This is a genomic window from Micromonospora sp. CA-248089 (assembly GCF_050948515.1).
Classification (GTDB): Bacteria; Actinomycetota; Actinomycetes; order Mycobacteriales; family Micromonosporaceae; genus Micromonospora.
Genome location: NZ_CP192016.1, coordinates 1 through 55,754, shown reverse-complemented (window position 1 = coordinate 55,754; position 55,754 = coordinate 1). Strand labels below are relative to the sequence as shown.

Sequence of the window (55,754 nt, the reverse complement as noted above, 5' to 3'; positions counted from 1 at the left end):
CACCGTGGTAGCCGCGCGCCGCGAAGAGGCCGACCGCGATCTCCAGGATCTCGTCCCGCCGGGACCGGCGCCGGGCCGCGCCCGCCGCCCCCCGTGCCTGCTGTTCCACCGCCACCGGGCCAGCCTAGACCTCGTGTTCGCGCTGGGGCAGCCGCGGTTACCCAACGGTTGCCCCAGCCCGCCGCGTCAGTCCTCCTCGATGCCGTGGTCGGCGCGGATCTTCGCCGCCTCGGCCTCCCGGCCCTGCTCGTCGAGCGCACGGGCCAGCAGCCAGGCGGCCTGCGTGGCCGGACGGGAACCGCTGGGCAGCCCGCCGAGGACCGGGCGCAGCAGCCCTTCGGCCTGCTCCGGGCGCCCGTCGCGCAGCAGCAACTCGCCGGTCAGCACCTCGACCTGCGCCGCCTCGCCGAACGCCTCGATCGACCGCAGGCGCTCCGGTACGCCGGCCACCCGGTCCAGCGCGGCGGTGAGCCGGTCCTCGCCGATCAGCACCCGGGCCACCGCGTCGTCGGCCATCGCCCGCTCGTACGTCACCACGGGACGCTCGTCGGCCCCGGCCGGGAGCGCGGCCGCCGCCTCGTCCACCCGCTCGATCGCGGCGACCGCGGCCGGCAGGTCACCGGACCAGTGCAGGGCGAGCAGTTCCCGCCGGCGGGCCCGCAGCTCGTCGACCTGGAAGCCGGCCAGCCGCCAGGCGGTCGCCGCCGCCGCGAACCGCTGCGCGGCCAGGGCGTCCCGGTCGGCGTCGTAGAGCAGGCCGCCGGACTCCTCCAGCACCTGCGCGCGGTGGGGGAGATTGTCCGGCCCGTCCAGATTGTCGGCGAGCGTGTCGAGCACCGCGAGCGCCAGATCCGTCTCGCCGAGACCCGCGTAGATGCCGGACAGCATGTGCCGGCAGCGGTCCGCCTCGGCCTGCGCGCCTGCCCGGTCGAGCCCGAGCACCGCCTCCTCGGCCACCTCGGCGGCCTCCGCCAGCCGCCCGGCGACCCGGTACGCGTCGGCCAGCTCCCAGCGCAGCAGCGCGTCGCCCTCCAGCCCCTGCTCGACGCAGAGGGTGACCGCCTCGGCCAGATCCTCCACCGCCTCACCGGCCCGGTCGGCGGCCATCAGCGCCCGGCCCCGGGTCACCCGCAGCGGCAGGTACGCGCCGGCCGGCGCGACAGACAGCGCCTCGTCGCAGGCGGCCACCGCGTCGGCCGCGTCTTCGGTGGCCCGGGCGTACGCCAGGCAGGCGCCGGTGAGCATCTCGGCGTCGCCCAGCTCGCCCGCCAGCCGACGGGACCGCACCGCCGCCTCCCGGAACTCCTCGGCCCGCTCCAGCTGCTCCAGCACGTGCGTGCGGTGCAGCGCGACCCGCCCCGCAAGCCACGGATCGGCCACGGCCTCCGCCTCGGCCCGGTCCAGCGCGTCGAGCGCCTCCGCCCACCGCTCGCCGTGCACGTGGGCCAGGGCGAGCCGGTCCCAGCCGGCGGCCCGGTCACGCGGTCCGCCGTGCTCGCTCAGGTAGTCGGCCGACTCCCGGGCCAGGGTCAGCCCTTCGTCGGCGCTCTCCTCGACCATGCTGAGCAGCACACCGAGCCGGCCGGCCACGACCTGGGCACGCAGCGGGTCCGGCACCTCCCGCCACGCGGCCAGCGCCTCCCGGTTCACCTCGATCGCCGCCGGGACGCTGTCGTCGTCCTGGGACAGCTCACCGGCCCGCAGCTCCAGCCGCCAGGCCCGGGTGGTCGGGGGCAGGTCGGCGTCGCCGAACCGCTCGTCGTACGCGTGCAACGCGGCGACCAGGCCGTCCCGGCGGTTGGTGCGCCAGCACTCCTCGGCCAACGCGAGCAGCTCGTCGGCACCGGCGTCGGCGGGCACCGTCACCGGCTGCGGAGTGGCCGCCGGGCCGTCCGGCCCGGTACGCGGCGCGGGCACCGTCGGGCGGCGCAGGCTCGCCGACAGCGGCAGGTGCTCACCGACCGGCCCGGCCGCCAGCTTGCGGGCGATCAGGCCGGACTGGTGCGTGGTGCCGTTGCGGGCGTCGAAGCGCTCGGCCAGCGCGATCGCCGTACCGGCCAGCTCGTCGGCGAGCACGCCCACCGACACGTCGGCCGCCGGTCGCTCGCCGGAGGCGCGGCGGTGCACTGTCAACTCGGCCGGCACCTGACGCAGCGCGGCCGAGGCGGCGGCCGCGAAGTGCATCGCGGCGGCCGGGGTGGGCGCCCGGTCCAGCCAGTCCAGGTGCCGCTCGACCAGTTCCAGCGCGCGGGCCTCGTTGCCGGTCACCGTGCAGAACTCGACGTGCTCGCCGATGTCCCACAGGTCGGCGAGGTGCCCGCGCACCCGCCGGTACGCCTCCCGGTGCGCGTCCCGCGCCGCGTCGGTCCGGCCGGTCTCGCGGTAGGGCGTGAGCAGCGCGGTGAGGATCCCCTGCGGCTGCTCGCTACAGGTCAGCCGCCCGGCGAGCACCGGCTCGGCCAGCGCCACCGCCTCCTCGTGCCGGCCGTGCCGCGCCAGGTGCGCGACCTGCGTGGTCGGGTCACACCCGGCGCAGTCGGACAGCGCGTCCCGGGGCGTGGTCATCCACTTGCGGTACCACTGCTCCGCCGCCTCGTCGTCGCCCAGGTGCGCGGCCACCAGGTAGCGGTGCTTGTAGACGGCCTGCAGCGAGTGCCCGGAGTCGCGGTAGCGCCGCTCCATGTCGTCGAGCACCGCGTACGTCCGGTCCAGCGGCAGCTCCGGGAACTTCACCATCGCGTTGACCATGTACTTGAAGAACCAGAGCAGCTGGTGCGTGTAGCGCTGGTGGTAGGGCTGCGGATCCTTGTCGTACTCGGCGAGGCACCAGGAGAACGTGACGAAGGACTTCGCCGGTTCGCCGCCGTAGACGTACGCGGTGGTGCCGGTGACCCGGGCGGCGAAGGCGAGGTGCCGGTCGTCGCCCGCGTCGGCGCGCCGCAGCAGCTGTTCCAGCGCGGCGATCTGCCCCGGCCCGTACGGCATGGATTCGATCTCGTGGTGCATCCGCCAGAGGTCGTCGTCAGTCACGGATCTCTCCCGGTACGGCCCGGCCGAGCAGGCCGAGGAAGGAACTGTTCAGCAGTGCGGCGTCGGCCGCCCGGATCGGGTGGTGCCCGAGCAGCAGGGCCTGCCCGTAGAGCGCCTCGACGGCCAGCCCGACCAGTTCCGGGTCGGCGAGCGTGGTGACCCGGCGGACCAGCGGGTTGCGGTGGTTGAGCACCAGTTGCGGGCGGTCCGGCGGGGCGGAGGCGGCGAGCGCGTCGAGCACCCCGCCCCACAGCTCGTCGGCCCGGTCCCGGCTGGCGGCGAGCTGGTCGTGGAACGCGGCCGAGCGGGACACCAGGTAGAGCGCCGGCAGCGAAACCGGGTCGTACGCGCGGATCACGACCTCGCAGCCGAGCCGTTCCAGGGCCCGCTGCGCGGCGGTGAGGAACGGCCGCAGGGCCAGCTCGGTCGCCGGGTCGAGGATCTCGAACCGGGTGGTCAGGTCGCTCGGCTCCAGCCGCTCGATCAGCACCGAGCGGTCCACTGCGGGCAGTCGCTCGATCAGCTCGGTGTCGTACGTGTAGCCGCCGTTGACGACTGCCAGGTCCTGCGCGGCGGCCACGGCGGCGAGCTGGCGGAACTCGTCCAGGCTGGCGGCGTACCGGAGCACGCCGTGCCGCTGCCGGAACTCGGCGAGCGTCATCGTGCCGACGTTGGTGTCCATCGGCCACCACTGGTCGACCAGCCGCAGCATCTCGTCGTCGTGGATCGCGAGCGCCTTGACCCCGAGGTGGTGCACCTGGAGGAACTCGCCGAGCCGGCGCGGGTCGTGCTTGGCGAGCCGGACCAGCCACCCGCGGATCTGGTCGCCGAGCGCGTCCCGGACGGAGGTGAGCAGCGTGTCCTCGTAGAGCGCCTCGCGGCTGGCGGTGGGCCGCAGCTCGCTGGCGTCGATCACGCAGTGGGCGAAGAAGGCCCACTCCGGCAGCAGCCCGTCGGCGTGCTCGCTGAGCAGCATCCGCTTGAGGTAGACCCGGTGCCCGGCCCGGGCGGCCGGGTTCACCGCGGCGGGCAGGATGAACGCCACCCCGGTGAGGCCGGCCTCGGGCACCGACAGCGGCACCACGTCGAACGGGGCGAAGCCGAGCAGCTCCTGCGCGTACCGCTGGAGCGCGGCCCGGTCGACAGGTGCCCCGGGTGTGGTCGGCCACGGCGGCGGGCCACTGGTGGTCGGCGTGTCACCGACCCGGACGTCGACCGGCAGCAGGCTGCCGTAGAGGCGGGCCAGTTCGGTGACGGTGGGTACGCCGAGCCACTGGTCGGCGTCGCGCCGGGGCACCAGCGTCACTGTGGTGCCCGGCTCGTCGCGGGTCTGTTCCGGGTCGGCGAGCCGCACCGCGTACCGCCCGTCGGACCAGCCCGTCCAGAGCACTGTGGGCTCGTCGGCGTGCCGGGTGACCACCCGGATCTCGTCCGCGACCAGGAAGCAGGAGAGCAGGCCGATGCCGAACTGGCCGAGGAACTCGTGCCGGGAGAAGCCCAGCTCGTCGCGCTTGGAGCTGCGGCCGATGGTGGCGAGCAGCTCGTGCACCTGCGACTCGGTCAGGCCGATACCGGTGTCGTACACGCGCAGCGTCCCGTCGCCGGTCAGCTCGGGCGGCTCGATGCGGACCCGGGCCGGGGCGTTCGGCTCGGTGGACCGGCGCGCGGTGATCGCGTCGACGGCGTTTTGCAGCAGCTCGCGCACGTAGACCCGCGGACTGCCGTAGAGGTGATGACTGAGCAGGTCGACCACGCCACGGAGGTCCACCTGGAAGGTGCGGTCCAATCGCGCTCCCGGTTCGGATTTTCGGCGCTCACCGTACCGGTCAGCGCCGACAGTGTCCGTCCCGTTTCATCCCTCCCCCTCCCGCCCACCTCCCCGCCGATCTTGCACCTTCCGCCCAGGCGAACGCGTACAAAGTGGACCCGCCGAGGGCCGCAACTGCAAGATCAGCGGGGTGGTGGCTCGAAGCCCGCGAGGCGGGTGGCGATGCGGTGCCGGGCCGGGGGGAGGGTGGAGACCAGGCGGAGCAGCACGTTGCGCAGGGGGCGCGCGGAAGGTGGGGCGGCGGCCAGACGGGTCAGGCCGGCGGCGAAGCCGAGCACCTCCTCGGCGCGGGGGCGGTGGTCGGCCGCGTACCCGTCGAGGGCCTGCCCTCCGGCGGCGAGCGCGTCGCCGAGGGCGACCGCGTCCCGCAGGCCGAGGTTCATCCCCTGCCCGCCGGCCGGGCTGTGCACGTGCGCGGCGTCCCCGGCGAGCAGCACCGGCCCGCGACGGTAGGTGCTCGCGATCCGGTGGTGGATCCGGAACCGGGACGACCACGCCATGCCTGTCACCCGGTCCGGCCGGCGCGCCGGACCGCGCTCGTCGAGCAGCGCCTGGAAGTGGTGCGCCTGCGGATCGCGCGGCGCATCATCCACGGTGGCCACCAGCCGGACCGTGCCGTCGGGCAGCGGCGCCCAGACCAGCGGGCCGCGCCGGGAGAGGAAGAGGCTCACCTGGTCGCGCGGGAGCGTGCTGTCCACGCGGACGTCGGCCAGCAGGAAGGACTCCCCGGGGTCGGCCGGGCCGCCGAATCCGATGCCGGCGAGTTCGCGGACCCGGCTGTGCATCCCGTCCGCGCCGACGACCCAGCGCGCCCGGACCGCGCGGCCGCCGTCGAAGCGCGCGACGGCGCCGTCGCCGTCGAGGTCCAGCCCGGTCATCTCGTACGGCCGCAGCACGCGCCCGCCGAGCGCGGCGAGCCGGTCGGTGAGCACCGCCTCGGTGTCGGCCTGCGAGATCAGCAGCGCGTACGGGTAGCGCGACGGCAACCTGTCGAAGGGGACGGTGACCAGCACCCGGTCCCGGTCGCGGACGCTGAACCGGGCCGAGTGCAGCCCGCGGGCGGCCAGCGGTTCGGCGATCCCGATCCGGTCGAGCACCTCGAGGGTGCCGGCGTGCACGACGGCGGCGCGCGACGTGACGGGTGGCTCGGCGAGCCGGTCGACAACCGTCGCGGCGATCCCGTGCCCGGCCAGTGTCACCGCCACCGCCAGGCCGGTCGGCCCGGCTCCCACCACGAGGACGTCGGTGCATTCGGGCAGCATCGCTTCCACCTCCGAGCTCCGGTCAACAACTGTTTGCCAACGCTTGTTGACTTCACTGTAGAGCCGATGTCAACACGTGTTGGCCTACAGTCGTGGACGTGACCGAACCCGCCACCCGCACCCGTCGCTCGGACGCCACCCGGGCGGCCATCCTGCGCGCCGCCCAGGAACGCTTCGCCGCCGACGGCTACGACCGGGCCACCATCCGGGCCATCGCCGCCGACGCCAGCATCGACCCCTCGATGGTCATGCGCTACTACGGCAGCAAGGAGGGTCTGTTCGCCGCGGCGGCCGAGTTCGACCTGCGCCTGCCCGACCTGGCCGAGGTGCCGCCGGACCGGCTCGGCGAGACACTGACCCGGCACTTCGTCCGTCGCTGGGAGGCGGACGGGACACTCGTCGCCCTGCTCCGGGCCGCCGCCACCAACCCCGGCGCGGCCGAACGGATGCGCGGGATCTTCGCCGGCCAGCTCGCCACCGCGGTGGCCCGGTCCGGTGCCGACCCGGCAACCGCCGACCGCCGGGCCGGTCTGGTGGCCAGCCAGATCCTCGGCCTCGCGCTCACCCGGTACGTCGTCCGGCTGCCACCAGTGGTGGACCTCGACCCGGAGGAACTGGCCGCCTGGGTCGGCCCGACGATTCAGCGCTACCTGACCCAACCTTTACCCCCGTCCCGCGCGTCTGGCCGGTGACGGAGGAGGAGCCGGATGGGGCGGGACGCGGACGACGGGCGGGCGGACTACCTCGCCTTCGTCGAGTCGCACCAGCACCGGTTGCTGCGCGCCGCGTACCTGATCTGCGGCAACCGGCACCAGGCCGAGGACCTGCTCCAGGACGCGCTGCTCAAGCTGGCGCTGCGCTGGCCGTCGGTGCGCGACGGCGACCCGGCCGCGTACGTGCGCGCCATCCTCTACCGCGACGCCGTCTCCTGGTGGCGACGCCGGCGGCGGGAGTGGCTCAGCGCGTACCCACCGGACCGGCCGGGTTCGGACGCCGACGCGGCGCTGCGGCTCACCGTGCGCGCGGCGCTGGACCGGCTGCCGCCACGCCAGCGGGCCGTCGTGGTGCTGCGCTACTTCGAGGACCTGACCGAGGTCGCCACCGCCGAGGCGCTCGGCGTCACCGTCGGCACCGTCAAGAGCCAGTGCCACGACGCGCTGCGCCGGCTGCGCGACGTCGTACCCGCCCTCGGCACGTCCGGAGACGACCTGGTGACCGGGATGGAGGCGAACCCGTGAACGAGCCCGAGCTGACCCGGCTGCTGACCCGGGCCGCCGAGGAGATCCGGCCGACCCGGCCCGCCGAGAGCGGATGGGACCGGGCCGGGCGGGTCCGCCGCGCCCGCCGGGCCGCCGGTGCCGCGGCCGTCGCCGTGGTCCTGCTCGGCGGCGGTACGACGGCACTGCTGCACCGCCCCGGCCCGCCCCCGGCGGCACCGCCCCGCCCGACTGTGACGTCGGCGCCGAGCGCCCCGGTGGTGCAGCGGCCCCCGGACCGGCTCGGACAGGCGGGTGACCCGCTGGGCCGGCTCGGCGACCGGGTCGCCTACGGCCTATCCGACCGGCCGGTGAGCCGGGCGCTGGCGCTGTACCAGCCGATCGACCCGGAGACCGGCGACGCCGGTCCGGTCCGGGTGCTGGGTGACGACGGCATGGTCCGGGAACTCGACGTGGTGACGCTCGCGCCCACCCGCGACGCCGGCGGCAACGAGGCCGCTCCGCTCAAGCCGGGCAGCCTGTCGCCGGACGGCCGGACCGCCGCGTTCGCGCAGACCGACGAGGTGATCGTGATCGGCCTGACCGACGGCGCGGTCCGCCGCTACCCGCTCACCGGCTACCTGGAACACGTGGTCTGGGCCGGGGACCGGCTGGTCGTCGGGGACAACGACACCGCGTACGAGCTGGACCGGCGCACCGGGTCGGCACGGAAGCTCCCGGTCGACCCCTGGACGCTCGTCGTACCCGAGCCGGCCCGGCCCGGTGACCTGTTCACAGTGGGCGGCTGGGCCGGGGACGGCGGCCTGGCCGTACGCCGGTTCCCCGCCTCCGGCGGCGCGCCGGAGCGACGGCCGGTGACCACCGGGGAGCTACCCCCCGGTTACCAGCTGAACGAGGTCTACGGGCGGGGCTGGCAGCGCGGCGACCGGATCGGCCAGGCCGGCTGGACCACCACTGCGGGCCCCGCCGGCACGATGAGCGGCGCCGAGGGCGTGGCGGTGCTGGACGCCCGTACCGGGGCGGTGACCCGACTGCTCGACCTCGGGCGCGAGGACCGCGCGAAGGGCTGCTGCGAGGTGCACGGCTGGACCGCCGACGGCGACCTGCTGTTCCGCTACGACGCCGGACTGGCCCGGTGGCGTCCGGAGACCGGCGCCGTCGACTGGGTGGCGAGCAACGTCCCCGGGCGCCTGTCGATAGCCGCCCGCTGACCGGCCGGTCCCGCCGACGGGTGCGGCAGGACCGGCCGGGACGCTCAGCGGGTCAGGCCGCCGGGCTGGTCGCCCTTCACGACGGGGGCCCGGACCAGGTTGCCCCACTCGGTCCACGAACCGTCGTAGTTGCGCACCTGCGGGAACCCGAGCAGGTGGTGCAGCACGAACCAGGTGTGGCTGGACCGCTCCCCGATCCGGCAGTACGCCACCACGTCGTCGGACGGGCTCAGCCCGAGCTGGTCGGCGTAGATGGCACGCAGTTCGTCGGCGGACTTGAACGTGCCGTCGTCGTTCGCGGCGGATTTCCACGGCTTGCTCACCGCGCCCGGGATGTGCCCGCCACGCAGCGCGCCCTCCTGCGGGTAGTCCGGCATGTGCAGCATCTCGCCGGTGTACTCGCCGGGCGAACGCACGTCCACCAGCGGCCGACCGGCCGCCACGTGCGCCATGACCTGCTCCCGGTACGCGCGGATCGGCGCGTCGTTGCGCTCCGGCACCGGGTACGAGGCGCGGGGCCGGCTCACCATGTCCCGGGTCAGCTCCCGGCCCTCGGCGATCCACTTCTGCCGGCCGCCGTCGAGCAGCCGCACGTCCTGGTGACCGAAGAGGGAGAAGACCCAGAGGGCGTACGCGGCCCACCAGTTGAAGTTGTCGCCGTAGAAGACGACTGTGTCGTCCCGCCCGATGCCCTTCGCCGCGCACAGCTCGGCGAAGCTCGCGGCGTCCAGGTAGTCGCGGGTGACCTGGTCGTTGAGTTCGGTGTGCCAGTCGACCTTGACGGCGCCGGGGATGTGGCCGGTGTCGTAGAGGAGCACGTCCTCGTCGGACTCGACCACCACGAGCCCTTCGTCGCCCAGGTGCTCGGCCAGCCACTCGGTGGTGACCAGGCGCTGCGGGTCGGCGTACGACTGGAGGTGGGGATGCGGATCGCTCGGCACAGGCATGATCCCCAAGGTACGCCGGATCCGGGGCGGCGGATGTGACACCGGCCCCACCACCTCGGAAAGGTGGTGGGGCCGGTGCGATCAGATGCTCAGCCCTCGACGACGAACCACTGGTACGTGGGGTCCGACTGGTTGCCGGCCTTGTCGATCGCGTACACGGTCAGGGTGTGCCAGCCGGCCTCGGCCGGCGTGAGGGTGACCGAGGCGGAGCCGTCCGCACCCGCCGGCACGGTGACCTCCGGCGCGTAGTCGAACTGGTAGACGTACCTGTCCACGTCCGGCATGCCGGGGGTGAACGTGAAGACACCCGGCACGCCCGGACCGCCACCGGACCCGCCGATCGGGTAGGTCGTCGAGCTGACGCCCGGCGCGCTGCTGACCAGGAACGAGTAGCTCGTCTCCGGGGACAGCTCGCCGGACGCCGAGCGGGCCCGGACGGTGAGCGTGTTCCGGAAGACCCGGTCCGGGGTGACGGTCAGCTCGGCGGCGGTGCCGTCGTTCACGTCGACGGTCTGCTCCGGCCCGCCGTTGAGCCGGTAGACGAACGCCACGGTGTCCGGCAGGTCGGAGTGGAAGCGGAAGCCACCGGGTACGCCGATGCCGCCGCTCGAACCCCACTCGCTGTACAGGTACGAGATGACCTGCGGCTGCGGATCCCGGACGGTGAACTGGTATTCACGCTGCCCGGTACGCGTGCCGTCGGCGGTCTCCGCGATCACCGTCAACTGGTGCCAGCCGGCCTGCTCCGGGGCCCAGGTGACGACGGCGGTCCCGTCAGCCCTCGCGTCGATCGTCGTCGTCTCCGCGCCCTGGAACGAGTAGTGGTACCGGACCACGTTCGACCGCTGCGGCGTGAAGGTGAAGGTCCCGGCGACGCCGGGCAGGCCGCTGCTGCCGTTCTCCGGATACTCCGCCGACTGGACCAGCGGGGCGTCGTTCACCAGGAACGTCCAGACCTGTTCCGGCGAGCGGGTGCCGTCCGCGGTGACCCCGACGACAGTGAGCGTGTGCTCCCCGCCCTCGGTGGGCGTCCAGCTCACCGTCGCTCGGTTGCCCGTCTCGACGCGCTGCTCGGCACCGTTGTCGAACCGGTAGAGGAAGGCCACCGTCTCCTCGACCTCCGAGGTGAACCGGAACTCGCCCGGCTGGCCCGGGCCCCCCATGGGCCAGTCACCCCGGTACGGGTCGCCGGAGACCGCGGGGCGCAGGTCCCGCACCCGGAAGGACCAGGTCGCGGGCTCGGACTCGGTGCCATCGCGGCTCACACTCCACACGGCGAGGTCGACCCAGCCCTCGTCGGTCGGGGTCCAGGTCACCGACGCGGTGCCGTCGGCGTTCGCGGCCACCGTGCCGGACTCGCCGTCGAAGTGGTAGCGGTAGCTGACCGTGTCGGGCAGGCGTGGGGTGAACGTGAAGACGCCCGGGATGCCCGGCCCGCCGCCGGAGTCCCAGTTCTCGTAGACCGTGGCCGAGATCGTCGGCTCGGTCAGCAGCTGGAACTCCCGGGTTCCGGTGGCCTCCACGCCGCCGGCCGTGACGCTGGTGACGGTCAGGGTGCGGGAGCCGCCCCGGGTCGCGGTGACGGTGATCGCGGCGGAGCCGTCGGCGGCGGCCTCGACCGTCCGCTCCGGGTCGCCGTCCAGGCCGTAGCGGTAGCGCACCACCCCGTCCATCTGCGGACGCAGCTGGAATGTGGCCGGCACCCCGATCTCGCTCAGCCGTCCCTCGATGACCGGCGAGACGTCCTGGGCGAGGAACCTGTACTGGGTGATCTCCGAGCGGTTGCCGACCGCGTCCAGGCTCCATACCGCCAGGGTTCTCGGGCCGCTGCCCGGGGTGAGCGTGACGGTGGCCGTGCCGCCTGTCCGGTCCGCGTCGACCGTGCCCTGCCCGCCGGAGTCCAGCGAGTAGCCGTACCGCACCACGTCAGCGGCGCCGTTCGCGGTGAAGGTGAACCTGCCGGGCAGCGCGGGATGCCACTCGCGGTCGTCCGGGAAGTCGGTGGACGTGACAGTCGGTGTCGTAGCCGGGCCACGGACGTCGAGTCGGAAGTAGCAGATCGGGCTCCACTCGCCGGTGGCCCGGCTGTCCTTCGCCCGCATCTGCCAGGCGTACGTCCGGTCGTGCTCGAACGGCGCCGGCCACATCTGGTCGTAGCGGCCCGTGGCGCGCGCGCCGTCGCGGGCGAAGTCCAGTCGCTCGATGCGTGCCTCCGGCTCGTCGACCGGCCAGGCCGCGAAGGAGACGTCGAGCTGGTCCGTGCCGCCGCCGTCGGTGCGGTCCCGGTCGTGCACCACGCCGGAGAGCGTGGGGTTGCGGGTCACCTCGTACGGCTCGGCGGTGGTGCACGCCGTGCCGTTCGTGGTCTGCAGGTCGGTCGGCACGCCGGGGCGGAAGTTGTAGTCGATCGAGATGCCGACCGTGGTGGCGTACTTCCGGGCCAGTGCCGGATCCCGCTCGGCGTCGGCGGGCAGCCGCAGCGAGAGGGTCAGCGTCGACCGGCCCTCGGCGAGCGCCTGGCGCAGCGCCTCGACCGCGTCGAACTCCACCCGTGGTGCCGGGCAGACGATCTGGTCGGTGAGCTGCCGGCTGTCGACCAGGGCCAGGTCAGCCGGCGGCTTCCGCCAGCTCGACCTGGAGGTGTAGGCGGCGGTGCGCCACAGCTCGATCTTCGGGCGCGTGGTGCAGTCCGCGCCGGCGGTCTCCTTGACGTCGAGCTTGGCCGTCTCGATGTCCGCTCCCCGGTAGCGGGAGATGTCGAACGTGAAGTAGGCGCGCGACGTGTGCGGGCGGCCCTTCGCGTCCTTCCAGGTGCCCACCGGCGCGTCACCCGGCCGGTCGATGCTGATCGTGTCGGGCGAACGCGAGTCGGTCCAGGCCCAGGAGGTGTTCGTCTCGTAGCGGATGTCGTACGCGGCAGCGGGCGCCGCGGTGGCGGTCACCGTACCGGCCACGACCACTGTCGACAACGCGGCGGCGAGCAGACGCCGACCCGCTCGACGTGGATTTCTGTCAGGCATGAGGATCAAACCCCATCCACCTTTCCCCGATGTCGCCCCGTGCTCGATCGACGGGGGCAGCGGATGCTACCCAGACGGGCGGACATCGGACGATCCCGATCTGGGACCGACGGAGCACATCGGACGATCGGCGGTCAAGATCGAGCCGTCCGGCCGGGTCAGGCGCGGCGGTGCACCAGGCGGCCGGCGACCACTGTGGCCAGGCAGGAGCCGTCCGCGTCGAACACGGCGAGGTCGGCCCGCCCGCCGGTCACCAGTGCGGGCGGCCGGGCGGCAGCCAGCACCGCCACGTCGTTGCGGGCGGCGGCGGACCGCAACGACGGATCGGCCACGTGCTCCTCGACCACCGCGGCGACGCCGAGCCGGAACAGCGCGTGCACCCGCTCGCGCGGCGTGGGCGCCGGAGGCAACGGGCCGTCGTGCACGAGCGCCGGCCCGAGCGTGCCGGCCCACCGCCGCACCCGCACCCCCGGGTACGCGCCGGGAAGCTCGTCGGTCGGCACGATCGCCTCGACGCGGTCACCGTCGACCACGACGGCCAGCCCGGCTCGGGGCGGGTCGTCGGGTGTCAGCCGCAGCAGGTCGGCGGCGTGGACGGTACGCACGCTCAGTCGCGCTCGACCGGCCCGAGCACCGGCCGCTTGGCGGTGACGAAGTCGCCGGAGGACCGCCCGGTCAGCCGGCGCCTGATCCACGGCGCCAGGTGCTTGCCGGCCCAGCGCAGGTCGGCCGCGCGCGCGGCGAGCCACGGGCTGGGCGCCGGGTGCGGCGGGACCAGCAGCCACTCCTCGTCGCAGCCGACGCCGAGCGCGGTGAGCACCTGCGCGGCGACCCGGCGGTGGCCTGCCGCCGACAGGTGAATCCGGTCGGTGCTCCAGAGCAGCGGGTTGAGGTAGGTGTCGTCGGAGTAGAGGTCGACCAGGATCGCGCCGTGCCGCTCGGCCACCTCGCCGACCACCCGATTGAGCAGCGTCACGCGCGGCGCCATCAGCCGCTGGCCGGGCAGCCGGGACATCACGTCGGCGAACCGGAACAGCACCACGTCGCTGCCGCCGGAGCGCAGCCGCTGCACCACCGAGTCGAAGCGGGGGACGAACGCGTCCGGGTCGAAGCTGCGGCGCAGCACGTCGTTGCCGCCGGCCGCGAAGCTGATCAGGTCGGGCTTCATGGCCAGCGCGGACGGCACCTGCTCGGCCACCACGTTCGGGAACAGCCGGCCCCGGATGGCCAGGTTGGCGTACCCGAAGTCGGGCCCGGCCTCGACGGCGAGGCGGGTGGCGACCAGGTCGGCCCAGCCCCGGTAGCTGCCGTCCGGATATGCGTCGTCCATGCCCTCGGTGAAGCTGTCGCCCACCGCCACGTAGCTGCGCCAGCGCACGGCGCCTCCCTCAGACGTTCCGGCAGAAGTGCGTCGCACAGTCTGTCACCGCGCGGACCGGTCCCGCTGGCCCTGAACGTCGGACGTGGCGGATGTCTCGACCTTCTGTTCACGACAGCCACCCCACGGGACAAAAGCCCCGACACGTCCGGGCGGGTCGCAATCCGTCGTCCGGAACGGGGATGATGTCAGCCGTCATCCGGCTGTCCGAAACCGTCCGGCCGGTCCCGCACCCGGCACGAGCGAGGAACCACATGACGCAGGGGCACCCACCGGCGGCAGGCTGGCCACCGCCCGGCAATGCCGATCCCCGGTACGGCGCGGCACCGCCGCCCGGGCAGCCGACGCCGTGGGGGCCGCCGCCCCCGGCGCCGAAGTCCCGCCGTGGGCTCTGGATCGGCCTCGCGGCGGGCGCGCTAGCGCTGGCGCTCTGCGCCGGCACTGCGGTCGGCGTCGGGCTGGGCCTGCGCGGTGACGACGAGGACGGCCCGGCGCCGAAGGCGGCAGCCGGCGCGAACGGCGTCACCGTCACGGACGCCGAGCTGGCCGCCCTGCTCGACCGGCACAGCAAGGCGCTCGCGGCGAAGGACCTGGACGGCTACCTGGCCGCGTTCGACCCGGACCGCGAGGATCTGATCGCCGGGCAGACCCAGCTCTTCCGCAACCTCATGAAGTTGCCGCTGTCGGTGGCCCGCTACGAGATGCTCGAGAAGCAGGGCCGGGTGAGCGACGCCTTCGGGCAGGGCGTCACGTTCCAGCTCGACGTCTCGTTCGTGCACCAGCTGGACGGCTTCGACCTGGCACCGGTCGCCGAGTGGTACCGGTGGACGATCGTCCGCGCCGGCAAGGACGCGCCGATCCGGGTCGTGGCGGTCACCGGAGCGTCGGCCGGTGGCAACGGCGACTCGAAGACCGTTTACTACCCCGGGCCGTGGGACAAGTGGCGGGACATCCATGTCGAGCGGACCGCGTACGCCCTGATCATCACCGACGCGGCCCGGGCCGACCTGGCGGTGCGGTACGCCCTCGCCGTCGACAGGTCGGTGACGGACAGCCTCGCCGTGTGGCGGGCCAACGCGCCGCCCGAGCCGATGACTGACAAGTTCGTCGTCACGTTCGCCGCAGGCAAGGACGAGATGACCTCGCTCTACCGGATCGGCACCGAGAAGGCCACCGAGGCGGGCTACTCGGTGGGCATGGTCGCGGCCGAGCGCAAGAACGGCAAGGCCACGATCGGCGGGACCCGCATCGTGGTGGACACCACCGATCGCTACTTCACCCGCTCCGGTGGCGACAACGACGCCCGCATGGTGTTGCGGCACGAGATGGCGCACTCGCTGATGACGCTCCGCACCGACCTGACCGCCGTGGACGAGTTCAGCAAGCTCGACGAGTGGGTGGTCGAAGGCTTCGCCGAGTACATCGCCTTCAGCGGCCGTCCGCTGACCGCCAGCGCGCGCACCGCGCCGTCCCTGCAGTTGGTCCGCAACGGCTGGAACGGCAAGCTGCCCGGCAACAGCGACTGGGACAACCCCGGAATGCTGACCTTCCACTACTGGCTCGGGCACACCGCCATGACCCACCTCGCCGACAAGCACGGTGAGCCGAAACTGTTCCGCTTCGTCGAGGCGGTCTACGCCGGCACCCCGACCGACCGTGCCGCCCGGGACGTGCTCGGCGTGTCGCTCGACGACTTCCAGTCCGGCTGGGCCGACTACGTCCGCGCGCAGGCGGGCTGACGGGAACGGGAGACGACCGATGACCTATCAGCACCAGCAGTACCCGCCGCCCGCGTACCCGCCGGTGGTCCGGCCGGGTCCGGCCGGTGCGCCGCCGGCGGCGCCGAAGCGGCGCGGGCGCGTCGCGTTGCTGGTGGCCGGTGGCCTGGTGGCGGTGCTCGCGGTCGCGGCCGGTACCGCCTACGGCGTGTCCCGGCTGGTCGGCGGCGGTGACGACGACGGGCGGAAGCTGCGCACCGCGTGGGTGCTCGACTTCCCGGAACTCCAGCGCAACGGGCTGAAGACGTACGACGGGCAGGACATGTTCGGCGCCTGGCTGGCCGGTGACGCGGTGGTCCGGGCCCAGCCGGACGGCATCATCGCCTACCGGCTCGGCGACGGCGGCCAGGCGTGGGGCGTACCCGCGCCGCAGGCGTCCTCGCTGTGCGCGGCCGCGCAGACGCTCGCCGAAGGGCGGGGCGTGGTGGCGCTCGGTTCCGCCGACTCCTGCGACACGCTCGTCGGTTTCGACGCGGCCGGCGGCACGCAGACGTGGCGGGCGACGTTCCCTGTCGAACGCCGGACGGGCCGGTCCGAGATCGTCGCCCCGGACCTGTCCGTGGCCGCCGGGCAGGTGGTCGTGCGCAGCGGCGAGAGCGTCCTCGGCTACGCGCTGGCCGACGGCAAGCGGCTGTGGCAGACCGACGCCGACCGGCTGCTGCCCGGCCGCGACTGCCGCCTGACCGACGCGCAGGCCGCCGGGGACCAGGCGGTGGTCACCGCGCTCTGCGACGGCGACCGGGGTGCGCTGCTCGGCCTGGACCCGGCCACCGGCAAGCCGCGCTGGCAGCAGCAACTGCCGGCCGCGCAGCAGAGCGACGGGGTGCTGAGCGTCGACCCGCTGGTCAGCCTGCCCGGCCTCAACACCGAGACGTTCGTCGCGCGCGACGCCACCGGCAAGGAGCGGGCCACGTTCGGCAACCCCGTCGACGGTACGCGGTTCAGCGACCTGCCGGTCAACCGCTCCAACACGGTGAGCGGCCCGGGGATCAGGCCGTACCTGGCCGACGCGGACACGCTGTACCTGCCCACCGAGGCTTCTCCGGTGGGCGACAAGATGCGCCAGGCCAACCAGGTGGTGGCGATCGACCTGGCCACCGGGAAGCGGCGCTGGGTGTCGGCCGGGCACACCGACAGCGAGGTGGAACTCGTCCGCCTCGACGGGCAGGGCCTGCTGGCGTGGGAGGTGGGCGACCGGCGGGACCTCGCCCCGCGGCTGGTCCGGATCGACCCGGCCACCGGCGCGGTGACGGTGGTGGCCGAGGCGCCGCTGTCGGCCGGCACCGAGGGCAGCGACGCGAAGGTGCTGGAGCGCGACGGCACCGTGGTGCTGGTGCCGTGGAAGCAGGTCACCGCGGACGCGGCGATCACCGTGCTGCGCTGAGCAGCGGCGGCGTCAGCAGTCGAAGACCGACCAGCAGATGTCGTTGCGCAGCCGCTGGTCGTCCAGGACCAGCTCGCGGATCTCGGCCGGGAGCTGGTCGCGCTGCCACCGGCACTCGGCCCGCCCGGCCGCCTCGCCGAGGCCGGCGGGCGCCGCCGCGCGTACCGCCTTGATCGCGTACGCGGCGGCGCCGAGTTCGTGGGCGGCCACGTGGGCCACGACGGCGGCCTGACCGGCGGCGTACGCGGCGTTGCGCGCTGCCCCGCGCAGGTCACGGGCCGCGCCCATGGCGTGCCCGCCCGCCGCACGCGCCTCCATCATGCGGACCTCGCCCCGCACCCAGGCACGGGCGTGCGCGATCGCCTCACGCGGGCGGTTGTCGTCCGGCCGGACCGCCTCGAACAGGCCGAGGACGTGCTCGGCGCAGGTGGCGGCCCAGAGCGCCAGCAGGTGGTGGTGCTCGTCGGTGAGCGTGCCGCCCCGGCGGATCGTGACGAACCGGGGATCGCGGACCTTCGGCAGGATCACGAGGTGGCCTCCGGTCCGGCGGCGCCCCGGCGCAGGTCGTGGTCCAGTGTGCTCATCAGCCGGGCGACCCGGCTGCCGCCGCCGGTCAGCGGCGGATAGCGGCGCAGCACGTCGACCAGCACTGGCGTGGCGAGTCGCCGGTACCGGTCCAGCGTCGCCTGCCCGACGGTCTCGTCACCGCCGGCCTCCAGTTCGGCGACGCGCGCGGCGTTGGCGGCGGCCCGCAGAATGTGCCCGACCTGGGTGGCCTTCGCGATCGGGTGCAGGTACGCGGCTGCCGCGGCGTCACCGGCGGCCCGGGCGGCCAGGCGCGCGGCCTCGGTGGGCGCCGACCGGGCGGCCCGGTGCGCGTCGAGCGACGCGACCCGCTGGAGTTTCGTCCGGGCGGCCCCATGCGCGAACGTCCACGCCGCATCGACAGCCGCGCGGGGACGCGGATCGCCGGGAACCGCCCGCTCGTAGACCGGGAGGACGTCCTCCGCGTGCCGGACCGCGTACCGCGCCACCTCGCGCAACTCGTCCGTCGTCAGGTCGAAGTCCCCGGGCGCAGTCATGTCGCGGGCATCGTATCGGTGATGCCCCGCCGGTACGGGCCCCAGCCGACGAACCGCTCGAACAGCTCGCGCGGGGTCGGCCCGTCGTGCGGATTGAGGCGGAACAGGTCGTGCGTGGCCTCGTGGTAGAGCCCGGACAGGTAGACGGCCAGGTCGACGGGGTGGTCCGCGTACTCGACCTTGAGCAGCAGGCGCGCCTGGGCACAGGGCCACGGTCCGCCACAGGCGCGGCAGAGCCAGAGCGGCCGGATCGGCAGGTGGGCCGGGTGGTCCGGCGGGTAGGGGCGCGGCCGATCGGGGTACGGCCCGAGCCGCGGTACGGGAAGGTTCATGCGTGACAGTCTGCTGATGGCGACACTACGCTCGGAAGTCGTCGGAGCCGGTTCGGGGAGAGACCGGGAGACCGGCCGCAGTCTGAGGAGCGCGCGTGGAGAACGAGCCGACCGCCGAGCTGATCCGCGCGCAACTGCGGCGGCTGCGGGTGCGGGCCGAGCTGAGCCAGGAGGAGTTCGGGAGGCTCGTGCACTTCTCCGGCTCCCAGGTGTCGGCGGTGGAGCTGGGCCACCGGCCGCTGGACCGGTTCTTCCTCGCCCGGGCCGACGAGGTGCTCGGCACCGGCGGGCTGTTGATGTCGCTGCTCAAGCTCGCGGAGCGCGACGGCCAGCCGAGCTGGTTCCGCCCGTGGCTCGAAGCCGAACGCCAGGCCCAGCAGTTGCGCACCTACCAACCGACCCTGGTGCCCGGACTGCTCCAGACCGAGAACTACGCCCGCGCGATGATCCGCACCGATGATCTGATCAGCGACGACGAGGTGGAGCGGCGGCTTGGAGTACGGCTCGACCGACAGTCCATCCTGTCCGACCCGGGTGGCCCGAAGTACATCGCCGTCATCGAGGAGGCCATCCTGCGCCGCGCCGACGAGGGCTGTCGCGGACTCATGGCCGAGCAGATCGCGCACCTCGTCGAGTGCGCCGAGCGCCCGCACGTCGACATCCACATCGTGCCGGCCTCGGTCACCATGCACGTCGGCCTGGTCGGACCGTTCGCACTGGCCCGGGGAACAGACGGCGGCTGGGTCGGTCACCTGGAGAACCAACTCGGCGGCGTCGTGGTCGACAAGGACGAGGACGTGGCTATCCTGCTGTCCAGATGGGAGAGTGTCCGCAGCGAGGCACTACCGCGCCGACAGTCGGTCGAGCTGATGAAGGACGTGATGACCTCGTGGAGCTGACCGGAGCGATCTGGCGGAAGTCCACACGCAGCGGCACCCAGGGCGACTGTGTCGAGGTGTCGGACAATCTGGCCGGGGTGGTCGGGGTGCGGGACAGCAAGGACCCGGCCGGGCCGGTGCTCACCTTCACCCCCGATGCCTGGCGCACCTTCGTCCGGGTCAGCGGGAGCCGCGCGTCGCGCTGATCAGCACGGTGTGCTTGCGTACCCGGAACGCGCCTTCGGCATCGATGCGGGCCGCGATCGCGGCGCGGGCGGCCTCCTCCTGCGCGGCGGTGAGCGGCCCGATCATGCTGGCGACGTACGCCAGGATCGGCTCCGCGGCGGGCACCACCAGCTCGTCCGGGTAGCGCTCGACTGTCACGTCGTCGAAGTGGGCGGCGACACGGGCCGGTGTCGCCTCGGCGGTGACGTCGTTCCGGTGGTGGAACCGGACGGCCAGGTCGGGGCACCCGATCACCGGGCCGAGCGTGTTCAGATCGGCCATGTGGTCGCGGCCGTTCACGGCGACGGCGAGCCGCCCGCCGGGGCGCAGCACCCGCGCGAACTCGCGCAGCGCGGCGTCCGGGTCGTCCAGGTGGTAGAGCATGCTGTTGGCTATCACCGCGTCGACCGTGCCGGCGCGGAACGGCAGGTACGTGGCGTCGCACCGCAGCACCCGAGCGCCGGGCACCTCACGCAGCCGCGCGCACATGACGGGTGAGAAGTCGGTGACTGTGAGCCGGCCGATATGACTCACCCGGTGCCACAGCTCGCCGGTGCCGGCGCCCACCTCCAGCACGTCCCCGGCCAGTGGAAGCCGCTCACCCAGCCAGCCGAACCAGTCCTGGGGGTTGGTGCCGTACGAGTGCAGTGCCATGCGCGCGGTCAGGTTGCCGGTCGTCGTCGCGTACTGGCTGGTGGCGAGCGCCGACGCGATGACGTCGCCCGTCATGAGAGGTAGAAGCAGAACGGGTGACCGGCCGGGTCGAGGAGCACCCGGACGTCGTCCTGCGGCTGGAAGTCGGGCAGCGTCGCACCGACCGACACCGCGTACGCCACGGCCGCCTCCAGGTCGTCGACCTTGATGTCCAGGTGGACCGACATCTGCTGGTCACCGGGACCGGCCGGCCACACGGGCCGCACGTAGGCCGACTCGTCCTGGAACGCCAGCCAGTGGCCGCCCTCCGGCGGGGCGAGGACGACCCACTCGGGCTCCTCCTCGCGTCGGGTCCAGCCGAGCAGCCGCTCGTAGAACGCGGCCAGGTCCTCTGCGGACGGCGCGTCCAGCACCGTGGTCGTCAGCTTCATCAGCGGTCGCTCAGCCATGCCGCATTCCTACCGGACCCCCGCGACATTTACCGGCCCGTCCGCGCCGGCTCGGCGGGGTGGCGGCATCCGGCTGGTATCGATACCGCCACCTCGCCGAACTGGCGGCGATCGGTCCCCACCCGACACCGAAAGGGGTCGCACGGCCGTCCGCTCGCGCCATAAGCTGCGGCAATGCTGCTGCGCATGTCGACCCTGCTGCTTCGGACCCTGCGCGAGGACCCGGCCGACGCGGAGGTGCCGAGCCACCGGCTGCTGCTGCGCGCCGGATACGTCCGCCGGGCCGCGCCGGGCGGCTACACGTGGCTGCCGCTGGGCAAGCTCGTACTGGACCGGATCACCGCGATCGTGCGGGACGAGATGACCGCGATCGGCGACCAGGAGGTGCACTTCCCGGCGCTGCTCCCGGCCGAGCCGTACCGGACCAGCGGGCGGTGGACCGAGTACGGGGACGACATCTTCACGCTCGCCGACCGCAAGGGTGCCGACCACCTGCTCGCGCCGACCCACGAGGAGTTGGCCGCGCTGCTGGTGAAAGACCTGTTCACGTCGTACCGGGATTTCCCGGTGACGCTGTTCCAGATCCAGACCAAGTTCCGCGACGAGGCCCGCCCCCGGGCCGGTCTGCTGCGCGGGCGCGAGTTCCTGATGAAGGACGCCTACTCGTTCGACCTGGACGAGGCCGGGCTCCAGGCGGCGTACGACAGGCACCGCGCCGCCTACGAACGCATCTTCACCCGCCTCGGGCTGGAATTCGCCACCGTCCACGCGATGTCCGGCGCGATGGGTGGGTCCGCGTCGGAGGAGTTCCTGGCCGCCACGCCGGTCGGCGAGGACACGTTCGTCGGCTGCACCGCCTGCGACTACGCGGCGAACACCGAGGCGGTCGTGACCCGCGCCCCGGACGCCGACGACCCGGACGCGCACCCGCCCACCGAGGTGCACGACACCCCGGAGACGCCGACCATCGCCGCCCTGGTCGAGCTGGCCGAGGCCCGGAAACTGGGCGGGCGCACCGGCTGGACCGCCGCCGACACGTTGAAGAACGTGGTCCTCACCGTCCGCCGCCCCGGCGCCGAGCGGGCCGAGCCGCTGGTGATCGGCCTGCCCGGCGACCGCGAGGTGGACCTCAAGCGGGTCGAGGCGGTGCTCGCCCCGGCCACAGTGGCGGTCTTCGAGGACTGGGACGCGCACCCCGAGCTGATCCGCGGCTACATCGGGCCGCAGATCCTCGCCAAGCACGGCATCCGCTACCTGGTCGACCCCCGCGTGGTGCCCGGCACCGCGTGGCTGACCGGCGCGAACGAGCCGGGCCGGCACGCCACCGACGTGGTGTGCGGGCGGGACTTCGTACCCGACGGCACGATCGAGGCCGCCGAGGTGCGGCCCGGCGACCCCTGCCCGGCCTGCGCCGACGGCGAGCTGACCATCCGGCGGGGCATCGAGGTCGGGCACATCTTCCAGCTCGGACGCCGCTACACCGACGCGTTCGCGGTCGACGTGCTCGGCCCCGAGGGCAAGCCGGTCCGGCCCACCATGGGCTGCTACGGCATCGGCGTTTCCCGGGCGGTCGCCGCCGTGGCCGAGCAGCACCACGACGACCGAGGGCTGGTCTGGCCGGCCGCTGTGGCGCCGTGCGACGTACACCTGGTCGCCGCCGGGAAGGGGCCGCAACTCGACGCGGCGCTCGACCTCGGCGGGCGCCTCGCCGCCGCCGGCCTGCGCGTGCTGGTCGACGACCGCACGCACGTGTCCGCCGGGGTGAAGTTCACCGACGCCGAGCTGATCGGCGTCCCGCGCGCCGTCGTGGTCGGCCGTCGCCTGGCTGACGGGTACGTGGAACTGCGCGACCGGGCCACCGGCGAGCGCACCGAGCTACCGGTGGAGGCCATCGTGGAGCGCCTGCGCGCCGATGTGGGCGCGACGCGCCGCGACGGGGTGTAGCGAACGCGCCACCGGGTACCGCAAACGGATCGACCGAGGCGTTCGGAGGCTCTCATGTACCGCGTCAGTGACGTGATGACCAGGCAGGTGATCTACCTCTCGGCGGAGACCCCGCTGGACGAGGCGGCCCGGGTGATGAAGGAGTCGGACATCGGCGACGTGGTGGTGACCGACGGCGCCACGCTGGCCGGCATGCTGACCGACCGCGACATCGTGGTGCGGGCGGTGGCCGAGCGGGCCGACCCCGGCACCACCACGATCGGCTCGATCATCACCCGCGAGGTGGTGATGATCGAGCAGCACTGCACGGCGAGCGAGGCGGCGGCGCTGATGCGCGAGCGCAACATCCGCCGGGTGCTGGTGTGCGACAGCGACCGCAAGCTCGTCGGCATCGTCTCCCTCGGCGACCTCGCCATGCAGCTCGACCCCCAGTCGGCGCTCAGCGACATCAGCGAGGCCGCGCCGAACGTGTGAGTGCGGGCCCCGCACGCCTGCGGCGGGGCCCCGCCCGGCACCGCCGGGTGACGACGCGCCACGGCGGATAGCCTCGACCCATGCCCGAGATGCCGACCAAGCTGGCCGAGATCGTCGACGAGTTCGCCGCCGCGCCCCGCGACGTCGTCCTGGAGATGCTGCTGGAGTTCGCGGACGTGATCCCGCCCCTGCCCGAGGGTGTGAACCGGGAGGAGCTGGAGCAGGTCCCCGAGTGCCAGACCGCGTTCTTCCTGCGCGCCGAGGTGAACGCCGACAAGACGGTGAGCACTGTCTTCGACTGCCCGCCGGAGGCGCCCACCACCCGGGCGTTCGCCGGCATCCTCGCCGAAGGGCTGGCCGGGGCGAGCGCCGAGGAGGTGCTCGCCGTACCGGACGACCTGTACCAGCGGATGGGCCTGGCGCAGGCGATCAGCCCGCTGCGGGTACGCGGCGGCACCGCCATCCTGGCCCGGCTCAAGCGCCAGGTCCGGGAACAGATCTCCTGACCCGCGGGTTGTCGCTGGTCATGGACATCGAGATCTACGCCGACGTGGTCTGCCCCTGGTGCTGGATCGGCAAGCGCCGACTGGAACAGGCTCTGGAGTCGTACGACGGCGAGGTGACTGTCCGGTTCCGGCCGTTCCAGCTGGACCCGACGCCGGTCACCGAGCCGAAGCCGCTGCTGGAGGCGCTCGGCGACAAGTTCGGCGGCCGGGACAAGGCCGAGGGCATGGCCGCGCACGTCACCGGCGTCGCCGCGGGCGCGGGTCTCGACCTGCGGTTCGACCGGGCGGTGGCCGCGAACACGTTCGACGCGCACCGGCTGGTGCGTTTCGCCACCGAGCACGGGCGCTCCGCCGAGATGGTCGAGCGGCTCTACCGGGCGCACTTCCACGACGGCGTCGACGTCGGCTCGATCGACGCGCTGGTCACGCTGGCCGGCGAGGCCGGGCTGGACGAGACCGAGGCGCGGCAGTACCTGGAGTCGAACCTGGGCCGCCGGGAGGTCGCCGCCGACCTGAGCACCGCGCACCAGCTCGGCGTCTCCAGCGTGCCGACGTTCGTGCTGGCCGGGAAGTACGCGGTCACCGGTGCGCAGGAGCCGGAGACGCTGCTGGCCGCGCTGCGCGAGGTGGCGCAGCGCGAAGCGGCAGCCTGATGTTTCACGTGGAACAAGATCGATGTGGATGAGGACCTAGGCCGGCTTGGCCAGGTCCTCCACCACCCTCGCCCCGGGCAGCGCGCCGAGCGCCGGCCCGGGCAGGGCGATCTTGCTGTGCCGTACGCCCGATCCGATGATCACGTGCGGTGTGGCGATCACCCGGGAGTCGACGAGGATCGGCCAGTCCGCCGGCAGGCCGATCGGCGTGATGCCGCCGTACTCCATGCCGCTGCGCTCGACCGCCTCGGCCATCGGCGCGAAGCTCGCCTTGCGCACGTCGAGCAGCTTGCGGACCACGCCGTTCACGTCAGCGCGGGTGGTGGCGAGCACGACACAGGCCGCGTACCGGGTCTCGCCGCCACGCTTGCCGGCGACCACCACGCAGTTGGCCGACTCCTCCAGCCCCACCTCGTACGCCTCACAGAAGGCAGCGGTGTCGGCCAGGTCGGCGTCGATCGGGGCGACCAGCACCTCGTCCACGTCCACCGGAGCCTCGGCCGGCCACTCCTGCAGCGCCGCGGCGACCGGCGGGGCCAGCAGGTCGAGCCGCGTGCGGGCCGGCTCCGTCTTCAGCGTCCCCATCATGCCGCGATCCTCGCACCCACCCGGCGGATCGACCGGCCGGACCCCGCCCCCGCCCTTCAGTTGGGATTGGTGAGGAACGCGTTCTCCTGGGCGAAGTCCCGGTTCTCGGTGGTGGTGAGCTGCCGGCGGCGCAGCACCTCGGGACGGTTCGCCTCGGCGTCCTCGATGCCGTGCCGGACGCCGACCCGGATCACGCCGTAGAGGAAGACGAAACCGAAGACGTAGAGGAGCACTGTGGCGACGAAGACCAGCATGCGGTCACCGTAGGCCGGTGCGGACCCGACCGGTTCTCATCTTCCGCCGGTTCCCCCGTACGTGTCCGCCAGGTAGTCGGCCCAGGTCCGGCTGCCGGTCGGCGTGGCGGTCGTGGTGAGCCCACCCGCACGCAGTTCCCGCCCGAGCCGGCCGGGGATCCGGACCGGCAGCAGCGGACGGCGGACCCGCCGGGCCGCCAGCCAGGCGCGGGCCGCGTCGTCGTAGCGCAGCACCTCCGGTCCGCCGAAGTCCTCCACCCGGTGCGACGGCCCAGCCAGCAGCAGCACCGCGAGCCGGTCCGCGACGTCGACCGGGTCGACCGGCTGGGCGAGCACGGCCCGGTCCCCGATCACCGGGCCGAGCCGGCTCGCGCCGCTCAGCAGCCCTTCCAGGAATTCCGGGAACTGGGTCGCCCGCAGCACGCTCCACGGCACCGGCCCGGCGGCCACCACCTGCTCGGCCGCGAGCTTGTGCCGGTAGTAGGCCAGCGGCACCCGGTCGACGCCGACGATCGAGACGAACACCAGGTGACGCACCCCGGCGTGACCCGCGGCCACCGCCAGGCGGCGGGTGCCGAGCACGTCGACGTCGTGGGTGCGCCGGTTGGGCGACGAGGCCAGGTGCAGCACCGCGTCCACCTCGGCGACCGCTTCGGCCAGCCCGGCGCCGGTGGCCAGATCGGCGCTCACCCATTCGACCCCGTCTCCGGTACGCGGCCGGCGGCTGACCGCCCGCAGCGTGAAGCCCTCGTCCCGCAGACGCGGCACCGCCACCCGCCCGAGCCGTCCGGTCGCCCCGGTCACCAGTACCCGCATCGCCACTCCTCCCGCACACGCGCAGCCGCCACACCGCGGCTCCACGGTGGGACGGGACGCCGACCCGGATCGTGACAGCTACCCGCTCGACGCCACCCCACCCGATCCTGCGCCACCCGACGGCCCTCACGACCCGGATCGCTCCACCCGCCGCCCACCGGCCTTCCGCTGCACCCACCCGCCCCCCACCAAGTTGACCAAGGAGTTTGTGTCGGATGACGGCCCTTCGCCGGACACAAACTCCTTGATCAACGGCAGAGGCACGGGCGGGCGCCGGGCGGGCGAGTGGGCCGAGGGTGGGCGGGGTGGGTCAGGGGGTGGGGCGGGGGACCACGCGGCCGGCCACGACCAGGCCGAGCAGGCCGCAGGCGGCTGCGACGGCCAGCGTGGTCGCGTAACCGGCCGGGCCGGGGGACGCACCGGCGGCCAGGACCGCACCGGTGAGCGCCAGCACGGTGGCGGCGGCGAGCGAGTCGCCCAACTGCAGCGCGGAGCTGTTGCGGCCCTGCTCGGCCGGGGCGGACTGCTCCAGGGTGAGCACCGACAGCGACGGATAGAGCAGCCCCATGCCCAGCCCGGCCACCGACCAGCTCAGCACGGCCGGCAGCACCGGCAGGCCGGGCACCAGCGCCGACGCCACGCCCGCCGTACCGATCGTGATGCAGGCCAGCCCGGCCCGGGGCAGCGTCGCCGCCGAGCGGGGCGAGCCGATGCGGCCCTGGATCCACGAGCCCACCGACCAGGACAACGCGCCGACGGTCAGCACCAGGCCGGCGCCGGTTGGCGAGAAACCGCGCTCCCGGGACAGCATCAGCGGGATCACCACCTCAGCGGCCACGAACGCCGCCGACGCCAGCGCGCGCAACCCGATCACCGTCGGCAGTCCCCGTGCCGCGCGCAGGAAACCGGCCGGCAGCAGGTGCGGTACGCAGACGAGCAGCCCGGCCAGCGCTGCGGCGATCAGGCCGGCGGCGAGAACGCCGCGCTGCTGCCCCCCGTAGTGCAGCAGTGCGGCGCTCGCCCCCGCCCCGCAGGCCCAGCCGATCCGGGCCAGGGCGCCGGCCGGCGGCCGGGTCGCCACGGTGGCGGTCAGCGCGCGCAGTCCCGGCTGGACCAGCAGCGCCGCCGGGATCGCCACCGCCGGCACCGCAAGGAACACCCATCGCCAGCCCAGGTGTTCCACGATCAGCCCGGCCAGCGCCGGGCCGACGAGCGACGGCACCACCCAGGCCGCGGCGAACGCGGCGAAGATCCGCCGCCGCAACTGCTCCGGGTACGCCTGACCGACGACCACGTACAGCGCCACCGAGACCAGTCCGGAGCCGAAGCCCTGCACCACCCGCCCGACGACCAGCACCTCCATGGTCGTCGCGGCGCCGGCCACCACCAGCCCGGCGACGAACCAGACGACCCCGTGCCACATGGCCTGGCGTGGTCCGCGCGCGTCGCACCAGATGCCGGAGGCGACCATCGCCACCACGCCGGAGGCGAACGGGCCGCCGAACGCCAGCGCGTACAGGCCGAGTCCGTCGAGGCTGCGCGCCACGGTCGGCATGGCGGTCCCCACCGCCAGCGCCTCGAACGCGAGCAGGGACACCAGGGCGACACTGCCCACAGTCATCGCCCGCAGGCGCGGCGACCAGAGGTCGACGGGTGGATCAGCCGGTACGGCGGTGGCGCTGGTCATGGCGTTCAGCCTGGGACCTCACCCCTGGTTGAGGTCAACTGTGGCGCGCGTCTCGTCCGGTGCAAGCGGCGGCGCACGCCCGGAAACTTCTGCCGTCGGGGTGGCATGACGGACGCCGCGCCGGGAAGTCGGGCCGCCGGGACGAGACCGGGAGGCGAGATGACGCTGGGACGGTTCGCCGGCCTCCTGCTGTCACCGACTGTCGTACCGGAAGCCGCCGCGCGTGTCGCGCGTACCGTCGGCTCGGCCCTGCCCACTGACGCCGTGCCGGCCCGGGTCAGCGAGGTGGCGGGCAGCGTCGGTACGGCCGCGGCCCGGCTGGCCCGCCTCACCGGACTGACCAGCCGCCGGGTGTGGTCGCAGGACGGCCGCCACCACATCGAGGTGCACGGTGTCTGCCAGGACGGCGGCGACCGGCTGGCCCGTCAGGTCGAGGCGGCGCTGGAGTCGATGCCGGGGGTGACCTGGGCGCGGGTGAACGCGCCGTCGGGCCGGGTGGTGGTGGCGACCGGTGAACCGGCGCCGAAGCTGCGCGACCTGATCGCCACTGTGGCGCGCGTCGAGCGGACCTGCCCGTACGAGCCGGACCCGGAGATCGAGCCACCGCAGCCGCCCGAGGACGGACCGCGTACCGCGCGGACGTTCGGTGCGCTGCTGTCCGACGTGCTCGGGCTGAGCATCTCCGCGGCTACCCGGGTGCTGCCGCTCACCCCCATTCCGGCCGAGGTCGCCGGGCTGCTCGGCGCGGTCGACCTGCACCCGAAGCTGCACGCGCTGGCCGGTCTGGGCATCCGCGCGGACCCGCGCGCCGAGGTGCTGTTCCCGCTGGCCGAGGCGGTGGTGCAGGGCCTGACCGGCGGCTGGGCCGGCATCGTGCTGGACGGCGCGCAGCGCGTGGTGCAGTGGGGCGAGGGTGCCGCGCAACTGGCCGCGTGGCGACGGGCCGAGCCGCACCTGACCGGTGACCCGGAGCGGGCGGTGGCCCGGGTGCCGGACGGCGAACGGCCCTGCCCGGTGCCGGACGGTCAGCCCGAGCGGTACGCCAAGCGGGTACTTCCGGCCGGCGCGGTCGCCGGGGCGGCGGCGCTGCCGGTGCTGGGGCCGAAGCGGGCCGCCGCGCTGGCGCTGTCGTCGCTGCCGAAGGCGCCCGGCTCCGGCCGCGAGGGGTACGGCGCGCAGCTCGGCCGGATGCTCGCCCGGCGTGGCGTGATCGCGATGGACCGCAGCGTGCTGCGGGAGCTGGACCGGATCGACACGGTGGTGCTCGACGCGGCGGTGCTCGGGTCGGACCGGGGCGTCCTGGCCGACCTCGCGCCGCTGGCCGACGCCGACACCGGGCAGGTCGCCGCCCGGGCGTTCGCGTTGTTCGACCCGGCCGAGCCGGACGCCGTACGCGCCGCCGACGGCTGGCGGATCGGCCCGCTCGACCGGCTCGGCGCCGACGATCCCGGGGACACGCCGGACAGCGCCCGGCTGCGCGCCGACGGTGGACGGCTGCTCGGGCTGGCCGAGAACGGCCGGCTGGCCGCCGTCCTGCGGGTCGAGCCGGAGCCCGCGCCCGGCGTGGACGCGCTCGCGTCGGCCGCCCGGCAGGCGGGCCTGCGGCTCGTGGTCGGCGGCGCGGACGACGGCCGCTACGACTTCGCCGACCTGCTCGTACCCGGCGGCCCCGATCTCGCCGACTCGGTGCACGACCTGCAACGCGAGGGCGCGACGGTGATGGTGGTCTCCGGTGAGCGGTCGGCACTCGCCGCGTCGGACTGCGGCGTCGGCGTGTACGGCCCGGACGACCTGCCGCCGTGGGGCGCGCACCTGCTGGTCGGTGACGACCTGCGGGTACCCGCACTGCTCATCGACGCCGCCGGGGTGGCCCGCCGGATGACCGCGCAGAACGTCCGGATCTCCATGGCCGGCAGCGGGCTCGGCGCGCTCGCCGCGTTCACCGCCGACCGGCGACGGCTGCCCCGCCCGACCCTGGCGGCGGTGAACGGCGCGGCGGCGCTCGCGTTCGCGCACGGCGTGTTCCGGGCGCACCGGCTGCCGGACCGGACCGGCGCACCGATGCCCTCGCTCACCGCGTGGCATCTCATGCCGGTGCAGACCGTCCTGGACCAGCTCGCCACCGACCCGTCCGGGCTGGCCGAGGACGAGGCGGCCCGGCGCCGGCGCGTCGAGGTCGGGGACGAGCACGGTCCGGCCGGGCTGCTCCGCGCGTTCGTGGAGGAGCTGTCCAATCCGCTCACCCCGGTGCTGGCCGCCGGTGCGGTGCTCTCCGCCGCGTTCGGCTCGCTGGTCGACGCCGCGCTGGTGGGTGGCGTGGTGGGCGGGTCCGCCCTGGTCGGCGCCGTGCACCAGCGCAACACCGAACGGTCCCTGGCCGAGCTGCTGTCCCGCTCGGCGGTCACCGCCCGGGTGCTGCGCGACGGCACCGAGCGGGTGGTCCCCGCCGAGGAGCTGGTACGCGGCGACGTGATCACCGTCAGTTCCGGGGACGCCGTACCGGCCGACTGCCGGGTGCTGACGAGCGACGGGCTGGAGGCCGACGAGTCGTCCCTGACCGGCGAGTCGCTGCCGGTGGCGAAGAGCCCGGAACCGGTGGTGGCGGCGGCCATCGCCGAACGGCACTCAATGCTGTTCGAGGGCACCACTGTCGCCGCCGGACTCGGCACCGCGGTGGTGGTGGCGACCGGTGCGGAGACCGAGGCCGGGCGGAGCCTCGCCATGGCCCGGCAGGCCCCGCCCGCCAGTGGCGTGGAGGCCCGGCTCGGCAAGCTGACCAGCAGTGCCGTACCCCTGGCGGCCGCCTCGGCGATCGCGGTCGCAGGGGCGGGGCTGCTTCGGGGCGTACCCCTTGCCGAAACGGCGGCGACCGCCGCGAACCTGGCCGTGGCGTCGGTGCCGGAGGGGTTGCCGTTCCTGGTCAGTGCCGCGCAGCTGGCGGCGGCGCGGCGGCTGGCCGAGCACGGCGCCCTGGTCCGCAACCCCCGGACCATCGAGGCCTTGGGCCGGGTCGACGTGCTCTGCTTCGACAAGACCGGCACGCTCACCGAGGGCAAGCTGCTGCTGGCGGGGGTGGGTACCGGTGACGGCCGGTACGCCGTGCTGGACGAACTGGACGAGTCGCTCCGGTCGACGCTGGGCGCCGCAGTGCGGGCCACCCCGTCCGCCGCCGACCCGGACGAGTTGCCGCAGCAGACCGACCGGGCGGTACGCCACGGCGCGGACGCCGCCGGGGTGGACGAGCGGACCGGCGCGACGGACTGGACCGCCACGGCCGGGCTGCCGTTCGAGCCGTCCCGGGGCTACAGCGCCGCTGTCGGCCGCACCGCCGGCGGGCTGCTGCTGAGCGTGAAGGGCGCCCCCGAGTCGGTGCTGCCGCGCTGCGCGTCCCGGCGCACCGCCGAAGGCGACCGGCCGCTCGACGCGGCCGGACGCGAGGAGGTGCAGGCCATGCTGTCCGGGCGGGCCGGCGCCGGGCACCGCATCCTCGCCGTGGCCGAGTGCCCGGTCTCCAGCGAGCAGGTAAGCGACGAGCAGGTCGACGGGCTGGTCTTCGTGGGTTTCCTGACGCTCGCCGACGGGGTGCGGGACAGCGCCCGGCCGGCGGTGGCCCGGATCCGGGCCGCGGGCGTGCACACCGTCATGATCACCGGCGACCACCCGGCCACGGCCGAGGCGATCGCCGCCACGATCAGCCCGGACGACGGCGGGCAGCGCGTGGTCACCGCCAGCGACCTGGACCGGCTGGACGACGCCGCGCTCGCCGAGCGCCTGATGGCCACCGACGTGGTGGCGCGCTGCACGCCCGCCCACAAGGTACGGATCATCCAGGCGTTGCAGCGCCAGGACCGCACCGTCGCGATGACCGGTGACGGCGCCAACGACGCCCCGGCGATCCGGCTGGCCGACGTCGGCATCGCGCTCGGTCAGCGCGGCACTCCCGCCGCCCGCGCCGCCGCCGACCTGGTGGTCACCGACGACCGGCTGGAGACGATCATCGCCACGCTGGTCGAGGGGCGGGCCATGTGGTCGTCCGTCCGGCACGCGCTGAGCATCCTGGTCGGCGGCAACCTCGGCGAGATCGCGTTCAGCGTGCTGACCGCCGCCGCGACCGGCCGGTCCGCCCTCACCGGCCGGCAACTGCTGCTGGTCAACCTGCTCACCGACCTGGCGCCCGCGCTCGCCATCGCGGTCCGCCCGCCGGCCGACGACAGCGCCGACCATCTGCTGCGGGAGGGGCCGGACTCCTCACTCGGCGTCACCATGACCCGGGAGATCGGGCTGCGCGCGGCGGCGACCACGCTGGGCGCGACCGCCGGCTGGACGATCGCCAGGTGGACCGGCACCCAGCGGCGGGCCGGCACCGTCGCGCTGGCCTCGCTGATCGGCACGCAGCTCGGGCAGACAGTGCTGGCCGGCGGCACCAGCCCCAGCGTGCTCGTCGCCACCGCCGCGTCGGTGGGCGTGCTCGTGGCGGTGGTGCAGACGCCCGGGGTCAGCCAGTTCTTCGGCTGCACCCCGCTCGGCCCGGTGGGCTGGACCATCGCCACCGGCTCGGCGCTCGGCGCGACGTTCGCCAACGGCGCGCTGACCAAGCTGGTGGACCGTCTGCCGCAGCCCGGCTCGCATCCGCGCCCCGACGCCGACCAGTCCTAGCGCCAGGTGGCGGCGGCGCGGCGCAGCCGGTCGTTTATCGCCCGGCCCACGCCGGTCTCCGGTACCGGCTCGGCGACGATTTCGGTCACCCCGGCCGCGTCGAGCCGGTGCAGCGCGTCGAACAGGCGCGCCGCCGCCGCCGTCACGTCGCCGTCGGGCGACAGCACCTCCACCGCCGCCCAGTCGCCGTCCGCCGGTGGTTCCCGGAAGGCCAGGAAGCCCCGCCGGCCTTCGCCGGGCTCGGTCGCCGCGCCCAACCGCAAGGGGGTACGCGGGGCGTAGTGCGCGGCCAGCGTCCCGGGCGCGACCGGCTGACCGGAGCTGCCCTGGCGCACCTCGACCGGGCCGACCGCCTCGACGAGCGCCTCGATCGGCAGCGCGCCCAGCCGCAGCACCACCGGCCGGTCACCGCGGGCGTCCACGATCGTCGACTCGATGCCGCACCGGGTGGGCCCACCGTCGAGCACGACGTCCACCGCGCCGCCCAGTCCGGCCACCACGTGCTCGGCGCGGGTGGGGCTGAGCTGACCGAAACGGTTGGCGCTCGGCGCCGCCACCGGCACGCCGGCGGCGGCGATCAGCGCCCGCGCCGACGGCTCGTCCGGTACGCGTACCGCCATGGTGTCCAGGCCGGAGGTGACGATCGGCGGGATGATCTCCGGCCGGTCCACGATCAGGGTGAGCGGGCCGGGCCAGAACCGCTTCGCCAGTTCGGCCACCGCCGCGGGCACCTCGCCCACGAGCGCGGCCAGGTCGGCGGCGTCGGCCAGGTGGCTGATCAGCGGGTCGAAGCTGGGCCGGGCCTTCGCCTCGAAGATCCGCGCGGCGGCCCGGGCGTCGAGCGCGTTCGCGCCGAGCCCGTAGACCGTCTCGGTGGGGAAGGCGACCAGCCCGCCGGCGCGCAGGACGGCGGCTGCCTCGTCGATGCCGCTCTCTGCCGGCAGGACGCGCGGGGATCCGGTGCTCACGCGTCCGACGCTAGCCTGCCCGGGGCGCCGCCCCGGCACGACCCTGCCGTCCGGTGCGTCCGTCAGTCGCGCGGGTCCGTGTCGGGGAGCGTGGGCGCGTCGGTCGGGTAGAGACCGGCGGCGAAGCCGTACACCTGGTCCCCGGCTCGGGGGATCTGCGCGAACCGCCGGGCCAGCGCCTGCACCTCGGCCCAGAACTCGCGCACGTCCTCGATCGGGATGCGCGCGTGCACGAGCGTGCACCGCAGCTCGTCGGCGGCGTGTGCGGCGGCCGCTTCGGCTGCTGCCTCGGCGAGCCCGTTGATCCGGGACACCACCTGCTTGTCCTCCGCGCGGGTGAGCGCACCGACGTAGTAGGTGCGGGCCACCCGCCCGTAGAAGCGCTCCTCGATGGCGCGTACCCGCCGGGTCCGCACCACGCGCAGCAGACCGGCGTCCACCAGTTGGTTCACGTGGTACGCCACGCTGCTCTTGGGCCGGTCGACGGCGCGGGCCATCTCGTTCACCGTGGCGGCGCGCTCCAGGAGCAGTTCGAGCAGCGTGCTCCGCAGGGGGTCGGCGAGCGCACGCAGCTGCTCCGGAGCGGTGACCACGAGCAGATCGTCGAGGTCGTAGTCCGGGACTCGCTCATTGACCGACATTTCTCGACCGTTCTAAGATTCTGGTTCGTTCGATAACTCTGGTCTGACAACTCAGGAGTGTAGTGATGGCCGAGATCGTGCTCTTCCACCACATTCAAGGGCTCACGGACGGCGTCCGCGCCCTCGCCGACTCCCTCCGGTCCGGCGGGCACACCGTGCACGTCCCCGACTTATTCGACGGCGAACGGCCCCGCACCATCTCCGACGGCGCCGCGCTCACCAAGCAGATCGGCGGCGACGTCCTCGACCAGCGCGCCGACGCGTACGTCGCCGGGATGCCCGCCGATCTCGTCTACGCGGGCGTCTCCTGGGGCGCCGCCATCGCCCAGCGGCTCGCCCAGACCCGGGCCGGCGCCCGGGCTGCCCTGCTCTACGAGGCCTGCCTGCCGGTGACCGGCGAATGGGCGATCGGCCCCTGGCCCGACGGGGTGGCGGTGCAGGTGCACGGCATGGAGCAGGACCCGTTCTTCGGTCTGGAAGGCGACGTGGACGCCGCCCGCGAGCTGGTGTCCATCGTCGGTCCCGAGCGCGGCGAGCTGTACGTCTACCCCGGCGATCGGCACCTGTTCACCGACAGCTCGCTGCCCTCGTACGACCCGGAGGCGACAGCGCTGGTGGTGAGCCGCAGCCACGAACTGCTCGACCGGCTCGGCTGACGCGCCTACCCGTCACCGCGCAGCCGCGCCAACTCGGCCGCGTACTCGGCGTCGGTCAGCACCCCACGCTCGTACTGTCTGGTGAGCGCGTGGATGTCGCGCCGCTGGGCGGCGCTCGGAGCGGGCCGCCGGACCTGCTCCGGCGGGTCCGGACGGCCGGCGCGGACCGGATCCGGGCTCGCCGGACCGCGCTGCTCCGCGGGCCGGGCATTCCGGTGGCACTCCCGCAGGTTCGCGAGGATCTCGTCGTAGTGCTCCGGCCAGGTGACCAGCCGGGTCAGCTCCAGGCGGAACGGCCGGACGATGGCGCCGGACTGGATCGGCGTCTGCACCGGCTCGCCGTCGATCCGCTCGATGACGATCGCGTCGCGTCCCATGTCCAGACCCGCTATCGAAGCCGTACCGCTGTGGATCTCCACGACCGACGCCCACGGCACTGTGGTCGTGCGGAGCAGCGAGCGCGCGCGTACGCCGACGGGGCTCACCCAGACGCCGAGCATCGCGCGGCGGACCGCGACGGCGAGGACGCCGGCGTTCCACACTCCGAGGACCACCGCCTCCCCTTCCAGGAGTCTGCCGCTGCGGAACCCGAACACGATGAGCACGAAGAAGCCGACCGCCAGCCCCGCCACGACCATGAAGCCGGAGGTGGTCAGGTCCAACGCGTACGGGCGCCGCCACACCGTCATGCCGTCAGAGTGACCGATCGTGTCCAGCGGTTCCGCGTGGAGTCAACGCCCTCGCGCCAACTCCGCGACCTCGGCGAGGCTCGCGACCCGGTCGCACTCGTCGTCGGTCAACGTGTTGACGAGTGCCTTGGCGGCCTGGGCCTGGGGAGTCGTCGGTAGGGCACCGGCCAGCAGGTCCGGCAGGACCAGCTCGTAGCCGACCCGTGCCCGGGGTGAGTAGCGGTGGCGGCTGCGAGTCACCGCCGTGGCGACGCGCAGCGCGTGCTCGTTGCCGGGCGGCACGTGCGGGCGGTCGCGCTCGCGGGCGCCGAACCGCATGCGGTGGCGGAATTCGCACGTCTCACACGTCGCCGGTCCGGCGGTCAGCCGTGCCCCGCAATCCGGGCAGGTCAGCCGGTCCACCGCGCCGTCCACGGTCCGCCAGTCGTACGCCCCGGGGTCGTCGACGACGAGCCAGGCAAGCTCTCGCTCCTCTGGCGAATCCGGCGCCACGTCCAGCTCACCGCGCAGCCGCGCCCAGGCGTCCCGGATCTCGTCCTCCAGGCGCTCCACCGCGGCGGACAGCGCCGGGCTGCGCCACGGTCCCTCCACTGCAACCCGCTACCGGTACTGTGCGATCTGGATCAGGTTGCCGCAGGTGTCGTCGAACACCGCGGTGGTCACCGGTCCCATGTCGACCGGCTCCTGGGTGAACAGCACGCCGAGGCTCCGCAGCCGGTCGTGCTCGGCGGCCACGTCGTCCACCGCGAACTGCGTCAGCGGGATCCCGTCGCCCGCGAGCGCCTCCTTGAACGCCTTGGCGGCCGGGTGCGCGTCGGGCTCCAGCAGCAGCTCCACGCCGTCCGGGGCGTCGGGCGAGACCACAGTCAGCCAGCGGTACTCCCCGGTCGGCACGTCGGTCTTCTTCACAAAGCCCAGCACCTCGGTGTAGAAGCGCAACGCCTTGGCCTGGTCGTCGACGTACACGCTGGTGAGGTTGATTCTCATGGGTTCTCCTGGGTGGGTGCGTCGGGCCTGAGCCATCGCTCGGCGATGGACCGCAGCGGCCGGGTGTCGAGGTGGTGGAACTTGTAGCGACCCTGCCGCCGCGTGACGACGAGGCCGGCGGCCTCCAGGACGTCGAGGTGCTGCGAGATCGCCTGCCGGGACGAGCCGACCTGGTGCTTCGTGGCCAGCCGGCCGCAGATCTCGAACAGGGTCTGACCGTCGCGCTCGGTCAGCTCGTCGAGGATCAGGCGGCGCGTGGAATCGGCCAGCGCCTGGTACAGATCGCCCACGTCACCCACCATAAGCAAGTAACGGCTTGCCTATCAAGAGTGTTGCCCGCATCGGAGGACGTCATGCCCGGATACATCCTCACCGGCGCCCCCGGCTCCGGTAAGACAGCGATCCTGCGCCGGTTGGAGATCGACGGTCACCCCGTCGTGGAGGAGGCCGCGACCGACGTGATCGCCCTTCAGCAAGCGCTCGGGCGGCCCGAGCCGTGGCGGGAGCCGGACTTCGCCGAGCAGGTGCTGGATCTCCAGCGGAGACGTCGGCGCCGAGCCGAGATGTCCGGCGGCGACGTGGTGTTCCACGACCGCTCGCCCGTCTGCACGCTCGCGTTGTGCCGCCACCTGGGGCTGACGCCGCCACCCGCGCTGGTCGACGAGATCGAGCGCATGACGACCGAGCGAACCGTCTTCTTCGTACGGAATCAAGGCTTCGTCGAGTCGACAGCCGCGCGTCGGATCAGCTTCGAGGAGTCACTCGTCTTCGAACGGATTCACGAGCTGACCTATCGCGAGGCCGGATTCGACCTCGTCGACGTGCCGGCGGGCCCACTGGCCAACCGGGTGGCAGCGATAAAAGAGGTAGTTGATCGACTGCGTCGTTAGCGCAATCAATGCCCCTTGCCTTTCGGACCGACGCCGGTAACATCTGCATGTTTTGATCTACACGGGGAGGAAAGTCCACATGCAATGGAAGATTCCGGCCGGTGCCCTGGTGGCGCTGGCCTTTTTGATTCCGGCGGCGCCGGCGGCGGCGCAAACCGCAGCGCCCGGGCTCAACGAGTCCTGCCAGACGGTCGAACGCAAGGTGTACAAGGACTTCCGCGAACTTGTCACCATCGATCTGGACAACGCCACCGTTGCCGAACTGCGGCTGCTGGCGTACCGGCTGCTGGACGAGGCGCAGGCCGAATCGTTGCCCGTTCTGCCGGGCGAGATCGAGGAGCGACTGAAGGGCACCTCGGACGACCTTCGCGCCTACCTCAAGAACGTGCAGGATCGCTGGGCGACGGCCCTGCGCGTCAGGATCGGCCAGACGATGACGGGCGCCGGCCCCAACGTGCGGGCCGCCGCGCAGAAGGTGCTCGACAGCCCGTCCGTCGAGGCCTACCTCGCCTACCTGAACATCGGCCTGTACGAGGCTCGTGCGCTCGACTGCGCGTCCCAGCCGACGGCGACTCCGACGCCGTCTCAGCCCACGAGCACGCCGACCGCGACGCCCAGCGCCACGTCGACAGTCGTACCGCCGGTCACCCCCTCCGCGGGCGTGGGCGCGCCCGGCGGTGACGGTGGTGGCGAGGGCGGCGGGCTGCCCGTGACCGGCGCCGACACCGCGACCGTGGCCGGCATCGGCGGGGCGCTCCTGCTCATCGGCGGCGCCAGCTACGTCATCGGACGCCGACGTCGTTCCCGCTTCGTCGCATAGTTCCCTGTGGCGCGCCCAGCTCGATGCCTCATCGGGCTGGGCGCGCCGCGTTTTCCGGGTCGGGCAGAAGCACGTCGACCTCGCCGTCGACCTCGCCGGCTTCGCACGGGCGATGATCGCGATCGACCCGATGGTCGGGCCGGTCAAGGAGGGCATCCAGCGCGGCGTACCCCTGGCGCAGTGCGACGAACTGACCCGCCGGTCGATCGCGGAGCTGGCGACCGGATCGACGGCCGGGCCGTGACCGGCGGAGGACGACCCTGTGAGAACCTGTCGCGATGTCGCGTGCCCGCCTGGCGCTCACCGCCGGGGTTCTCCTGCTCGTCGCCTCCTGCATGCTGCCGTGTCTGCCGTTCCTGGACCTGTCCGGCATCTCGATGCCCTACCAGGATCCGACCCCCGAGATGCTGGAGAAGCAAGCCGCCGACATCGCCGCAGCCGAACGCAGACTGGCCATTTACGCGGCCGTCGCCGGCGCACTCGCCGTCATCGGCCTGGCAGCCGTCGTCTACGCCTTCACGCACCGACGGTCCCGTAAGGCCGGTCAAGGAAGCTAGATCCTCCGTCGGCTGATCGACGACTCCTGCGCCTCGCACATATGTACGATGTGCGGCCTTCGAAATTTTGACCTAGCGTGGCGACCGCCGCCGCGCCATTGGCCGTGGATTCGCGGCGGCGGTCTATTGCCCATCCCAGGTATTCGAGAAGGAGCAACGTGACAATCCTAGTAACCGGGGCGACCGGCAACGTGGGCCGCCAGGTGGTGTCCCGACTGGTCCGGGCCGGACGAACGGTGCGGGCGATGACCCGCCGGCCCCAGACGGGCCTGCTGCCGCACGGGGTCGAGGTGGTCCAGGGAGACTTCGAACGTCCCGAGACCTGGCGCGCGGCGCTGGACGGCGCGCAGGCCGTTTACCTTTTCCCCTTCGTCTACGGCGCGGCCGACAACGGTTTCCTCAACGAGGCGGTGAAGACCGGCGTCACCCGGTTCGTCGTGCATTCCGCGGCGGCGGCCGGGTTCCCACCCGGAACCGGCGGCGACGGCGTACTCGGGCGGCATCTGACCGAGGAGCGGGAAGCGCATCGCGGGCTGGAACTGCTTGTGGAGGCCACCGGCGCCGAGTGGACCCACGTGCGGCCCGGGCTGCTTGCCGTCAACGCGCTGCGGTGGGCCCACCGGATCCGGACCGAGCGGGTGGTGCGCGAGCCGTACGCCGGCGCCGGCTACCCGGTGGTCCACGAGGCCGACGTCGCCGACGTGGCGGTCGCGGCGCTGCTGACCGACAACCACATCGGTGCCGCTCACACCGTCACCGGCCCGGCGAAGGTCTCGCAGGCGGAGCAGGTCGCCGCGATCGGCGCCGCCATCGGTACGCAGGTGCGGTTCGAGGAGATCGATCCGGCCGAGGCACGCACGCAGTGGCTGCGCGACGGCTACGACGAGGAGACCGCCGACTGGATGATCGCGCTGCTCGCCGACGCCGTCGACGGGACGGGCGCACTGCCGCCGACGGACACCTGTCTGCGGGTGACAGGGCGGCCACCGCGCACGTTCGCCCAATGGGCGAACGACCACGCCGCCGATTTCCGGCCCGAGGTGACGAGATGACGATCCTGGTCACTGGCGCGACAGGCATGGTCGGCCGACACGTCGTCGCCGAACTGATGAAGACCGGGCAACGGGTACGCGCGCTCACGCGGACACCGTCGGCGGCGGGCCTTCCGGCCGGAGTGGAGGTGGTCGGCGGCGACCTGACGGACCCGGCGTCCCTGGAATCGTCGCTGCGCGGCATCGAGAGGATGTACCTGTTCCCGGTCGGGCGTACGGCACGTGAGGTGGTTGCCGCCGCGAGGCAAGCCGGGGTACGGCGCATCGTCGTACTGTCCGGTGCGCTGGCCGACACCGACGACAGCGAGGACGGATACCTGGCGGTCGAGCGTGCCGTCGAGGAGTCCGGTCTGGATTGGACGCACGTGCGGCCCGGCGAGTTCGCCGCGAACTGGCTGGACTGGGCCCCCTCCATCAAGGAACGCCGGGTGGTCCGCCGCCCGTACGGCGCGGCGCTGACCCAGCCCACCCACGAGGCGGACATCGCCGCGGTCGCCGCAACGGTGCTCGTCGAGGACGGTCACGCCGGCCGGACCTACACATTCGCCGGCCCCGAAGCGCTCACCACCGTCGCGCAGGTCGACGCGATCGGCGCCGCGATCGGCACCACCGTGCGGTTCGAGGATCTGGATCCGGTCGAGGCTCGGGCCGAGTGGATCAGCGACGGTTATCCGGAGACGTTCGTCGACTGGATCTTCGCCATGTGGGCCGAGTCCACGCGTAACCCCGCGCCGACGAACCAGCAGTGGGCAGACGCCGTCCCGCGCCTGATCGGCCGACCCGCGCGGACATTCGCGCAGTGGGCCAGGGACCACGCGGCCGACTTCCGGTAGACCCTCGTGGGACCTCGTGACTTGATCGGGGCACGAGGTCCCACGCGACCGTCCACCGCATTCGCAGCCGAACGCACCGACAGAGATCACCAAAATCGGGCTGCCGCTGTCGGCGCCGGCTGTCCGGGCGTCGAAGTCGCAGCGGGTGCACCGGTGGGTATGGGACGGCGGACCGCCCGACTGCACTCGGCACCGAGATCAACGGTGGTTTCCCGGAACGGCGGACCGAACGCCGGGGTGGGCACGATGCTGGAACCGAACGGCAGTCGATCGGCTGACACGTGCGGAGGTGGCAACGCATGCCCGACGATCCCCGATACCAGCAGGCCCTCGACACCGCGGAGCGCCTCCTCGGCCAACCGTTGACCCTGCCGCTGGCCGACGGGGAACCCGCGGTCGGTCAGGACTTCCGGCGGCTGGCGACCGAGCACACCTTCGGCGACTCGTGGCCGCGACCGGGCCTGGACCTGCGGAGCCGCTGCCTGATCTCGGTGGCCGTCGCGGCGGCGCTGGGCACCCACGAGCCGCTGCGGGGGCAGTTGCGCATCGCGCTGACGTCCGGCGTGACCAAGGAGGAGATCGTCGAACTCTTCATCCACCTGGAGGCGTACGCCGGGGCGGCCCGGGCCTTCGACAGCTACCAGGTGGCCACGGCGGTCTTCGGCGAGCACCGCTGACGACGCTGCCGGCACCCGTCAACGGGTCGTGACCTGGCCGGATGATGTGGTGGAGCCCAGGGGACTCGAACCCCTAACCCCTGCCTTGCAAAGGCAGTGCTCTGCCAGTTGAGCTAGGGCCCCGTGACGGCGTTCAGCGCAGGTCGGGCGCCGTGGTCGCCTCGTGCCACAGGGCGCGCTCGTCGTTCGAGGCCTTGACCTTCTTGGCCACGACGGCGGCCACACCGACGATGCCGGCCAGGATCAGGAGCTTCTTGAACATGTGCTTGACCCCTCGCGCTCGACTGCCGTCGGACGATGTGCGGTGGGGCTAGCTGGAATCGAACCAGCGACCTCAGAGTTATCAGCTCTGCGCTCTAACCGACTGAGCTATAGCCCCGCGTAGCGACGAGCTAGGTTAACCCATCGCCTCCACCGCGCCCAAATCGGGGGTAGGTGGTGGAAGCACCCGCGCCATCTCGAACCTACCCGGACGCACGACGCCGGGGCGACCGCTTTACGCGGTGCCCCGGCGTCGGGTTGATCAGTCCCGCTCGGCGAGCGTCAGCTCGATCCCGCCGACCAGGTCGGCGCAGACGTTGTAGACGAACGCGCTGAGCGTGGCCAGCGCGGTGAACAGCACGACGTTCACCAGGCCGATCAGCGACGACGTCAGGATCACGCCCTTGGCGGTGATCCGGAAGCCACCGCCGCCCTGACCGCCGCCGGCGTTCACGAGGTCGGTCAGGCTGTCGTTGACGCTCTTGAACACACCCATCGCGTCGAGCGCCAGGTAGAGCACCGACGTCGCCACGACGACCACGATGAAGAGCACCACGGAAACCGCGAAGGCGAACTTCATCACCGACCACGGGTCGATCCGCTTCAGGTTCAGCCGGGCCCGTCGCGGTCCTCGCGACGCGGCCGAGCTGACCGAGGTACGCGCGGAGCGTACCGCCTCACCCACGCGCGCGGCCCCGACCGCCGCCGCGCCGCTGATGCCCGGCGGCAGGCCGCCGCCGTTGGCGGGCCGAGACTGACCGGCGGTGCCGGTGCCGCCCGGGCGCGAGCCGTCCGGCGAAGCCTTCGGGGCGGTGCCCAGGCCGGCGCCGATCCGCGGCTGCGTGCCGGTCGTCCCGGTGGAGGCCCGGCCGGTGGCCGGCGGCGCCTTGATCGGCTGGGTGCTCGTGGCGTTCGCGGGCTTGCCGGCCGGAGCGGCCAGGCCGTCGGCCGACGTCGGTGCGTCCACCTTGGTCTCGGCCGAATCCCGGGAACCGGAGTCCTCGGCCGGCTTGTCCGGAGGCGGGGCCATGCCGGGAGCCCGGGTGAACTTCGGGGCAGGCGCGTCGGCGGGAACCGTGGCCCGGCCCACAGCCGCGCGGCCGGTCGCTGGTGTGCCGCCCTGTGCGGCCTCCTCCTCGACCGGGGTGGCCGAGGTCCCCTTGTTCCCCGACTTCGCCTGTGTCTCCGTCATCAACTAGTCCTGTTCGTCAGGCTCGTCGGCATTGCGAGCAATCGCCACGATAGTCACGCCGTCCGGGAGGTCCATCAGCTTGACCCCCATTGTGTTCCGGTCACGCGTACGGCGTACAGGCTTCACCGGAGTCCGGATGACGCCGCCGTTGCTCGTGATGGCGAACAGCTCGTCCTCCGGATCGATCACGACCGCGCCGACCAGGCCACCGCGTCGCTCGGTGATCTTCGCGGTCAGCACGCCCTTACCTCCCCGGCCCTGGACCGGGTATTCCTCGATCGGGGTACGTTTCGCGTAACCCCCGTTCGTCGCGACCAGAACGTCCAGACCCTCTCGCACCACCTCGACGGCGAGCAACTCGTCCTCGCCGCTGAAGCGCATGCCGATCACCCCGGAAGTCGCCCGGCCCATCGGGCGCAGCGCCTCGTCGGTGGCGTTGAAGCGGATCGCCTGGGCGTTCTTCGACACGAGCAGCAGGTCGTCCTCCGGAGCGACCAGGACCGCACCGACCAGTTCGTCCTCATCGCGCAGGTTGATCGCGATGATGCCGCCGGAACGGTTGGAGTCGAACTCCTCGAGCCGCGTCTTCTTCACCAGGCCGTTCTTCGTGGCCAGTACCAGGTAGGGGGCCACCTGGTAGTTCGGGATTTCAATGATCTGCGCGATCTGCTCGTCGGGCTGGAACGCGAGCAGGTTGGCCACGTGCTGGCCCTTGGCCACCCTACTGGCCTCGGGAAGCTCGTACGCCTTCGCCCGGTAGACCCGACCCTTGTTCGTGAAGAACAGGATCCAGTCGTGGGTAGAGCATACGAAGAAGTGGCTGACGATGTCGTCCTGCCGGAGCGTCGCCCCACTGACGCCCTTCCCGCCGCGCCGCTGTGACCGGTAGAGATCGACCTTGGTCCGCTTCGCGTAGCCGGTGCGAGTGATCGTCACCACCACGTCCTCGCGGGCGATGAGGTCCTCCATCGAGACCTCGCCGTCGAACGGGACGATCTTCGTACGCCGGTCGTCGCCCCACTTCGCGACGATCTCGCCCAGCTCCTCCGAGACGATCCGCCGCTGCCGCTCCGGCTTGGCCAGGATGTCCTTGAGGTCGGCGATCTCCAGCTCGAGCTTCGCCAGGTCGTCCAGGATCCGCTGCCGCTCCAGGGCGGCCAGCCGGCGCAGCTGCATGTCCAGGATCGCGGTCGCCTGGACCTCGTCGATGTCCAGCAGCCGGATCAGGCCCTGCCGGGCGTCCTCGACGGTGGGCGAGCGCCGGATCAGGGCGATCACCTCGTCCAGGGCGTCCAGCGCCTTGGACAGACCGCGCAGGATGTGCGCCCGCTCCTCGGCCTTGCGCAGCCGGAACGCGGTCCGCCGCCGGATCACCTCGATCTGGTGCTCGACGTAGTAGCGGATGAACTGGGCCAGGTTGAGCGTGCGCGGCACGCCGTCGACGAGCGCCAGCATGTTGGCGCCGAACGTCTCCTGGAGCTGGGTGTGCTTGTAGAGGTTGTTCAGCACCACCTTGGCGACCGCGTCGCGCTTGAGCACGAGCACGATCCGCATGCCGGTACGCCCGGAGGACTCGTCGCGGATGTCGGCGATGCCGGCGAGCTTGCCCTCCTTGATCAGCTCGGCGATGCGCTCGGCGAGGTTGTCCGGGTTGACCTGGTACGGCAGCTCGCTGACCACGAGCGCCGGCCGGCCCCGCTTGTCCTCCTCGACCTCGACCACGGCGCGCATCCGGATCGAGCCGCGCCCGGTCCGGTACGCGTCCTGGATGCCCGCCTGGCCGACGATCAGACCGTGGGTCGGGAAGTCCGGGCCCTTGACGATCTCGAGGAGAGCTTCCAGCGTGGTGGCCTCGTCGGCCTCCGGGTGCTCCAGGCACCACTGCACCGCCGCGCCGATCTCGCGCAGGTTGTGCGGCGGGATCTTGGTGGCCATGCCGACCGCGATGCCCTCGGAGCCGTTGATCAGCAGGTTCGGGATACGCGACGGCAGGATGGTGGGCTCCTTGGCCCGGCCGTCGTAGTTGTCCTGCAGGTCGACGGTGTCCTCGTCGATGTCCCGCAGCATCTCCATCGCCAGCGGGTCGAGCTTGCATTCTGTATATCTCATGGCGGCAGCGGGATCATTACCCGGCGAACCGAAGTTGCCGTTGCCGTCGACCAGCGGGTAGCGCAGCGACCACGGCTGCGCCATCCGGACGAGCGCGTCGTAGATGGCCGAGTCGCCGTGCGGGTGGAACTGGCCCATCACGTCACCGACGACGCGGGAGCACTTCACGTACCCGCGGTCCGGCCGGTACCCGGAGTCGAACATGGCGTAGAGGATCTTGCGGTGGACCGGCTTGAGCCCGTCCCGGACGTCCGGCAGGGCCCGCCCGACGATGACGCTCATCGCGTAGTCGAGGTACGAGCGCTGCATCTCGACCTCGAGGCCGACCGGCTCGATCCGGTCGTGCTGGACGACCGCGGCCAGTGTCTCCGGGGTCTCCGGCTCGTTCGGGGTGGACTCGGGAGTATCGGTCACTGTTAACCCTTATCAGACTCTTCAGTCGTGGTCTCGCTGTGGATAACGGCTGTGGAAAGCGTTCAGGCTGTGGATAACTCTGTGGACTTCCGGGCCGGCCGGTGGATGTCCGGCCGGCCCGGTGCGTCCGTCAGATGTCCAGGAACCGCACGTCCTTGGCGTTGCGCTGGATGAACGACCGGCGGGCCTCGACGTCCTCGCCCATCAGGACGCTGAACAGTTCGTCCGCGGTGGCGGCGTCGTCGAGCGTGACCTGGCGCAGCGTACGCGTGGCCGGGTTCATCGTGGTCTCCCACAGCTCGGGGTAGTTCATCTCGCCGAGGCCCTTGAACCGCTGGATGTCGTCCGGGCGGGCGTTGGGCTTCTTCTGCTGGCGCAGGGCGATCAGCCCGTCGCGTTCCCGGTCCGAGTACGCGTACTGGGCGTCGTCGCCCTTCTTGTTCCACTTGATCTTGTAGAGGGGCGGGGCGGCCAGGTAGACGTGGCCCAGCTCGACCAGCGGCCGCATGAAGCGGAACAGCAGGGTGAGCAGCAGCGTCTGGATGTGCTGGCCGTCCACGTCGGCGTCGGCCATCAGCACGATCTTGTGGTAGCGCAGCTTCTCGATGTCGAAGTCGTCGTGGATGCCGGTGCCGAGCGCGGTGATCAGCGCCTGCACCTCGTTGTTCTTCAGCACCCGGTCGATCCGGGCCTTCTCCACGTTGAGGATCTTGCCGCGGATCGGCAGGATCGCCTGGACGCGCGGGTCGCGGCCCTGCTTGGCCGAGCCGCCGGCCGAGTCGCCCTCGACGATGAAGACCTCGGACTCGCGCGGGTCGGTGGACTGGCAGTCGGCCAGCTTGCCGGGCATCGAGCCGGACTCCAGCAGCGACTTGCGCCGGGCGAGCTTGCGCGCCTGCTGCGCGGCGATCCGGGCCCGCGCCGCCTGGGACGCCTTCTGGATGATGATCTTCGCCTCGGCCGGGTTGCGGTCGAACCAGTCGACGAGCGACTCGTTGCAGACCCGCTGCACGAAGCCCTTCACCGGGGTGTTGCCCAGCTTGGTCTTGGTCTGACCCTCGAACTGCGGATCGGTGAGCTTGACCGAGATGATCGCGGCCAGGCCCTCGCGGATGTCCTCACCCGAGAGGCGCTCGTCGCCCTTGAGCAGCTTCTTCTCGGCGCCGTAGCGGTTGACGACGCTCGTCAGCGCGGCCCGGAAGCCCTCCTCGTGGGTGCCGCCCTCGTGGGTGTTGATGTTGTTGGCGAAGGTGTAGACCGACTCGCCGTACGACTCGTTCCACTGCATGGCGATCTCGACCGACATGCCCGTCTCCTCGGCCCCGAACTCCACCACCGTCTTGTGGATCGGGCTCTTGGAGGCGTTGAGGTGCCGGACGAAGTCGGCGATGCCGCCCTCGTAGTGGAAGGTGACCTCGCGGGTCTTGCCGTCCTCGTCCTCCGGCACCCGCTCGTCGAGCAGGTGGATGGTGAGGCCGCGGGTGAGGAAGGCCATCTCCTGCAGACGCCGGTAGATGGTGTGGAAGTCGAAGTCGACGGTCTCGAAGACGTCCGGGTCGGGCCAGAAGGAGACGGCCGAACCGGTGCGGTCGGTCGCCTCGCCCTTCTCCAGCGGCGTCGGCTTGGAGTGGTCGTACTGCTGGCGCCAGACGAAGCCGTCCTTGTGGATCTCCACGGCCATCCTGGTGGACAGCGCGTTCACCACGGAGACGCCGACGCCGTGCAGGCCGCCGGAGACGGCGTACGCCTTGCCGTCGAACTTGCCGCCCGCGTGCAGCACGGTCAGGGCGACCTCGACACCCGGCTTCTTCAGCTTGGGGTGCAGGTCGACCGGGAAGCCACGGCCGTTGTCGGTCACCCGGACACCGCCGTCGGCCAGCAGCACCACGTCGATGGTGTCGCAGTGCCCGGCCAGCGCCTCGTCCACCGCGTTGTCGACGACCTCCCACACCAGGTGGTGCAGACCGCGCTCGCCGGTGGACCCGATGTACATACCGGGCCGCTTCCGGACCGCTTCCAGGCCCTCGAGCACGGTGATCGACTCGGCCCCGTACTTCTTGTTGTCCTCCGCTGCCACCCTCGGCCACTTTCTCGCACCGGCCGCGCGTGGGGCGCGGGGGCGCGGGTTCGGCGGACAGGACGCGACGTCGGCGCGCATGGTCCGCCCCTGGGGGTCGCCAGGCTCGGATCTCGTGCGCCGGGCGCCGCGGTTGCCCGCGGATCGCGATCGGCTCGGACCCGGTACGGGACTATGATCGAGGGCTCATGAGGGCCCTGGTCCGTCGCTCCGTCTCGGGTCTTTCGTCTCGCCCTCAATCTTACTGTGCGGAGCCGACCAAACCGCCACTCGGCACCCTCTCCGGGGCGGCTGAGAATGCCGTAGCCGGACGAACCGCGCCGCCCACGACTCCCCCTACACGCCAACGGGCCGGTACCGCGCCACCGGCCACCGTGAGCCGTGACGGTCATCCGACCGGTGATCGGCAGCTGTCCCTACCGGGGGTCGCGGCCGGGCCCGGCGTGCCGTAGCTTTTGCGGCGCCGCCGTTGCGGTCTTGATCTTTTGCGCCCGGAACCGGGACGATCGTCGGAGACGGTCCGAAAACGCTTGGTGAGAGGTGACGCCAGATGGGGCTGGACAACGTCGCGGTGCACTGGCCGCGGACCGGCCGCTTCTACGATCCGGTCGCGCCGGCTGAGTTCGTGGACTTCGGCGAGATCGTGGACATGCCCCGGATCTCCGCGCCGACAGCGGCGCTCGCCGAGCTGATCGCGAAGACCGGCACGGTACGCGCGACCGCGTACACCGAGTTGGTCGACCTGATCCTCGGGCTGGAGAATGTGCTCTACGCCACGGAGAACGCGGTCGAGGACGAGGATCCGGTGATCGACCCGGACGGCTGCTCCTGGATCGCCGAGGGTGTGGAGAAGTTCGTCGCCCGGCACCGGCCGTACGGCGAGTCGGTCACGTTCGAGTCGGTGAGCGAGGTGCTGCGCGCGCTGCTCGGCGACGGGCGGCTGGCCGAGCAGCAGCTCCGCTGGCTGGACAGCCGCCTCGACCGGCTGCGGGACGAGAGCGGCGATCCGCCGCAGTGGAACTTCACCTGCGCCGAACTGAGCGTGCTGGCGGCCTTCTACCGGCGCTGCGCGGAGCGGGGTTTCGCGGTCTACGCCGACGCCTGACCGGGCGCCGCAGCGCCGGGAGAGGACGTGGCCTGGTTGGCGGCCTCGATCACCTCGGTCAGCGCGGTGTGCAGGTGCCGCAGGTCGGCCAGCGGCAGGCCGAGGCGCTGCACGATGGCCGGCGGGATCCGCTCGGCCTGCGCCCGCAGCGCCTGCCCGGCGGCGGTGAGCGAGACGGCCAGGCTGCGCTCGTCGGCGGCATCACGTTCCCGCCGGACGTAGCCGGCCGCCTCCAGGCGCTTGAGCAGCGGTGACAGCGTGCCGGGGTCGAGCTGGAGCAGCCGGCTCAGATCCCGGCCGGACAGTGGCGCGTGCTGCCAGAGCGCCAGCATCACCAGGTATTGCGGATGGGTGAGCCCCATCGGCTCCAGCAGCGGCCGGTAGACCGCGACGACGCTCCGGGCGGCGACGGAGAGCGCGAAGCAGACCTGTTGCTCCAGCGCCAGCGGGTCCTCCTCGATGCCGTCGGTCACCCGCGTCCTCCTCGTCGTCGTTGCGATCGCCGCAATGGTTGGTGTACCAATTGTTTGTACACCAACCAGGAGGGGCGGCGGGATGAGCGACGACGAGCAGGTGGGCGACGCCGCCGGCAAGGGTGGCCGCCTGTTGGGTTGGGTCTTCCGCAACCTCGCCGGCCCGTCCCAGGTGCAGGGCGCGGTGCAGGGCGGCTCGAAGCTGGCCCGCGACGCGTGGAAGGAAGACCTGGAACGCCGCAAGCAGTGGAGCCGCGAGCAGCGCGAACTCAAGCGCGCCCGGCGCGAGGCGCGGCGCTCGGGGGGCGTCGGTCAGCCGTAGGTGTCGCGAGGCCCGCGCCCGCGTACCCGTCGAGGGCCGCGCGACCACGACGGCGCCGCCGGCCCGTGGATGTGCAGCTTGCGCACCACGTTGTGGCCGACCTCCCGGGCGATCTGCTGCAACAGCGAGCCCGCCAGGAGGCGCAACTGGGTCGCCCAGGCCGTCGACCGGGCCTCCACCGTCAGCTCGCCGTCCTCCAGCTTGACCGGACGGCTGTGCTGCGCGACCTCCGCGCCGACCACCTTCTCCCAGGCGCCGAACACGGTCGCCTCGGCCGCCGGCTGCTGCCAGCCCCGCGCCTTCATCAGCTTGTCCAGCACCGCGCCGAGCGGCTGCGGGTCGCGCGGATCCGGACCTGGGCCGGAGTAGCCGCGCAGCCGCTTCTCGCCGTCGCCGCGGACCGCGCCGCGCCGTCGCGGGGCCGCCGCCTGCCGCCGGGCCTTCGCCGCGTCGAGCACCGCCCGGGCCAGTTCCGGCCCGCTCGCGCCCTCCGGCAGGCTCGCGCCCGGCTCACCGTCCGCGGGCTTTCCGGGGGTACGCGCGTCGCGTCCCGGCCCGAGCCGCGCGGGCGGGAGCTGCACCTCGTCATCCGGCACGCCGCACCGTCCCCTCGCCCACCGCGTACCGGGTGCCGCGCAGCGTCGCCGGCACGTCGTCGTCCACCGCGCAGGTGACCAGGAGCTGGCTCGCGCCGCCGACCAGCTCGGCCAGCCGTTCCCGCCGGCCGGTGTCCAGTTCGGCGAAGACGTCGTCCAGCACCAGCACCGGCTCGATCCCGTCGGCGCGCAGCAGGTCGTACCCGGCCAGCCGCAGCGCCAGCGCGTACGACCAGGACTCGCCGTGGCTCGCGTACCCCTTGGCGGGCAGCGGGCCGAGCGTCAGCGCCAGGTCGTCGCGGTGCGGGCCGACGAGCGTGGTGCCGCGCTCGATCTCGGCGGCGCGGTTCGCGGTGAGCGCGGCGGCGAGCGCCTCCGCCAGCGCCGCGCGGTCGGCGCCGGGTTCGGGCAGCTCCACCGAGGGCCGGTACGCGATGCCCGCCGCGCCGCGACCGGCCGCCACCGCGTCGTACGCCTTCGCCACGTGCGGGGTCAGCGCGGCCACCAGCTCCAGGCGCCCGGCGAGGAGGTCCGCGCCGTGCTGCGCCAGGTGCGCGTCCCACACGGCCAGCGTCGACAGGTCACCGCCGCGCGAGCCACCGGTCTTGCGAGCCAGGTACGAGGTACGCAGCAGGGCGTTGCGTTGTTTGACCACACGCTCGTAGTCGGCGCGGACACCCGCGTAGCGGGGCTGGCGGGTGACCAGCAGGTCGTCCAGGTAGCGGCGGCGTTCCGAGGGGTCGCCACGGACCAGTTCCAGGTCCTCCGGCGCGAACAGCACCAGGCGCAGCGCGCCGAGCACGTCCCGGGCGCGCCGGGCCGGGGACCGGCCGAGCCGGGCCCGGTTGGCCTTGCCCGGGACGATCTCCAGCTCGACGAGCAGCTCCCGGCCCTCGTGCACCACGGCGCAGCGGATCACCGCCGAAGTGGCGCCCATCCGCACCAGCGGGGCGTCGGTGGCGACCCGGTGCGAGTCCAGGGTCGCCACGTAGCCGAGCGCCTCGACCAGGTTGGTCTTGCCGACGCCGTTGGCGCCGACGAGCACGTTCGGCCCCGGCTCCAGGTCGACGCCGACGCGCTCGTACGAGCGGAAGTCGACCAGTTCGAGCCGGCGGACGTACACAGCCTGTGGATACCGGTCAGCGCTTGTGGACGGCGTGGCCGCCGAACTGCTGGCGCAGCGCGGCGACGGCCTTCATCGCGGGTGAGTCGTCCTGCCGGGAGGCGAACCGGGCGAACAGCGACGCGGTGATGACGTTGAGCGGTACGGCGAGCCGGACCGCCTCGTCCACGGTCCACCGGCCCTCGCCGGTGTCCTCGGTGTAACCGCTCAGCTCGGCCAGTTCCGGGTCCTCGTCGAGTGCCCGGTCCAGCAGGTCGAGCAGCCAGGAGCGGACCACGGTGCCCTCGCGCCACGACTTGAACACACCGGGCACGTTCGTCACCAGCTCGGAGGCGGCCAGCAGCTCGTAGCCCTCGGCGTAGGCGTGCATCAGGCCGTACTCGATGCCGTTGTGCACCATCTTGGCGTAGTGGCCGGCGCCGACCGGGCCGGCGTGCACGAAGCCGAACTCGCCCTCGGGCTTGAGCGCCTCGAAGACCGGCATCAGGCGCTCGACGTGCTCCTGCGCGCCGCCGACCATCAGCGCGTACCCGTTCTGCCGGCCCCAGACGCCGCCGGAGACACCGACGTCGATGTAGCCGATGCCCTGCTCGTTGAGCCGCTCGGCGCGCGGGGCGTCGTCGCTGAACCGGGAGTTGCCGCCGTCGATGATGATGTCGCCCTCGCCGAGCACACCGGCGAGCTCGTCGATGGTGGCGTCGGTGACGCCGGCCGGAACCATGACCCAGACCGCGCGGGGCGACTGGAGCTTCTCGGCAAGCTCGGCCAGGCTCGCGGCGTCGCTGATCTCCGGGTTGTGGTCGTAGCCGACCACCTCGTGCCCGGCGGCGCGCAACCGCTCCCGCATGTTGCCGCCCATGCGGCCGAGTCCTACCAGGCCGAGCTGCATCTGCTCCTACCTCCGTACGTCAAGGGTCGTGCTGCTGCGATCAGCGGGACACGCGGATCGGCATGATGAGGTACCGGTACCCCGGAATGACCTCGCCGTCCTCGCCTGCCGGGGAGATGACCGCGGGCTTGAACGCGTCGACGAACCGGAGCAGGGCGTGCTGGGCGCCCAGGTTGGCCAGGCCGTCGATGAGGTACTGCGGGTTGAACCCGATGGTCAGCGGCTCGCCGGTGAAGGTGGCCTCCATGGCCTCGCTGGCCCGGGCCTCCTCGGTGCCGCCCGCCTCGACCACGAGACCGTCGGCGCTGAAGCTGAGCAGGACCGGGGTGGTGCGCTCGGCGACCAGCGCGACGCGCTTGACCACCTCGATGAGCGAGGAGACGGCGACGCGCGCCTCGGCGTTGTGGTCGGCCGGGAACAGCGAGCGCACCGGCGGGTAGTTGGCGCCGTCGAGCAGTCGGCTGGTGGTCCGGCGGGTGCCGCCGGAGAAACCGATCATGCCCTCACCGGCGCCGCCGGAGGAGAGCGCCATGGTGACGTGGCCGCCGAGCGGACCGAGTGCCTTCGCGGTGTCGTGCAGCGTACGGGCCGGCACCAGCGCGTTGAGGCTGATCTCCGGGTCGTCCGGGTTCCACTCCATCTCGCGCAGCGCGAGGCGGTAGCGGTCGGTCGCCAGCATGGCCATCGTGCCGCCGCTCAGCTCGACGCGCACACCGGTCATCATCGGCAGCGTCTCGTCGCGGCCGGCGGCCACCGCCACCTGGGCCACGGCGGCGGCGAAGGCGGCGGCGTCCACGGTCCCCGCGCTCTCCGGCATTTCCGGGAGCGTCGGGTAGTCCTCCACCGGCATGGTGGGCAGCGTGAACCGGGCGCTGCCGCAGACCAGTTCGAGGTGGGCGCCGACGGCGGCGATGTCCACCGGCTTGGCCGGCAGGGCCTTGGTGATCTCGGCGAGCAGCCGGCCGGAGACCAGGGCGGCGCCGTCCGCGTCGCCCTGCACCTCGACTGTCACCTGGCTGGAGACCTCGTAGTCGAAGCCGGAGACCTGGAGGTTGCCGTCGGTGACCCGGAGCATCACTCCGGCCAGCACCGGTACGGAGGGTCGGTTGGGCAGGCTCTTGGCGGTCCACGCGACCGCCTCGGCGAGCGCGTCGCGCTCCACTCGGAACTTCATCAATGCCTCCGCGTCGACGTCAGCGACAACTCTCTCATGCCGACCGCTGCCACCCGTCCCGCCCGACCGTGCGGGTACCCATCGCACCTTAAGGCGCTGGGGCATCGGCTGTGCGCCCGACCCCGTGGATCCAGGTGCCCGGGGCGACTGCCGACGGCAGTGCTTCGGCCCGATCCACAGGAAGTCCAACGGTGATGATTGGTTTTTGTTGTTTAGAAGAGATAACTCATCGTCTTCATCGCACCTGTGCAAACTGTGGAGAACCGGCGTCCGCGCAGGTCAGACACGTTATCCACCGGTGGTTTGGCTGTGGAGAACCAGGGGTAAAACTCGTGTCCCGGTCCACAGCCCTCGCCAGCCGCCGGGTTTTCCACGGCTGTCCACCGGTTGTCCACCGCTAATCCACCGGTTTTCTCCCCAGCGCTGTGGACAGCGCCGGAGCCGTCCACAGCCGTCGTCCCCAGAACCTTCAACAGCCCGCCCACAGGCAACCCGTTGTCTGGGGACAACGTGACCGTCATCCCCAGGCGTCCACAGCGTCGTCCCCAGGAGTTGTCCACAGTCTGTGGGTAACCGGGCGAGTGCAGAGTGTGGTTTTCCACCGCCTGTGACACAGGGGCTGTGGACAACGGGTGCGAGCTGTGGACGAGCACAGGACAGATCCTGGGCCCTCCACCGGGTCGAGGGTCAACCGTCGCCGCTGTCGGCAACTTGCCACCCGCCGGCCGAGCCCTCCCGCAGCACCCGCGCCCGGCCCCGCCGTCGCCGTTGCTCGCGTTGATCATGAAGTTGGCGGCATTTGGCGTCCGGTTTGTCACCGTCAACCTCATGATCGTCGGGGTCGAGGGTGCTCGCCTGACTGCGGCCGGTCCATCCTGAGGCTTGACGTTGAGCTTCCGAGAGATCTTGGTAGGAAACGGCCCCTATAGGGGCGCAAAGCTTCCAAGATCTGCGGTGGTGTCCGCGCTGGCCAGGAGTCGGCCGAGGCGAGCGCCCCGCCCTCCTTGTTGACCAAGGAGTTTGGGGTGGGGATGACGTGTCTCCCGGACACAAACTCCTTGATCAACGCGGGAGCGGCGGGAGTGGCGGGAGTGGCGGGAGCGCAGAGGGGGGGAGAGTCAGGTGTTCTGCTTGATGCGGTTCGTCAGCTCGGCGATCTGATTGTAGAGCGAGCGACGCTCTGCCATCTGCTGACGGATCTTGCGGTCCGCGTGCATCACTGTGGTGTGGTCCCGGCCGCCGAACGCCTGCCCGATCCGGGGCAGCGACAGGTCGGTCAGCTCTCGGCAGAGGTACATGGCCACCTGACGCGCGTTCACCAACACCCGGGAGCGGGAGTGGCCGCGCAGGTCCTCGAGGCTCACGCCGAAGTAGTCGGCCGTGGACACCATGATCTGGTCCGCGGTGATCTCCGGGCCGGCGCCGTCCGGGATGAAGTCCCGCAGCACCTCCTCGGCCAGCGACAGCTCTACCGAGGACCGGGTGAGGCTGGCGAAGGCGGTGACGCGGATCAGTGCCCCCTCCAGTTCGCGGATCGAGTTCGACACCCGCGAGGCGATGAACTCCAGCACGTCCGGCGGCGCGTACAGCCGCTCCTGCGCCGCCTTCTTCTGCAGGATCGCGATCCGCGTCTCCAGGTCCGGCGGCTGGATGTCGGCCAGCAGACCCCACTCGAAGCGCGTACGGAGCCTGTCCTCCAGCGTCGCCAGCTGCTTCGGCGAGCGGTCGGACGTGATCACGATCTGCTTGTTCGCGTTGTGCAGGGTGTTGAAGGTGTGGAAGAACTCCTCCTGCGTCCGTTCCCGGTTCTCCAGGAACTGGATGTCGTCGATCAGGAGGATGTCCACGTCCCGGTAGCGGCGCTGGAACGCGCTGGTCTTGTCGTCACGAAGCGAGTTGATGAAGTCGTTCGTGAATTCCTCGGTCGAGACGTACCGGACCGAGCGCGCGTTGCCGAGCGTCGTGGCGTAGTGCCCGATGGCGTGCAGCAGGTGCGTCTTGCCCAGCCCCGAACTGCCGTAGATGAACAGCGGGTTGTACGCCTTCGCCGGCGACTCGGCCACCGCCACGCTCGCGGCGTGCGCGAACCGGTTCGACGAGCCGATGACGAACGTCTCGAACATGTACTTCGGGTTGAGCCGGTTGCCGCCGCTCTCCGTACCGCCGGGGAGCCTGCGCTCGGCCTGGCCGCCGCCGGGACGGTGGTGGTCGGCGCCACCGCGGCCGGGGCCACCCCGACCGGGGCCGCTGTCGGTGGTGCCGTCGCGGGGCAGGCCGCGCATCGGAGCGGGATCGGCGGGGCCGGGGCTCTCCCGGTAGCGGGGCTCGTACCCCCCGGAGTCGGGGGCGGGCGGCTCGACCCGGCGCTCGTCGAAGGCGCGGCGCTCGGGCGCGGCGCGCAGCGGCTCGGCGAACGCGGCGCTGAAGAGCGTGTCCTGCGCGTCCCGCCCGGACGGGATCAGATGGGGGCGACCGCCGTCCGCGGTCCGCTGCCGCGGCGCCGGTTCGTCCGCCTGCTGCTCGGTGCGGGGATCCGCGTAGCCGGGCTCGGCGTACCCAGGCTCGGCGTAGCCGGACTCGGCATAGCCGGGCTCCGGGCGAGGAGACGGAAAGGGCGGGTTGGCCGTGGCCGGGCCGGGCTGGTCGAAACCGGGCAGCGGGGCGGCGCCGTCGTGCTCGGGCAGCGGCTCGGGGCTGCTGCGGTAGACGGTGCCGGCCGGGCGGGCACCGGGGTCGTCGGCGACCCGTACGGTGACTGCCACCTGGATGGGCCGGCCGAGCCGACGGCTCAACGCCTCGGTGATGGCCGGGCGGAGCCGGGACTCGATCACGTCCCGGGTGAAGGCGTCCGGCACCGAGAGCAGCGCGGTGTCCTCGACGATCGCCCGTAGCCGGGTCAGCCGGAGGTACGCCCGTTGCTGCGCGGAGATGATCTCGTCGGCGAGTTCGTCGGTGGTCGCCGTCCACACCGCGGCAAGGTCGGTCGCTCCGGTCAC

55 protein-coding genes and 2 tRNA genes (1 of these 57 running past the window's edge) are annotated in these 55,754 nt (G+C 72.7%); 22 read left to right on the top strand and 35 right to left on the bottom strand.

Going from position 1 to position 55,754, the window contains the following annotated elements; translation table 11 throughout:
* The 4 genes from ACQP26_RS00285 to ACQP26_RS00270 form a co-directional block, all read right to left on the bottom strand.
* Positions 1-115, bottom strand: the 5' end (the start) of a protein-coding gene (locus ACQP26_RS00285) for a TetR/AcrR family transcriptional regulator (RefSeq protein ID WP_120572441.1). Its footprint begins 500 nt before the window's first position; the window shows 115 of its 615 coding nt (coding positions 1-115); the start codon lies at positions 113-115; its stop codon lies beyond the left edge, outside the window.
* Positions 116-186: 71 nt separating this feature from the next.
* Positions 187-3,030 (bottom strand): hypothetical protein, encoded by a 2,844-nt coding sequence (locus ACQP26_RS00280; protein WP_433494633.1) that lies wholly within the window; start codon positions 3,028-3,030, stop codon positions 187-189.
* A complete protein-coding gene (locus ACQP26_RS00275; protein ID WP_269703249.1) occupies positions 3,023-4,816 on the bottom strand; it encodes an HSP90 family protein in 1,794 nt (597 codons plus the stop codon). The genes ACQP26_RS00280 and ACQP26_RS00275 overlap by 8 nt, the downstream gene beginning before the upstream one ends.
* A gap of 164 nt (positions 4,817-4,980) precedes the next feature.
* The gene (locus ACQP26_RS00270; protein WP_433494632.1) at positions 4,981-6,120 is read right to left on the bottom strand and encodes an FAD-dependent oxidoreductase; all 1,140 of its coding nucleotides are present in this window, start codon (positions 6,118-6,120) and stop codon (positions 4,981-4,983) included.
* A gap of 92 nt (positions 6,121-6,212) precedes the next feature.
* Here ACQP26_RS00270 and ACQP26_RS00265 point away from each other — a divergent pair, with 92 nt between their 5' ends.
* From ACQP26_RS00265 to ACQP26_RS00255, 3 genes are read left to right on the top strand one after another with little or no spacing between them, the layout of a single operon-like run.
* Complete coding sequence (locus tag ACQP26_RS00265) at positions 6,213-6,812, top strand: TetR family transcriptional regulator (protein WP_433494631.1); 600 nt, start codon at positions 6,213-6,215, stop codon at positions 6,810-6,812.
* 15 nt (positions 6,813-6,827) lie between these two features.
* The gene (locus ACQP26_RS00260) at positions 6,828-7,358 is read left to right on the top strand and encodes a SigE family RNA polymerase sigma factor (protein ID WP_433494630.1); all 531 of its coding nucleotides are present in this window, start codon (positions 6,828-6,830) and stop codon (positions 7,356-7,358) included.
* Positions 7,355-8,548 carry a hypothetical protein gene (locus ACQP26_RS00255; protein ID WP_269703256.1) on the top strand — a complete coding sequence of 398 codons (1,194 nt, stop codon included), beginning with the start codon at positions 7,355-7,357 and terminating at the stop codon, positions 8,546-8,548. Before ACQP26_RS00260 ends, ACQP26_RS00255 begins: the two co-directional genes overlap by 4 nt.
* A 44-nt stretch (positions 8,549-8,592) precedes the next feature.
* Here the strand turns inward: ACQP26_RS00255 and ACQP26_RS00250 are convergent, their stop codons facing one another.
* From ACQP26_RS00250 to ACQP26_RS00235, 4 genes are all read right to left on the bottom strand, one after another.
* Positions 8,593-9,495, bottom strand: a complete 903-nt coding sequence (locus tag ACQP26_RS00250) for a sulfurtransferase (protein WP_433494629.1) — start codon at positions 9,493-9,495, stop codon at positions 8,593-8,595.
* 89 nt (positions 9,496-9,584) lie between these two features.
* Positions 9,585-12,515, bottom strand: coding sequence for a hypothetical protein (locus ACQP26_RS00245; protein WP_433494628.1), 2,931 nt, complete (start codon positions 12,513-12,515; stop codon positions 9,585-9,587).
* A gap of 158 nt (positions 12,516-12,673) precedes the next feature.
* The gene (locus ACQP26_RS00240; RefSeq protein ID WP_433494627.1) at positions 12,674-13,120 is read right to left on the bottom strand and encodes a hypothetical protein; all 447 of its coding nucleotides are present in this window, start codon (positions 13,118-13,120) and stop codon (positions 12,674-12,676) included.
* A gap of 2 nt (positions 13,121-13,122) precedes the next feature.
* Complete coding sequence (locus ACQP26_RS00235) at positions 13,123-13,845, bottom strand: SGNH/GDSL hydrolase family protein (RefSeq protein WP_433496235.1); 723 nt, start codon at positions 13,843-13,845, stop codon at positions 13,123-13,125.
* A gap of 302 nt (positions 13,846-14,147) precedes the next feature.
* Here ACQP26_RS00235 and ACQP26_RS00230 point away from each other — a divergent pair, with 302 nt between their 5' ends.
* A complete protein-coding gene (locus tag ACQP26_RS00230; RefSeq protein ID WP_433494626.1) occupies positions 14,148-15,632 on the top strand; it encodes a hypothetical protein in 1,485 nt (494 codons plus the stop codon).
* Positions 15,633-15,651: 19 nt separating this feature from the next.
* The gene (locus ACQP26_RS00225) at positions 15,652-17,055 is read left to right on the top strand and encodes a PQQ-binding-like beta-propeller repeat protein (protein WP_433494625.1); all 1,404 of its coding nucleotides are present in this window, start codon (positions 15,652-15,654) and stop codon (positions 17,053-17,055) included.
* A gap of 12 nt (positions 17,056-17,067) precedes the next feature.
* Here the strand turns inward: ACQP26_RS00225 and ACQP26_RS00220 are convergent, their stop codons facing one another.
* The 3 genes from ACQP26_RS00220 to ACQP26_RS00210 are packed head-to-tail and all read right to left on the bottom strand — an operon-like array spanning position 17,068 to position 18,469.
* Positions 17,068-17,583: a putative immunity protein gene (locus ACQP26_RS00220; RefSeq protein WP_281579427.1), complete on the bottom strand. Its 516-nt coding sequence runs from the start codon at positions 17,581-17,583 to the stop codon at positions 17,068-17,070.
* Positions 17,580-18,137, bottom strand: coding sequence for a putative immunity protein (locus tag ACQP26_RS00215; RefSeq protein WP_433494624.1), 558 nt, complete (start codon positions 18,135-18,137; stop codon positions 17,580-17,582). Before ACQP26_RS00215 ends, ACQP26_RS00220 begins: the two co-directional genes overlap by 4 nt.
* Complete coding sequence (locus tag ACQP26_RS00210; protein WP_269703275.1) at positions 18,134-18,469, bottom strand: hypothetical protein; 336 nt, start codon at positions 18,467-18,469, stop codon at positions 18,134-18,136. The genes ACQP26_RS00215 and ACQP26_RS00210 overlap by 4 nt, the downstream gene beginning before the upstream one ends.
* Positions 18,470-18,564: 95 nt before the next feature.
* Between ACQP26_RS00210 and ACQP26_RS00205 the strand changes: the two genes are divergently transcribed.
* Together ACQP26_RS00205 and ACQP26_RS00200 are read left to right on the top strand one after the other, a co-directional pair.
* Positions 18,565-19,368 carry a helix-turn-helix domain-containing protein gene (locus ACQP26_RS00205; protein WP_433494623.1) on the top strand — a complete coding sequence of 268 codons (804 nt, stop codon included), beginning with the start codon at positions 18,565-18,567 and terminating at the stop codon, positions 19,366-19,368.
* Complete coding sequence (locus tag ACQP26_RS00200; protein WP_433494622.1) at positions 19,359-19,553, top strand: DUF397 domain-containing protein; 195 nt, start codon at positions 19,359-19,361, stop codon at positions 19,551-19,553. The genes ACQP26_RS00205 and ACQP26_RS00200 overlap by 10 nt, the downstream gene beginning before the upstream one ends.
* Here ACQP26_RS00200 and ACQP26_RS00195 read toward each other — a convergent pair.
* A complete protein-coding gene (locus ACQP26_RS00195) occupies positions 19,528-20,301 on the bottom strand; it encodes a class I SAM-dependent methyltransferase (RefSeq protein ID WP_433494621.1) in 774 nt (257 codons plus the stop codon). The two genes, ACQP26_RS00200 and ACQP26_RS00195, sit on opposite strands and share 26 nt — an antisense overlap.
* A complete protein-coding gene (locus ACQP26_RS00190; RefSeq protein ID WP_281579431.1) occupies positions 20,298-20,675 on the bottom strand; it encodes a VOC family protein in 378 nt (125 codons plus the stop codon). Before ACQP26_RS00190 ends, ACQP26_RS00195 begins: the two co-directional genes overlap by 4 nt.
* Positions 20,676-20,849: 174 nt before the next feature.
* Between ACQP26_RS00190 and ACQP26_RS00185 the strand changes: the two genes are divergently transcribed.
* The 4 genes from ACQP26_RS00185 to ACQP26_RS00170 all read left to right on the top strand — a co-directional run bounded on the left by ACQP26_RS00185 (position 20,850) and on the right by ACQP26_RS00170 (position 24,252).
* Positions 20,850-22,619: a proline--tRNA ligase gene (locus ACQP26_RS00185; protein ID WP_433494620.1), complete on the top strand. Its 1,770-nt coding sequence runs from the start codon at positions 20,850-20,852 to the stop codon at positions 22,617-22,619.
* A gap of 54 nt (positions 22,620-22,673) precedes the next feature.
* Complete coding sequence (locus ACQP26_RS00180) at positions 22,674-23,093, top strand: CBS domain-containing protein (RefSeq protein ID WP_269703286.1); 420 nt, start codon at positions 22,674-22,676, stop codon at positions 23,091-23,093.
* An 80-nt stretch (positions 23,094-23,173) separates the two neighbouring features.
* Positions 23,174-23,599: a SufE family protein gene (locus ACQP26_RS00175; RefSeq protein ID WP_013283255.1), complete on the top strand. Its 426-nt coding sequence runs from the start codon at positions 23,174-23,176 to the stop codon at positions 23,597-23,599.
* A 20-nt stretch (positions 23,600-23,619) separates the two neighbouring features.
* On the top strand, positions 23,620-24,252 hold the full coding sequence (locus tag ACQP26_RS00170; protein WP_128137990.1) for a DsbA family oxidoreductase: 633 nt from the start codon (positions 23,620-23,622) through the stop codon (positions 24,250-24,252).
* 36 nt (positions 24,253-24,288) lie between these two features.
* Here ACQP26_RS00170 and ACQP26_RS00165 read toward each other — a convergent pair whose 3' ends face one another.
* The 4 genes from ACQP26_RS00165 to ACQP26_RS00150 all read right to left on the bottom strand — a co-directional run bounded on the left by ACQP26_RS00165 (position 24,289) and on the right by ACQP26_RS00150 (position 27,597).
* The gene (locus ACQP26_RS00165) at positions 24,289-24,837 is read right to left on the bottom strand and encodes a YbaK/EbsC family protein (RefSeq protein ID WP_269706956.1); all 549 of its coding nucleotides are present in this window, start codon (positions 24,835-24,837) and stop codon (positions 24,289-24,291) included.
* Between the two features lie 59 nt (positions 24,838-24,896).
* Positions 24,897-25,094: a hypothetical protein gene (locus ACQP26_RS00160; protein WP_269703290.1), complete on the bottom strand. Its 198-nt coding sequence runs from the start codon at positions 25,092-25,094 to the stop codon at positions 24,897-24,899.
* A gap of 36 nt (positions 25,095-25,130) precedes the next feature.
* Positions 25,131-25,910 carry an SDR family oxidoreductase gene (locus tag ACQP26_RS00155; RefSeq protein WP_433494619.1) on the bottom strand — a complete coding sequence of 260 codons (780 nt, stop codon included), beginning with the start codon at positions 25,908-25,910 and terminating at the stop codon, positions 25,131-25,133.
* Positions 25,911-26,220: 310 nt separating this feature from the next.
* Positions 26,221-27,597, bottom strand: coding sequence for an MFS transporter (locus ACQP26_RS00150; protein WP_433494618.1), 1,377 nt, complete (start codon positions 27,595-27,597; stop codon positions 26,221-26,223).
* 159 nt (positions 27,598-27,756) lie between these two features.
* Between ACQP26_RS00150 and ACQP26_RS00145 the strand changes: the two genes are divergently transcribed.
* Positions 27,757-32,253, top strand: a complete 4,497-nt coding sequence (locus tag ACQP26_RS00145) for an HAD-IC family P-type ATPase (RefSeq protein WP_433494617.1) — start codon at positions 27,757-27,759, stop codon at positions 32,251-32,253.
* Here ACQP26_RS00145 and ACQP26_RS00140 read toward each other — a convergent pair.
* Both ACQP26_RS00140 and ACQP26_RS00135 read right to left on the bottom strand, forming a co-directional pair.
* The gene (locus ACQP26_RS00140) at positions 32,250-33,197 is read right to left on the bottom strand and encodes an L-threonylcarbamoyladenylate synthase (protein ID WP_433496234.1); all 948 of its coding nucleotides are present in this window, start codon (positions 33,195-33,197) and stop codon (positions 32,250-32,252) included. The two genes, ACQP26_RS00145 and ACQP26_RS00140, sit on opposite strands and share 4 nt — an antisense overlap.
* Before the next feature lie 86 nt (positions 33,198-33,283).
* Positions 33,284-33,862, bottom strand: coding sequence for a helix-turn-helix domain-containing protein (locus ACQP26_RS00135; protein WP_433494616.1), 579 nt, complete (start codon positions 33,860-33,862; stop codon positions 33,284-33,286).
* A 65-nt stretch (positions 33,863-33,927) separates the two neighbouring features.
* On the opposite strand from ACQP26_RS00135, the gene ACQP26_RS00130 reads away from it, so the two are divergent.
* Positions 33,928-34,518, top strand: a complete 591-nt coding sequence (locus ACQP26_RS00130; protein WP_281579438.1) for a dienelactone hydrolase family protein — start codon at positions 33,928-33,930, stop codon at positions 34,516-34,518.
* A gap of 5 nt (positions 34,519-34,523) precedes the next feature.
* Here ACQP26_RS00130 and ACQP26_RS00125 read toward each other — a convergent pair whose 3' ends face one another.
* Genes ACQP26_RS00125 through ACQP26_RS00110 form a run of 4 tightly spaced genes read right to left on the bottom strand, consistent with a single transcriptional unit; the run spans position 34,524 to position 36,496 of the window.
* Entirely contained in the window at positions 34,524-35,207 is a 684-nt protein-coding gene (locus ACQP26_RS00125) for a PH domain-containing protein (protein ID WP_433494615.1), read from the bottom strand.
* 42 nt (positions 35,208-35,249) lie between these two features.
* A complete protein-coding gene (locus ACQP26_RS00120; protein WP_269703301.1) occupies positions 35,250-35,798 on the bottom strand; it encodes a hypothetical protein in 549 nt (182 codons plus the stop codon).
* Positions 35,799-35,807: 9 nt separating this feature from the next.
* Complete coding sequence (locus ACQP26_RS00115) at positions 35,808-36,194, bottom strand: VOC family protein (protein WP_269703302.1); 387 nt, start codon at positions 36,192-36,194, stop codon at positions 35,808-35,810.
* Positions 36,191-36,496, bottom strand: a complete 306-nt coding sequence (locus ACQP26_RS00110) for an ArsR/SmtB family transcription factor (protein ID WP_281579442.1) — start codon at positions 36,494-36,496, stop codon at positions 36,191-36,193. The genes ACQP26_RS00115 and ACQP26_RS00110 overlap by 4 nt, the downstream gene beginning before the upstream one ends.
* Before the next feature lie 51 nt (positions 36,497-36,547).
* Between ACQP26_RS00110 and ACQP26_RS00105 the strand changes: the two genes are divergently transcribed.
* The 7 genes from ACQP26_RS00105 to ACQP26_RS00075 all read left to right on the top strand — a co-directional run bounded on the left by ACQP26_RS00105 (position 36,548) and on the right by ACQP26_RS00075 (position 41,023).
* The gene (locus ACQP26_RS00105) at positions 36,548-37,084 is read left to right on the top strand and encodes an ATP-binding protein (protein ID WP_269703304.1); all 537 of its coding nucleotides are present in this window, start codon (positions 36,548-36,550) and stop codon (positions 37,082-37,084) included.
* 79 nt (positions 37,085-37,163) lie between these two features.
* On the top strand, positions 37,164-37,904 hold the full coding sequence (locus ACQP26_RS00100) for an LPXTG cell wall anchor domain-containing protein (protein WP_269706958.1): 741 nt from the start codon (positions 37,164-37,166) through the stop codon (positions 37,902-37,904).
* Between the two features lie 112 nt (positions 37,905-38,016).
* Positions 38,017-38,148, top strand: a complete 132-nt coding sequence (locus ACQP26_RS00095) for a hypothetical protein (protein WP_269703305.1) — start codon at positions 38,017-38,019, stop codon at positions 38,146-38,148.
* A 34-nt stretch (positions 38,149-38,182) separates the two neighbouring features.
* Complete coding sequence (locus ACQP26_RS00090; protein ID WP_269703306.1) at positions 38,183-38,461, top strand: hypothetical protein; 279 nt, start codon at positions 38,183-38,185, stop codon at positions 38,459-38,461.
* A gap of 158 nt (positions 38,462-38,619) precedes the next feature.
* Positions 38,620-39,513 carry an NAD(P)H-binding protein gene (locus tag ACQP26_RS00085; RefSeq protein ID WP_433494614.1) on the top strand — a complete coding sequence of 298 codons (894 nt, stop codon included), beginning with the start codon at positions 38,620-38,622 and terminating at the stop codon, positions 39,511-39,513.
* Positions 39,510-40,346: an NAD(P)H-binding protein gene (locus tag ACQP26_RS00080; RefSeq protein ID WP_433494613.1), complete on the top strand. Its 837-nt coding sequence runs from the start codon at positions 39,510-39,512 to the stop codon at positions 40,344-40,346. Before ACQP26_RS00085 ends, ACQP26_RS00080 begins: the two co-directional genes overlap by 4 nt.
* A gap of 299 nt (positions 40,347-40,645) precedes the next feature.
* Positions 40,646-41,023, top strand: a complete 378-nt coding sequence (locus ACQP26_RS00075) for a carboxymuconolactone decarboxylase family protein (RefSeq protein ID WP_281579447.1) — start codon at positions 40,646-40,648, stop codon at positions 41,021-41,023.
* A 47-nt stretch (positions 41,024-41,070) separates the two neighbouring features.
* Here the strand turns inward: ACQP26_RS00075 and ACQP26_RS00070 are convergent.
* The 6 genes from ACQP26_RS00070 to gyrB form a co-directional block, all read right to left on the bottom strand.
* A tRNA-Ala gene (locus tag ACQP26_RS00070) sits at positions 41,071-41,146 on the bottom strand.
* 10 nt (positions 41,147-41,156) lie between these two features.
* A complete protein-coding gene (locus ACQP26_RS00065; protein WP_013283222.1) occupies positions 41,157-41,285 on the bottom strand; it encodes a DLW-39 family protein in 129 nt (42 codons plus the stop codon).
* Between the two features lie 43 nt (positions 41,286-41,328).
* A tRNA-Ile gene (locus ACQP26_RS00060) sits at positions 41,329-41,402 on the bottom strand.
* A 144-nt stretch (positions 41,403-41,546) separates the two neighbouring features.
* Positions 41,547-42,476, bottom strand: coding sequence for a DUF3566 domain-containing protein (locus ACQP26_RS00055; RefSeq protein ID WP_433494612.1), 930 nt, complete (start codon positions 42,474-42,476; stop codon positions 41,547-41,549).
* 3 nt (positions 42,477-42,479) lie between these two features.
* Positions 42,480-44,999: a DNA gyrase subunit A gene (gene gyrA / locus ACQP26_RS00050; RefSeq protein WP_433494611.1), complete on the bottom strand. Its 2,520-nt coding sequence runs from the start codon at positions 44,997-44,999 to the stop codon at positions 42,480-42,482.
* Positions 45,000-45,129: 130 nt separating this feature from the next.
* The gene (gyrB, locus tag ACQP26_RS00045; RefSeq protein WP_269703316.1) at positions 45,130-47,076 is read right to left on the bottom strand and encodes a DNA topoisomerase (ATP-hydrolyzing) subunit B; all 1,947 of its coding nucleotides are present in this window, start codon (positions 47,074-47,076) and stop codon (positions 45,130-45,132) included.
* 550 nt (positions 47,077-47,626) lie between these two features.
* On the opposite strand from gyrB, the gene ACQP26_RS00040 reads away from it, so the two are divergent.
* Positions 47,627-48,181, top strand: a complete 555-nt coding sequence (locus tag ACQP26_RS00040; protein WP_269703319.1) for a hypothetical protein — start codon at positions 47,627-47,629, stop codon at positions 48,179-48,181.
* Here the strand turns inward: ACQP26_RS00040 and ACQP26_RS00035 are convergent.
* Positions 48,166-48,654 (bottom strand): MarR family winged helix-turn-helix transcriptional regulator, encoded by a 489-nt coding sequence (locus ACQP26_RS00035; protein ID WP_433494610.1) that lies wholly within the window; start codon positions 48,652-48,654, stop codon positions 48,166-48,168. The genes ACQP26_RS00040 and ACQP26_RS00035 overlap by 16 nt on opposite strands.
* Before the next feature lie 82 nt (positions 48,655-48,736).
* Between ACQP26_RS00035 and ACQP26_RS00030 the strand changes: the two genes are divergently transcribed.
* Positions 48,737-48,976, top strand: a complete 240-nt coding sequence (locus tag ACQP26_RS00030) for a hypothetical protein (protein ID WP_281579450.1) — start codon at positions 48,737-48,739, stop codon at positions 48,974-48,976.
* Here ACQP26_RS00030 and ACQP26_RS00025 read toward each other — a convergent pair.
* The 5 genes from ACQP26_RS00025 to dnaA form a co-directional block, all read right to left on the bottom strand.
* On the bottom strand, positions 48,967-49,572 hold the full coding sequence (locus ACQP26_RS00025) for a DUF721 domain-containing protein (protein ID WP_433494609.1): 606 nt from the start codon (positions 49,570-49,572) through the stop codon (positions 48,967-48,969). The genes ACQP26_RS00030 and ACQP26_RS00025 overlap by 10 nt on opposite strands.
* A complete protein-coding gene (gene recF, locus ACQP26_RS00020; RefSeq protein WP_269703325.1) occupies positions 49,562-50,695 on the bottom strand; it encodes a DNA replication/repair protein RecF in 1,134 nt (377 codons plus the stop codon). Before recF ends, ACQP26_RS00025 begins: the two co-directional genes overlap by 11 nt.
* 16 nt (positions 50,696-50,711) lie before the next feature.
* Positions 50,712-51,584, bottom strand: coding sequence for a phosphogluconate dehydrogenase (NAD(+)-dependent, decarboxylating) (gnd, locus tag ACQP26_RS00015; protein WP_281579451.1), 873 nt, complete (start codon positions 51,582-51,584; stop codon positions 50,712-50,714).
* Between the two features lie 40 nt (positions 51,585-51,624).
* A complete protein-coding gene (gene dnaN / locus ACQP26_RS00010; protein ID WP_433494608.1) occupies positions 51,625-52,758 on the bottom strand; it encodes a DNA polymerase III subunit beta in 1,134 nt (377 codons plus the stop codon).
* Between the two features lie 1,118 nt (positions 52,759-53,876).
* Entirely contained in the window at positions 53,877-55,754 is a 1,878-nt protein-coding gene (dnaA, locus tag ACQP26_RS00005; protein ID WP_433494607.1) for a chromosomal replication initiator protein DnaA, read from the bottom strand.

Coding starts and splice junctions, on each gene's coding strand:
- ACQP26_RS00270 (WP_433494632.1), bottom strand. CDS start 6,120: ATGCTGCCCGAATGCACCGACGTCCTCGTGGTGGGAGCCGGGCCGACC.
- ACQP26_RS00260 (WP_433494630.1), top strand. CDS start 6,828: ATGGGGCGGGACGCGGACGACGGGCGGGCGGACTACCTCGCCTTCGTC.
- ACQP26_RS00250 (WP_433494629.1), bottom strand. CDS start 9,495: ATGCCTGTGCCGAGCGATCCGCATCCCCACCTCCAGTCGTACGCCGAC.
- ACQP26_RS00245 (WP_433494628.1), bottom strand. CDS start 12,515: ATGCCTGACAGAAATCCACGTCGAGCGGGTCGGCGTCTGCTCGCCGCC.
- ACQP26_RS00235 (WP_433496235.1), bottom strand. CDS start 13,845: ATGGACGACGCATATCCGGACGGCAGCTACCGGGGCTGGGCCGACCTG.
- ACQP26_RS00230 (WP_433494626.1), top strand. CDS start 14,148: ATGACGCAGGGGCACCCACCGGCGGCAGGCTGGCCACCGCCCGGCAAT.
- ACQP26_RS00225 (WP_433494625.1), top strand. CDS start 15,652: ATGACCTATCAGCACCAGCAGTACCCGCCGCCCGCGTACCCGCCGGTG.
- ACQP26_RS00215 (WP_433494624.1), bottom strand. CDS start 18,137: ATGACTGCGCCCGGGGACTTCGACCTGACGACGGACGAGTTGCGCGAG.
- ACQP26_RS00210 (WP_269703275.1), bottom strand. CDS start 18,469: ATGAACCTTCCCGTACCGCGGCTCGGGCCGTACCCCGATCGGCCGCGC.
- ACQP26_RS00195 (WP_433494621.1), bottom strand. CDS start 20,301: ATGACGGGCGACGTCATCGCGTCGGCGCTCGCCACCAGCCAGTACGCG.
- ACQP26_RS00190 (WP_281579431.1), bottom strand. CDS start 20,675: ATGGCTGAGCGACCGCTGATGAAGCTGACGACCACGGTGCTGGACGCG.
- ACQP26_RS00185 (WP_433494620.1), top strand. CDS start 20,850: ATGCTGCTGCGCATGTCGACCCTGCTGCTTCGGACCCTGCGCGAGGAC.
- ACQP26_RS00180 (WP_269703286.1), top strand. CDS start 22,674: ATGTACCGCGTCAGTGACGTGATGACCAGGCAGGTGATCTACCTCTCG.
- ACQP26_RS00175 (WP_013283255.1), top strand. CDS start 23,174: ATGCCCGAGATGCCGACCAAGCTGGCCGAGATCGTCGACGAGTTCGCC.
- ACQP26_RS00170 (WP_128137990.1), top strand. CDS start 23,620: ATGGACATCGAGATCTACGCCGACGTGGTCTGCCCCTGGTGCTGGATC.
- ACQP26_RS00165 (WP_269706956.1), bottom strand. CDS start 24,837: ATGGGGACGCTGAAGACGGAGCCGGCCCGCACGCGGCTCGACCTGCTG.
- ACQP26_RS00160 (WP_269703290.1), bottom strand. CDS start 25,094: ATGCTGGTCTTCGTCGCCACAGTGCTCCTCTACGTCTTCGGTTTCGTC.
- ACQP26_RS00155 (WP_433494619.1), bottom strand. CDS start 25,910: ATGCGGGTACTGGTGACCGGGGCGACCGGACGGCTCGGGCGGGTGGCG.
- ACQP26_RS00150 (WP_433494618.1), bottom strand. CDS start 27,597: ATGACCAGCGCCACCGCCGTACCGGCTGATCCACCCGTCGACCTCTGG.
- ACQP26_RS00145 (WP_433494617.1), top strand. CDS start 27,757: ATGACGCTGGGACGGTTCGCCGGCCTCCTGCTGTCACCGACTGTCGTA.
- ACQP26_RS00135 (WP_433494616.1), bottom strand. CDS start 33,862: ATGTCGGTCAATGAGCGAGTCCCGGACTACGACCTCGACGATCTGCTC.
- ACQP26_RS00130 (WP_281579438.1), top strand. CDS start 33,928: ATGGCCGAGATCGTGCTCTTCCACCACATTCAAGGGCTCACGGACGGC.
- ACQP26_RS00125 (WP_433494615.1), bottom strand. CDS start 35,207: ATGACGGTGTGGCGGCGCCCGTACGCGTTGGACCTGACCACCTCCGGC.
- ACQP26_RS00115 (WP_269703302.1), bottom strand. CDS start 36,194: ATGAGAATCAACCTCACCAGCGTGTACGTCGACGACCAGGCCAAGGCG.
- ACQP26_RS00110 (WP_281579442.1), bottom strand. CDS start 36,496: ATGGTGGGTGACGTGGGCGATCTGTACCAGGCGCTGGCCGATTCCACG.
- ACQP26_RS00105 (WP_269703304.1), top strand. CDS start 36,548: ATGCCCGGATACATCCTCACCGGCGCCCCCGGCTCCGGTAAGACAGCG.
- ACQP26_RS00100 (WP_269706958.1), top strand. CDS start 37,164: ATGCAATGGAAGATTCCGGCCGGTGCCCTGGTGGCGCTGGCCTTTTTG.
- ACQP26_RS00095 (WP_269703305.1), top strand. CDS start 38,017: ATGATCGCGATCGACCCGATGGTCGGGCCGGTCAAGGAGGGCATCCAG.
- ACQP26_RS00090 (WP_269703306.1), top strand. CDS start 38,183: ATGTCGCGTGCCCGCCTGGCGCTCACCGCCGGGGTTCTCCTGCTCGTC.
- ACQP26_RS00080 (WP_433494613.1), top strand. CDS start 39,510: ATGACGATCCTGGTCACTGGCGCGACAGGCATGGTCGGCCGACACGTC.
- ACQP26_RS00075 (WP_281579447.1), top strand. CDS start 40,646: ATGCCCGACGATCCCCGATACCAGCAGGCCCTCGACACCGCGGAGCGC.
- ACQP26_RS00065 (WP_013283222.1), bottom strand. CDS start 41,285: ATGTTCAAGAAGCTCCTGATCCTGGCCGGCATCGTCGGTGTGGCCGCC.
- ACQP26_RS00055 (WP_433494612.1), bottom strand. CDS start 42,476: ATGACGGAGACACAGGCGAAGTCGGGGAACAAGGGGACCTCGGCCACC.
- ACQP26_RS00040 (WP_269703319.1), top strand. CDS start 47,627: ATGGGGCTGGACAACGTCGCGGTGCACTGGCCGCGGACCGGCCGCTTC.
- ACQP26_RS00030 (WP_281579450.1), top strand. CDS start 48,737: ATGAGCGACGACGAGCAGGTGGGCGACGCCGCCGGCAAGGGTGGCCGC.
- gnd (WP_281579451.1), bottom strand. CDS start 51,584: ATGCAGCTCGGCCTGGTAGGACTCGGCCGCATGGGCGGCAACATGCGG.
- dnaN (WP_433494608.1), bottom strand. CDS start 52,758: ATGAAGTTCCGAGTGGAGCGCGACGCGCTCGCCGAGGCGGTCGCGTGG.